The sequence below is a fragment of the Stenotrophomonas sp. YJH_SMC_53 genome (assembly GCF_059369995.1).
Window position 1 is genome coordinate 1 of sequence record NZ_JCAFTF010000002.1, and the last position, 57287, is coordinate 57287.

Annotated in this window: 52 protein-coding genes; 21 read left to right on the plus strand and 31 right to left on the minus strand. The window is 66.0% G+C overall.

Translation table 11 applies throughout. From position 1 onward, the window contains the following. Positions 1-22 precede the first annotated feature (22 nt). From AC5P7X_RS02580 to AC5P7X_RS02615, 8 genes are all read left to right on the plus strand, one after another. On the plus strand, positions 23-2848 hold the full coding sequence (locus AC5P7X_RS02580; RefSeq protein WP_495214391.1) for a hemagglutinin repeat-containing protein: 2826 nt from the start codon (positions 23-25) through the stop codon (positions 2846-2848). A gap of 7 nt (positions 2849-2855) precedes the next feature. Then, complete coding sequence (gene cdiI / locus AC5P7X_RS02585; protein WP_143566447.1) at positions 2856-3227, plus strand: ribonuclease toxin immunity protein CdiI; 372 nt, start codon at positions 2856-2858, stop codon at positions 3225-3227. A 214-nt stretch (positions 3228-3441) separates the two neighbouring features. Continuing rightward, on the plus strand, positions 3442-3789 hold the full coding sequence (locus AC5P7X_RS02590; RefSeq protein WP_329841611.1) for a DUF596 domain-containing protein: 348 nt from the start codon (positions 3442-3444) through the stop codon (positions 3787-3789). Beyond that, a complete protein-coding gene (locus tag AC5P7X_RS02595) occupies positions 3790-4335 on the plus strand; it encodes a hypothetical protein (protein ID WP_329841613.1) in 546 nt (181 codons plus the stop codon). A gap of 130 nt (positions 4336-4465) precedes the next feature. Further along, positions 4466-5353 carry a DUF2628 domain-containing protein gene (locus AC5P7X_RS02600; RefSeq protein WP_329841614.1) on the plus strand — a complete coding sequence of 296 codons (888 nt, stop codon included), beginning with the start codon at positions 4466-4468 and terminating at the stop codon, positions 5351-5353. Then, positions 5353-5745, plus strand: coding sequence for a hypothetical protein (locus tag AC5P7X_RS02605; RefSeq protein ID WP_495214392.1), 393 nt, complete (start codon positions 5353-5355; stop codon positions 5743-5745). The genes AC5P7X_RS02600 and AC5P7X_RS02605 overlap by 1 nt, the downstream gene beginning before the upstream one ends. Before the next feature lie 209 nt (positions 5746-5954). Continuing rightward, positions 5955-8177: a methyl-accepting chemotaxis protein gene (locus AC5P7X_RS02610; RefSeq protein WP_372485806.1), complete on the plus strand. Its 2223-nt coding sequence runs from the start codon at positions 5955-5957 to the stop codon at positions 8175-8177. Positions 8178-8342: 165 nt separating this feature from the next. Then, entirely contained in the window at positions 8343-8711 is a 369-nt protein-coding gene (locus AC5P7X_RS02615; RefSeq protein WP_005415760.1) for a glycine zipper 2TM domain-containing protein, read from the plus strand. 128 nt (positions 8712-8839) lie between these two features. Here the strand turns inward: AC5P7X_RS02615 and AC5P7X_RS02620 are convergent, their stop codons facing one another. From AC5P7X_RS02620 to AC5P7X_RS02640, 5 genes are all read right to left on the minus strand, one after another. Further along, the gene (locus tag AC5P7X_RS02620; RefSeq protein ID WP_495214393.1) at positions 8840-9967 is read right to left on the minus strand and encodes an ABC transporter permease; all 1128 of its coding nucleotides are present in this window, start codon (positions 9965-9967) and stop codon (positions 8840-8842) included. Continuing rightward, the gene (locus AC5P7X_RS02625; RefSeq protein ID WP_053498154.1) at positions 9964-11151 is read right to left on the minus strand and encodes an ABC transporter permease; all 1188 of its coding nucleotides are present in this window, start codon (positions 11149-11151) and stop codon (positions 9964-9966) included. Before AC5P7X_RS02625 ends, AC5P7X_RS02620 begins: the two co-directional genes overlap by 4 nt. Further along, a complete protein-coding gene (locus AC5P7X_RS02630; protein WP_005415763.1) occupies positions 11136-12149 on the minus strand; it encodes an HlyD family secretion protein in 1014 nt (337 codons plus the stop codon). Before AC5P7X_RS02630 ends, AC5P7X_RS02625 begins: the two co-directional genes overlap by 16 nt. Then, complete coding sequence (locus AC5P7X_RS02635; RefSeq protein ID WP_070489259.1) at positions 12142-13548, minus strand: TolC family protein; 1407 nt, start codon at positions 13546-13548, stop codon at positions 12142-12144. Before AC5P7X_RS02635 ends, AC5P7X_RS02630 begins: the two co-directional genes overlap by 8 nt. A 78-nt stretch (positions 13549-13626) precedes the next feature. Next, complete coding sequence (locus AC5P7X_RS02640) at positions 13627-14520, minus strand: LysR family transcriptional regulator ArgP (RefSeq protein ID WP_053498160.1); 894 nt, start codon at positions 14518-14520, stop codon at positions 13627-13629. 106 nt (positions 14521-14626) lie between these two features. Here AC5P7X_RS02640 and AC5P7X_RS02645 point away from each other — a divergent pair, with 106 nt between their 5' ends. After that, positions 14627-15241, plus strand: coding sequence for a LysE/ArgO family amino acid transporter (locus AC5P7X_RS02645; protein ID WP_495214394.1), 615 nt, complete (start codon positions 14627-14629; stop codon positions 15239-15241). Here AC5P7X_RS02645 and map read toward each other — a convergent pair. The 16 genes from map to AC5P7X_RS02725 form a co-directional block, all read right to left on the minus strand. Then, positions 15238-16020: a type I methionyl aminopeptidase gene (gene map / locus AC5P7X_RS02650; protein ID WP_495214538.1), complete on the minus strand. Its 783-nt coding sequence runs from the start codon at positions 16018-16020 to the stop codon at positions 15238-15240. The two genes, AC5P7X_RS02645 and map, sit on opposite strands and share 4 nt — an antisense overlap. A gap of 10 nt (positions 16021-16030) precedes the next feature. Beyond that, complete coding sequence (locus tag AC5P7X_RS02655) at positions 16031-16243, minus strand: ParD-like family protein (protein WP_005415768.1); 213 nt, start codon at positions 16241-16243, stop codon at positions 16031-16033. Between the two features lie 67 nt (positions 16244-16310). Further along, a complete protein-coding gene (locus tag AC5P7X_RS02660) occupies positions 16311-16670 on the minus strand; it encodes a bleomycin resistance protein (protein WP_053498166.1) in 360 nt (119 codons plus the stop codon). 139 nt (positions 16671-16809) lie between these two features. After that, positions 16810-17694, minus strand: a complete 885-nt coding sequence (locus AC5P7X_RS02665; RefSeq protein WP_070489257.1) for a hypothetical protein — start codon at positions 17692-17694, stop codon at positions 16810-16812. 3 nt (positions 17695-17697) lie between these two features. Continuing rightward, entirely contained in the window at positions 17698-18762 is a 1065-nt protein-coding gene (locus AC5P7X_RS02670; RefSeq protein ID WP_495214395.1) for a GNAT family N-acetyltransferase, read from the minus strand. Between the two features lie 28 nt (positions 18763-18790). Beyond that, the gene (locus AC5P7X_RS02675) at positions 18791-20191 is read right to left on the minus strand and encodes an aspartate aminotransferase family protein (protein ID WP_005408663.1); all 1401 of its coding nucleotides are present in this window, start codon (positions 20189-20191) and stop codon (positions 18791-18793) included. Positions 20192-20255: 64 nt separating this feature from the next. Then, a complete protein-coding gene (locus AC5P7X_RS02680) occupies positions 20256-20972 on the minus strand; it encodes an MtnX-like HAD-IB family phosphatase (protein WP_070489254.1) in 717 nt (238 codons plus the stop codon). A gap of 174 nt (positions 20973-21146) precedes the next feature. Further along, positions 21147-22349 carry a DegT/DnrJ/EryC1/StrS family aminotransferase gene (locus AC5P7X_RS02685; RefSeq protein ID WP_495214396.1) on the minus strand — a complete coding sequence of 401 codons (1203 nt, stop codon included), beginning with the start codon at positions 22347-22349 and terminating at the stop codon, positions 21147-21149. A 10-nt stretch (positions 22350-22359) separates the two neighbouring features. Beyond that, the gene (locus tag AC5P7X_RS02690) at positions 22360-22758 is read right to left on the minus strand and encodes a DMT family transporter (protein ID WP_032954032.1); all 399 of its coding nucleotides are present in this window, start codon (positions 22756-22758) and stop codon (positions 22360-22362) included. Then, complete coding sequence (locus AC5P7X_RS02695) at positions 22755-23114, minus strand: EamA family transporter (RefSeq protein ID WP_021202495.1); 360 nt, start codon at positions 23112-23114, stop codon at positions 22755-22757. Before AC5P7X_RS02695 ends, AC5P7X_RS02690 begins: the two co-directional genes overlap by 4 nt. Position 23115: 1 nt before the next feature. After that, positions 23116-23952, minus strand: a complete 837-nt coding sequence (locus AC5P7X_RS02700; protein ID WP_005415777.1) for an alpha/beta hydrolase — start codon at positions 23950-23952, stop codon at positions 23116-23118. Between the two features lie 80 nt (positions 23953-24032). Next, positions 24033-25412, minus strand: a complete 1380-nt coding sequence (locus tag AC5P7X_RS02705) for a sensor histidine kinase (RefSeq protein ID WP_329841629.1) — start codon at positions 25410-25412, stop codon at positions 24033-24035. Beyond that, on the minus strand, positions 25409-26092 hold the full coding sequence (locus tag AC5P7X_RS02710) for a response regulator (RefSeq protein ID WP_005415779.1): 684 nt from the start codon (positions 26090-26092) through the stop codon (positions 25409-25411). Before AC5P7X_RS02710 ends, AC5P7X_RS02705 begins: the two co-directional genes overlap by 4 nt. Before the next feature lie 133 nt (positions 26093-26225). Next, positions 26226-27353, minus strand: a complete 1128-nt coding sequence (locus AC5P7X_RS02715; RefSeq protein WP_329841630.1) for a metallophosphoesterase — start codon at positions 27351-27353, stop codon at positions 26226-26228. Positions 27354-27568: 215 nt separating this feature from the next. Next, positions 27569-28252 carry a hypothetical protein gene (locus tag AC5P7X_RS02720; RefSeq protein WP_061479532.1) on the minus strand — a complete coding sequence of 228 codons (684 nt, stop codon included), beginning with the start codon at positions 28250-28252 and terminating at the stop codon, positions 27569-27571. Positions 28253-28675: 423 nt separating this feature from the next. Then, a complete protein-coding gene (locus AC5P7X_RS02725; protein ID WP_095377803.1) occupies positions 28676-29107 on the minus strand; it encodes a winged helix-turn-helix transcriptional regulator in 432 nt (143 codons plus the stop codon). Between the two features lie 78 nt (positions 29108-29185). Here AC5P7X_RS02725 and AC5P7X_RS02730 point away from each other — a divergent pair, with 78 nt between their 5' ends. Then, positions 29186-30403, plus strand: a complete 1218-nt coding sequence (locus tag AC5P7X_RS02730; protein ID WP_070489306.1) for an MFS transporter — start codon at positions 29186-29188, stop codon at positions 30401-30403. 95 nt (positions 30404-30498) lie between these two features. Here AC5P7X_RS02730 and AC5P7X_RS02735 read toward each other — a convergent pair whose 3' ends face one another. Beyond that, a complete protein-coding gene (locus AC5P7X_RS02735; RefSeq protein ID WP_171958172.1) occupies positions 30499-31914 on the minus strand; it encodes a GGDEF domain-containing protein in 1416 nt (471 codons plus the stop codon). Between the two features lie 286 nt (positions 31915-32200). On the opposite strand from AC5P7X_RS02735, the gene AC5P7X_RS02740 reads away from it, so the two are divergent. After that, entirely contained in the window at positions 32201-34450 is a 2250-nt protein-coding gene (locus AC5P7X_RS02740; RefSeq protein WP_495214398.1) for a TonB-dependent siderophore receptor, read from the plus strand. Between the two features lie 106 nt (positions 34451-34556). Then, positions 34557-35537 carry a cation diffusion facilitator family transporter gene (locus AC5P7X_RS02745; RefSeq protein WP_329841633.1) on the plus strand — a complete coding sequence of 327 codons (981 nt, stop codon included), beginning with the start codon at positions 34557-34559 and terminating at the stop codon, positions 35535-35537. A gap of 38 nt (positions 35538-35575) precedes the next feature. Here the strand turns inward: AC5P7X_RS02745 and nfi are convergent, their stop codons facing one another. Further along, a complete protein-coding gene (gene nfi, locus AC5P7X_RS02750; RefSeq protein ID WP_329841634.1) occupies positions 35576-36250 on the minus strand; it encodes a deoxyribonuclease V in 675 nt (224 codons plus the stop codon). 94 nt (positions 36251-36344) lie between these two features. Between nfi and gpmA the strand changes: the two genes are divergently transcribed. Beyond that, complete coding sequence (gpmA, locus tag AC5P7X_RS02755) at positions 36345-37094, plus strand: 2,3-diphosphoglycerate-dependent phosphoglycerate mutase (protein WP_005415787.1); 750 nt, start codon at positions 36345-36347, stop codon at positions 37092-37094. Positions 37095-37182: 88 nt separating this feature from the next. On the opposite strand, the gene AC5P7X_RS02760 is transcribed toward gpmA, so the two are convergent. Continuing rightward, on the minus strand, positions 37183-37665 hold the full coding sequence (locus AC5P7X_RS02760; protein WP_329841635.1) for a hypothetical protein: 483 nt from the start codon (positions 37663-37665) through the stop codon (positions 37183-37185). A 138-nt stretch (positions 37666-37803) separates the two neighbouring features. On the opposite strand from AC5P7X_RS02760, the gene AC5P7X_RS02765 reads away from it, so the two are divergent. Continuing rightward, the gene (locus AC5P7X_RS02765; protein WP_053499310.1) at positions 37804-39897 is read left to right on the plus strand and encodes a M13 family metallopeptidase; all 2094 of its coding nucleotides are present in this window, start codon (positions 37804-37806) and stop codon (positions 39895-39897) included. A gap of 199 nt (positions 39898-40096) precedes the next feature. On the opposite strand, the gene AC5P7X_RS02770 is transcribed toward AC5P7X_RS02765, so the two are convergent. From AC5P7X_RS02770 to AC5P7X_RS02785, 4 genes are all read right to left on the minus strand, one after another. Further along, positions 40097-40714, minus strand: coding sequence for an HD-GYP domain-containing protein (locus AC5P7X_RS02770; protein WP_329841636.1), 618 nt, complete (start codon positions 40712-40714; stop codon positions 40097-40099). 45 nt (positions 40715-40759) lie between these two features. After that, the gene (mfd, locus tag AC5P7X_RS02775) at positions 40760-44224 is read right to left on the minus strand and encodes a transcription-repair coupling factor (protein WP_005415791.1); all 3465 of its coding nucleotides are present in this window, start codon (positions 44222-44224) and stop codon (positions 40760-40762) included. Positions 44225-44373: 149 nt separating this feature from the next. After that, on the minus strand, positions 44374-44919 hold the full coding sequence (locus tag AC5P7X_RS02780) for a GNAT family N-acetyltransferase (RefSeq protein WP_004150340.1): 546 nt from the start codon (positions 44917-44919) through the stop codon (positions 44374-44376). Between the two features lie 95 nt (positions 44920-45014). Continuing rightward, positions 45015-45872, minus strand: coding sequence for a 23S rRNA (adenine(2030)-N(6))-methyltransferase RlmJ (locus tag AC5P7X_RS02785; RefSeq protein WP_053499314.1), 858 nt, complete (start codon positions 45870-45872; stop codon positions 45015-45017). Positions 45873-45907: 35 nt separating this feature from the next. On the opposite strand from AC5P7X_RS02785, the gene creB reads away from it, so the two are divergent. The 7 genes from creB (at position 45908) to AC5P7X_RS02820 (ending at position 53772) form a co-directional block, all read left to right on the plus strand. Next, entirely contained in the window at positions 45908-46633 is a 726-nt protein-coding gene (creB, locus tag AC5P7X_RS02790; protein ID WP_080375099.1) for a two-component system response regulator CreB, read from the plus strand. Between the two features lie 3 nt (positions 46634-46636). After that, on the plus strand, positions 46637-48097 hold the full coding sequence (gene creC / locus AC5P7X_RS02795) for a two-component system sensor histidine kinase CreC (protein ID WP_065177469.1): 1461 nt from the start codon (positions 46637-46639) through the stop codon (positions 48095-48097). A gap of 81 nt (positions 48098-48178) precedes the next feature. Next, positions 48179-49498 (plus strand): cell envelope integrity protein CreD, encoded by a 1320-nt coding sequence (gene creD, locus AC5P7X_RS02800; RefSeq protein WP_329841638.1) that lies wholly within the window; start codon positions 48179-48181, stop codon positions 49496-49498. A 10-nt stretch (positions 49499-49508) separates the two neighbouring features. Then, entirely contained in the window at positions 49509-49919 is a 411-nt protein-coding gene (locus AC5P7X_RS02805; RefSeq protein WP_005415796.1) for a hypothetical protein, read from the plus strand. A gap of 176 nt (positions 49920-50095) precedes the next feature. Further along, on the plus strand, positions 50096-51688 hold the full coding sequence (locus AC5P7X_RS02810; protein WP_065197074.1) for a M20/M25/M40 family metallo-hydrolase: 1593 nt from the start codon (positions 50096-50098) through the stop codon (positions 51686-51688). Positions 51689-51842: 154 nt separating this feature from the next. Then, on the plus strand, positions 51843-53246 hold the full coding sequence (gltX, locus tag AC5P7X_RS02815; protein WP_005415798.1) for a glutamate--tRNA ligase: 1404 nt from the start codon (positions 51843-51845) through the stop codon (positions 53244-53246). A 34-nt stretch (positions 53247-53280) separates the two neighbouring features. Beyond that, complete coding sequence (locus tag AC5P7X_RS02820) at positions 53281-53772, plus strand: Fur family transcriptional regulator (RefSeq protein ID WP_005415799.1); 492 nt, start codon at positions 53281-53283, stop codon at positions 53770-53772. A 70-nt stretch (positions 53773-53842) separates the two neighbouring features. Here AC5P7X_RS02820 and AC5P7X_RS02825 read toward each other — a convergent pair whose 3' ends face one another. From AC5P7X_RS02825 to AC5P7X_RS02835, 3 genes are read right to left on the minus strand one after another with little or no spacing between them, the layout of a single operon-like run. Beyond that, a complete protein-coding gene (locus tag AC5P7X_RS02825; RefSeq protein WP_065177465.1) occupies positions 53843-54997 on the minus strand; it encodes an HlyD family secretion protein in 1155 nt (384 codons plus the stop codon). Positions 54998-55007: 10 nt separating this feature from the next. Beyond that, positions 55008-56681, minus strand: a complete 1674-nt coding sequence (locus tag AC5P7X_RS02830) for an MFS transporter (protein ID WP_005415801.1) — start codon at positions 56679-56681, stop codon at positions 55008-55010. Next, positions 56681-57247, minus strand: coding sequence for a TetR/AcrR family transcriptional regulator (locus tag AC5P7X_RS02835; RefSeq protein WP_005415802.1), 567 nt, complete (start codon positions 57245-57247; stop codon positions 56681-56683). The genes AC5P7X_RS02830 and AC5P7X_RS02835 overlap by 1 nt, the downstream gene beginning before the upstream one ends. Positions 57248-57287 lie beyond the last annotated feature (40 nt).

Sequence of the window (57287 nt, forward strand, 5' to 3'; positions counted from 1 at the left end):
CTCGGTAGGGGCGCAGACCGGCGTGTACGTGTACGCCGAAGCCAGTGTTGGCAGCAGCAAGGCCAATGCCGAGAGCAGCACCTGGCAGAACACCACGCTGACCGGCAAGAACATCTCGATGAAGGCCGAGGGCGATACCACACTGCATGGCGCCACGGCGACCGCTGATCGCATCGACGTCAAGACCGGCGGCACGCTGACGATCGAGTCGTTGCAGGACATTGCCGAGAGCATGTCCAGGAACAGCCAGGTCGGTGGCCGCGTGCAGGTGTCGTTCGGTACCGCGTGGAATGCCGACGGGTATGCCAGCGCAGGCAAGGCCAGCGGCAGCTATCAGGGTGTCGGCCAGCAGAGCGGCCTGTTTGCCGGCAACGGCGGCTACCACGTCGATGCCGGCCACGTGAATCTGGTGGGCGGTGCGATTGCCAGCACCCATGCGGGCAACAGTGAACTGACTGCGGATTCGCTGACGTTCACTGACCTGCAGAACCACATGGACTACGCAGCCAGCTCCGGCAGCATCAGTGGCGGTGCGGGCGGGCAGATGAATGGCGGGGCGCCCAAGCCGGGAACGGCCGCACCGCGAGGTGGTCCGGGCCTGCCGATGATGGAGAAGGGCAGCGACAGCAGCTCCACCCTTGCCACCTTGACCGAGGGCAACATCACCATCGGTGGCAAGCAGACGTCGGCGGCAGAGCTGGGCATCAACACCGACGCCAGTGGAGCGCATCGTGCGCTGGAGGCATTGCCGGATGCGAGCAAGCTGCTGGCAGACCAGCAGGCGATGGCGGCTGCGGCGGGGACGGTGATGGCCACCAGCCAGCAGATTGCCTGGGATATTGGCAGTGCAGATGCGAAAAAGATCACGGACAAGTATCGGGAGCCGATGAGTCCCGAAGAGAGACGGGCGTTCGACGCGCTTCGTCCCGAGGAGCAGTTCAAGCGCCTGGTCGCGTTCGATGCATCCTACCCCGATGCGCTCGCTACCCAGCAGAAGTGGGCCCCGGATGGCGTCTATGGCCGCGCGCTCGGCGCAGTGACCAGCGCGTTGGTCGGTGGTGTTGAAGGACAGGGGCTGGGTCAGCTGGGTTCCAACGCGCTGGCACCGTATGCGGCTGAACTGATCGGCAAGACCTTTGACCCGAACAAGCAGAGTGCTGTGCCTAGCGAGGCCATGCAGATGCTGTCGCACGCGCTGCTGGGCGCGCTGTTGGCAGAGGCCAATGGTGGCAAGGCGGGGACTGGGGCGTTGGCGGCCGGTGGTGGTGAGCTGGCGGCGAAGTTCCTGGGTGACTACTACGCCAAACAGAATAAGGGGCAGTTGTCGCCCGAGCAGGCGGAGCAAGTAAGGGTGCTCGGACAGGCAGTCGGCGCAATGGCGGGAGGACTTTCCGCTGCAGGAATTTCTGGCGCGACATTGGGTATGGGTATTGCAAAAAATTCCGTTGAGAATAACTACCTGAATCACGACGAGCGGATGGAGTACCTTCAGGCGACCGTTATCTGCTCTGATGCAGGTAAAGACTGCGATATCAAGGAAAACTTCGAGCGGCTCTCCGCTGAGCGCGATTACAAGCTGTTGATGGCGTGCCAAGTGCCAGGATCTGCCGCATGTGCTGAACAGCGCTCACTTGCGAAAATTGCATTGGAATCGCATAACTCACCTATATATAAGGGAGAGTATGACGCATGGATGGCGGAAAACGCCGATAAGCTCATCGCTGCAAGCAAGAATGCCGGTTCTGGGGTAAGCCTTGAAAAAATTGCCATTCACTCTTCTACCGAAGATCTGCAAAGGAAGGTGTACTGTTCGCTCGTTGGTGAGTGTGGTTCGAACACTGTCGATCTATTGCGTGGTGCAGGCTACGGTGCGGAAGCTGACTGGCTGTCGTCGACGAATCGAGCAGTCGCTGGTGCTGCCTTTGTAAATGGGCTCTGGACTGGGGGAAGAGACCTGGTAGCGGGTGCTGCAAGCATGAGCCAGATCGGTGTTCTGCTGGGTCTGGTCTCGGATTACAAGGAGATGGACAAGCTTGGCTTGCAGGCCTTCTCCCAAAAACGCAACAACGCGATAAGCCAGGCCATCAATGAGTACATGGAGAAGACTGCGGGGTTGGCCTACTACTTAGCTGGTGGACGAAACTCGTGGAACTTTGAGGATGTCGACCAAGCTGCGAACGTTGGCGGAAAGCTCACTGTTGATATCGGAACCTCTTTGTTAGGGCCTGAGGCGTTCCTTGCAAAGGGGGCTAAGACCACCGCATTGGAGGCCGCTGCCTCGGAGGCGCTCGAACGAGCTCGAGTGGCGCGCTCGGTGAAATTGGAGCCGGATGGCTCGTTGCCGCCGCATTTGCTGCCAGATAACATTGTTGGGGATGGAAGTATTGCTCACCTGGGGGGTGTTAATTATCCGGACGGCATATCATTCAAGGTCGATATTGATGCGCATATTTCTCGTCCAGATGGTTATTCTCAGAAGAGCGGAATTTCTGGGGCGCACAATTCAGTGGAATTCAGGTCGGAGGCTGCGGCTCGTGGCGTGAAAATCGTAAGCGAGGTTTCCACGGATGTTCCGGGTGTTTCCGTTATTTCCTATCAGGTGCCGGCGTTGGATCCTACTGGGAAAGTAATTGTGGGCTATAAAAATAAAGTCCAGACGAAGACGGTTTATGATCCGGCTATAATGTCAGATAGGAAGGTTTTGGCGCTCGGCCAGGAGGCTGCTGCGAAGGGTTACAAGGACGCTGCTGCTGCGGGGAAGAGGATATATGAGTCCAATGCGGGAGGCGTCTCTTTCGTTGTGTATATCGATGATGCTGGTGTAGTTAAAAATTTCCACCCTAAGTGAGGCCGTTATGAGTGATCAGTTGTTTGGATCTTGGATGGATAAGAGGGATTCTGATTGGGTGGTTTTTGCTTACTTTGATTGGATTTATTCGTCGGGAATGTTTATTCAGATGCTCGAGTGTCTATCAAGGGGCTGGGGTTTTGGTACCGATGATGTTGATTGTAGATTTCCGGATAACAATAGCTTCGACGTGGATGATCATTTTTCTGGGGTGGAATTTTCATATGGGCTCAAGTACGACCCGGACGTTGTAATTGTTAGTGATGAAGAGTTTAGTAGATACCTGGGTATGGCATGTCTCAAGTATATAGAAAGAACTCCGGGATCGGCTGAGTACGTTCGCTCAATGCTGTGCCGAAATGAGCCGGGAAATGGCTAATCCAGACTGGGGCCCTGCTGATTGCAGCATCGTTGATGCCCGGGCCTCGCGTAATTCAGGGTAAGGGTGAGCTTTATGTAATTCAGCGGCCAAATGGCTTGATAATTCGCCTGTGGGCATTTTCATCATCTGCGGGGAACACTGGCGCAAAATGGACGGTGGATGTTGTTCATCCATCGATTAATAATGGCGGTGCGGTGGAGATGAAGTTCAAGTGGCCGAGGGATATACTAATTATGTCGTGGAGCATTCTTTTGGGTATTCCATGGTGTCAATGTGGCAGGCGCTAAATGGTGCTCTGGCGGGATCTTCTGTCGATTTTGCCGCGCAGCGGGATATTTTTCTCGACATTATTTTTGATATTCTGGAGTCCGGAAGGGCGAAATTGGCGTCTGACGGTCGGCTTTTGGATGGTTCAAATCTAGAGCAGGTCGAGCTTCTTCGGAGGGCTTGGCCGTCGGCCAGGGAAGAGTTGGAATCTGACCTGTGCCTTTGGTTCTTGATTGCAGCTCCTGCAGGAATTGTATGGGTTCTTGGTAATGGTGAGCTTTGTTGGACGTGAATGAGCATCGGTTTGAATTCCATTGAGTGGAATGCGCCGATTGTTCCTGGTGTATCGATGGCAGCTATACCGTTACATGCGGCATACGATGATCTGGACGCGGCTATTGCTGCATTTCTGATCGACGCGGATGCTCAGTTGTACAGGTTTAAGGACGGGCCTGATCTTCGTCTGGAAAGGTATGGTCCTGACGAGCATGGAAACGGCGGGCTCCTGTTCTCCCTGCCTGGCGGTGATCGCACTGGTGATATGGCTGCGCTCTCTATTACGATCGGCGACTGGGGTGTGCGGGCGATCAAGGTTTACGCATTGGGGATGCCGTGGGATGTCGTTGCACGTAAGTCCTATCGTGGACTTGCAGCAGGTTCAGTTGGCATTGGAAGTCTGGTTTCAGATTTTCTTGGCTTCACCGAGTTGCATTTCGATGAAGCAGAGGAGTGGTTCTGTAGCGGAGGTCAGTACGCTGCCCTCGAAATTTCCGGTTGGGGTGTGCCGCTTGAGGATGAGCCGGAGCAGGTCGTGACTGCAATCTGCGTCGTGGCTTGAGAGTGTTTATGGTCGTTGCATTGAGTTCGAGTAAGGCCGCGCTGAGTACAGGCGGGGTGGGACTCAATAGCCGAGATGCTACGTGGTAAGCGGTCGTGAGTGATTTCGTGTCGAGTTTGGATGAAAAATAATGAGAGCAAGGATTGAACCCACCTTCGGCAGCGCCGTCGGTGAAGCGGTGCAGAGCACAGATGCAACCTCTGATGGGCCGAGCGAGAAGGACGCACTGGCGATCGTGGTAGGAGACCGGTTCTCCACCTACCTCCACTACTGGAGGCTGTACGACGCAAGCGGCGGGGCGCCAAGGCGCTGGAACTGGCCGGCATTCCTGTTCTCGTCACTCTGGTTCTTCTTCCGGCGCATGCATGCGTGGGGCGCGATCTGGTTCATCCTTTCGCCGTTGCTGATGACCACCTTCGTGCTGCTGGGGCTGCCATGGTTGTCCTTGCTCTCCTTCGTGGTGTTTCGCGTACTTGCAGGAATCCTGGCGAATCCGCTGTACCTAGCGCATTGCCGAAGGATTGTCCGCAAGGTTGATGCTGAGCATCGCGGGGCACATCGGCGGCACCTTGAGCTGCAGAAGGCTGGTGGTGTCAGCTACACCGCTCTGGTGATCGCCTTGGCGGTAACGGCCTCACAGAACACCCTGATCAAACTGATCGTTGGTTCGATATCAGAGCCAACGCCCACGCAGTCTGCTCTGCACGTGGCGGCGAACCCGCCGGATCTGCCGGACCCGCAGATAGAGGAAGCGGAGCAGGTGGAGTACCAGGAGCAAATGCGTGCGATCGCAATGACGGCGTGGCCAGCAGGTGTTCCCATCGAGGGCAATGCCTGCATTGTCGAGCTGCGTTTGGCGCCACCAGGTCAAGTGCTGGAGGCGAATGTCCTGGAGCCGTGCACGTTGAGCGAGGCGCAGCGCGAGATGATGCTGGGTGAAATCAGGCGCACGGACTTCACGATCGAGGGGAAGATGCGGTTCTTCAACAGGCATACCCTCATCGGCTTGCGCAGGTAATGAGCATTTCGCTGTTTCTCGAAGTCGAAGCCGGTGCCGATCTGGGTCCCGTGCTGCACGATCTGGATTCGATCCAGGCCGAGTACTTCGACGGTACTGACGGTCTGCGTGGATATCTTCCAGCATCCAACACCGGCTTCGGGTTCGGCATCGTCGACCCGCCGGAAGCTGTCGTAGCGGAAGGGATTGAGGCCTCGTGGCAGGTGGGCCTGCTGGGTTCGTTCCATTTCCGCGCGTGCGGGTTTGAAAGCGCCTGGGAGGAAATCTGCCACTTCATCAAGCGTTACGCCGCGGCGTGCGGGTTCCGGTTTGTGCTCTCCTTCCAGTTCGAGAGCGTCTATGCGGCAAGGCTCGGGAAGGATCTGGTCTTCCCGGGACCAGCTGCCCCGTAATGCCGCGCAACGGGCTGGCAGGTCCCTGTCTGATCCCATTTCGCTGCACGTGGCGATATACCTTCTGGATATAACGCCTTCGTGGTTCGTCCTATTTCACACCTGTCTGCACAGTTCCAGAGTTTTGGATCGATATAATAATACCAGCCCATAAAGTTTCCCCTGCCTGCGCCGCCATCGATCGTACGGCCATGATCAAGGGAATTGAGATGCTCGCCTTACGCAACCTCCGAGTGGGATCCCGGCTGGGTGCCGGATTTGGATTGCTGCTGCTGTTCATCGTGGCCATCGTCGGCCTGGTGCTGTACGGGAATCACCTGAAGTCCGCCCAGTTCTCGAAGGTGGTGGACGTCAACATGGTGAAGATGCGGCTGTTGAACGACATGCTGGATACCAACAACGCGGTGCTGATGCATCGCCGGCTGATGGTGATCAAGCGCGGTGAGGATTTCGACAAGGATTATCAGAAGGCGCAGGAGCTGTCGCAGACCTACGACGGCATCTGGGCCAAGTACATCAAGATTCCACGCGATGCCACCGGTGATGCCCTGGTGGCGAAGATCGACGCGGCACGCAAGGCCACCGACGCCTCCACCCAGCATCTGCACGAGCGCATGAAGGCGGGGGATTTTGACGGTGCGGCCAAGGAACTGCTCGCCGAGCACGGCCTGGCTACCGCATGGAACGAGACGATCTCGACCCTGCTGCGGCATCAGGAGACACTGACCGCGCGCAGCCGCGAGGAATACCGTTCAACCGAATCCTGGACCGGCACGCTGTCGATCGTGTTCGGCGTGCTGAGCCTGATACTGGGCTCGCTGGCCGCGTGGGCCATCACCCGCAGCCTGACCCGCCCGCTGGAAGGTGCGGTGAAGCTGGCCGACGGCATCGCCAACGGGCGGCTGGACAACAGCATCGACGCGTCCGGCAACGATGAGGTGACGCAGCTGCTCAGGTCGATGCAGCGCATGCAGGCGCAGTTGCAGTCGGTGATGGCGGCGCAGGGCGAGCTGGCCCGCCAGCACGATGCCGGCAGCCTCAGCTATCGCATGGACGAGGCTGCCTTCCCCGGCGACTACGGGCGCATGGTGCACGAGACCAATGCGCTGGTCGGCTCGCACGTGCAAGTGCAGAACCGGCTGATCGAAGTGATGAAGCATTACGCCCGTGGCGACCTGTCGGTGGACATGGATCCGCTGCCGGGCGAGAAGGCGGCGATCACCCAGGCAATGGACGAGACCAAGACCAGCCTGTCGGCGATCAACGGCGAGATCCGCCGGCTGGCGACGGCCGCGGCGGCGGGCGACTTCAGCCTGCGCGGCGATGAAGATCGCTTCGCCTATGATTTCCGCGACATGGTGGCTGGACTCAATCGCCTGATGCAGACCACCGACGAGAACCTGGTGCAGGTGTCGACGCTGCTGCAGGCGATCTCGCGCGGTGACCTCACCGTACGCATGCAGGGCGACTTCCACGGCGTGTTCGCCCGCATGCGCGATGACTGCAATGCCACCGTCGATCAGCTCAAGCAGATTGTCGGCCGCATCCAGTCCAGCGCGTCCAGCATCAACCTGGCGGCAGGCGAGATTGCCTCGGGCAACACCGATCTGTCGCGGCGCACCGAGCAGCAGGCGGCGAACCTGGAAGAGACGGCGGCGTCGATGGAGGAACTGACCTCCACCGTGAAGCAGAACGCTGAGCACGCACGCCAGGCCAACCAGCTCGCGATTGGCGCGCACGGTGTCGCGTCGCAGGGCGGCGAGGTGGTCGGCCAGGTGGTCACCACGATGTCGGCCATCGAAGCCTCGTCGAAGAAGATCGCCGAGATCATCAGTGTCATCGACGGCATCGCCTTCCAGACCAACATCCTGGCCTTGAACGCGGCGGTGGAAGCCGCGCGTGCAGGCGAGCAGGGCAGGGGCTTTGCAGTGGTGGCCAGTGAGGTGCGCACGCTGGCACAGCGCTCGGCCGGTGCGGCCAAGGAGATCAAGAGCCTGATCGAGGATTCGGTCGGCAAGGTCGCCGACGGATCGGCGCTGGTCCGCCAGGCAGGCACCACGATGGGCGAGATCGTGGCGTCGGTGCAGCGCGTGACCGACATCATGGCTGATATCTCCGCCGCATCGCAGGAGCAGAGCTCGGGCATCGAGCAGGTGAACCAGGCTGTGGTGCAGATGGATGAGACCACGCAGCAGAATGCGGCGCTGGTGGAAGAGGCCAGTGCAGCGGCACGCTCGATGGAAGAGCAGGCCAACCTGCTGGCTGAGGCGGTTTCGGTGTTCCGCACGGGTGCGGCGACGGCAGCGGCGGTGGTACGCCCCGCATTGGCAGCGGTAGCTGCGACGGTCACCCCGGTACGCCGGCCCGCTGCGCTTTCACCCCGCATCGAACCGACACTGGCGGCCAATGCCGGTGGTTGGGAAGAGTTCTAGAACGTGGCACGCCGGTAGGGAGACGGGGCCCATCACGATGGCTGATCGTGATGGGCGCGGATTTTCTTCCTGAACGCGCGATGGCCGATGAGGTGGCGGACACGCGCATTTCACTTCCGGTTGCCAACTGCGGGTGGACACTGGCGCCATTCCGGAACTCAGGAGATGGCCATGAAGACCTCGACCCGATTGCTTGTGCTGGGCACCCTGCTGGCGGCTTCGTCGGTAGCCGGTGCGCAGACCTATGGGCCGCGCGATGAGGGACGCAAGTTCAACGACGGCAGCCGAGTGGTCTGCAAGAACGTGGAAGTGCAGCGCAACTCGCGCGATCCGAACCGCATCGCCGGTACGGCCACCGGCGCGGTGATCGGTGGCCTGCTGGGCAACCAGGTGGGCGGCGGCAATGGCAAGAAGCTCGCTACCGTGGCCGGTGCTGTGGCCGGTGGTGCGGCCGGTCGCCAGATCCAGGGCAACAGCCAGCAGAAGAATGGCGACCGCGTGGTCGAGCGCCGCTGCGAACGCGTCTATCGCTGATCGATCGCCGACAGCCCCAGTTTTCCCCTTCCACATCGCAGTACTCGAACGCCGGCCCCGCGCCGGCGTTCTTCGTTGCAGGAAAAGGGGACGGAGGGGATTAAGTCGCAATCTCCCAAACCGGCCGGTTACGACTTAATCCCCTCCGTCCCCTTTTTTGCGAGGAGGCGCCAGGTGGCGAGGCCGCCGTAGAGCAGCAGCAGGACGGTGAGGGTGATCAGTTCGTGGCTGATGTCGGCCAGGCGGGCGTCCATCTGGTTCAGGCGCACCATCAGGTTGATGCCCGAGGTGGTCGGCAGCAGCTGTGCCAGCCAGACCAGCGGTTGCGGCGTCATCACTGCGGGCCACGACAGGCTGGCCAGGAAGAACAGCGGGATCGAGGTGGCGATGATGTACTGGAAGGCGCGCTCGCGGGTGCGGAAGAAGCTGCCGACGAACAGGCCGAAGGCCACCGTCGCGGCGATGAACAAGGTGCCGCCCAGCAGCTGGCCCAGCGGATTGCCGCCGCGCGGATAGTCCTGCACCCAGGCGGTGAACCCGGCATACCAGAACAAACCGAACAGGCCGATCAGGCCGAAGCCCAACGCCATGCCGGCCAGCGTCGGCAGGTCGAAGCGCAGGCGCCGGCCCAGTGCGAGGCGGCGGCCGCCGAGCAGAACACCGATGCCCATCAACAGCGTCTGGTGCACGATCAGCTCGGCCACGCCGGGCACGATGGCGCTGCCATAGCCTTCCTGCGTGTTGTACAGCGGGCGCTGCACCAGGGTGACCGGCGGTGCCTGTGGCGCGCCCATGAAGGCGGCCTGGCCGACCACGGCGTCGCGCCCGAATGCGCCCAGTGCATCGGCCACGCTGCCCAGCACCCAGCTGGCACGGCCCAGGTAGGCGCCGTTGCCAAGCAATACCAGCTTGGCCGGATGGCCGCGCAGGATGTCGCGTTCCAGGTTGGCCGGGATCACGACGATGCCTTCGGCGTGGCCGGCTTCGAGCTGCTGGCGTGCGCTGTCGACGTCCGCCGGTTGCCCGACCACGCGCGCAACGCGCAGTGCGTCGAGCTTGCGCAGCAGCTCGCGGCTGGTCGCGCTATGGTCTTCGTCCACCACCAGCACCGGCAGGTTGCCGGCCACCTGGTGCCGGTAGGCGGCTGGATAGAAGAACGAATACAGGATCACCGCACCGACCATCACCACGATCGCGTAGCGGTCGCACAGCACCGCCATCAGGGTCTGCCGCAGGCTGCGCCAGAGCATGCTCATGCGTCAGCCCCTGCGGATTGTGCGGCGGCAGGCGTGCGTGCAAAGGCGATCAGGCGCAGGCCGCCGATGCCACCGGCCACCACCGTCATCAACAGCAGCGTAGCCAGCGGCCATGCCGAAACCTGCAGCGGCGAGCCGATGAACTGCTGCTGGGTCTGCAGCTTGATGTAGGCGCTCAATGGCAGCAGCTGGTGCCAGACGCGGGTAAACAACGGCCCGTCCAGCACCGGGAAGGTGGCACTGGAAAACGCCAGTGCGGTGCCGATGCTCAGACCCACCGCGGACAGCGCGGTACCCATGTCGCGGGTGACGCCGACGAAAAACAACGCGTAGGCGGCCGTGGCCAGGTAGAACAGGGGCTGTGCGAGCAGCAGCAGGAGCACGCTGCCGGCCACACCATCGCCGCGCAGCCAGGCCAGGTAGCCGATGCCGAGCGCGCCATACAGCGAGAACAGCAGGAGGTACGGCGCGACCTTGCCGGCAATCGCCGACCACGGCGTGCGAGCCAGCCAGGCGGGCAGGGTGCCATCGCGGATCTCGCGGCCGAGGCTGCCGGCCACCGCAAGTGCCAGCACCAGCGACAGCACTGCGGGGAAGATCAGTGGCAGCAGGAACAGCTCGTAGCTGCGCGCCGGGTTGTACAGGATGTCCGACTGCACCGCGATCGGTGCCGCGCGCAGCTTGCCCGGGCCGACCTGCAGGCCGATGCGCTCGCGCAGCAGGCGTGCGTTCCAGGCCGAGACCGCGTCGCCGATGTCGCGCGACGCCGATTGGCCGGTGGTCATGTAGGTGGCGTTGTAATAGGCGAACACTGTGCCCTGGCGCCCACGCAGCGCCTGCCGGGTGACATCGCGCGGCACCAGCACGATGGCGAACACGTCCAGGCTGCGCAGCTGCGAACGTGCCTCCTCCAGGTCCGCTGGCTGGCTGGCGACGCGTACGCCGGGACTTGCGTCGAGCATGCGCAGCAGCAGGCGGCTGTCACTGCTGTGGTCAAGGTCGACCACAGCAATCGGGATATCGCGCATCACCGACGGCGTGAACATCCATGCCATCACTACCAGCATCAGTAGTGGCAGCAGGGTGACCAGCAGCAGGTCGGCACGGTTGCTGCGCAGCGACTGCAGCTCGCGCCGCCACGAAGCGGCGAAGCCGTTGCGGTCCGGGCTCAGTGCTGGGGCCATGCGAACAGCACGCTCATGCCGGGGCGGAAGCCCTCGATGCGGCGTACCGGGCGCACCCGCACCTCGAAGCTGCGGACGTCATAGCCGGACGACTGGCGGGTGGTACGCCAGGTTGCGTAGTCGCCGGCCGGATTGATGAAGTAGACCTCGAACTCACCATCTAGGCCCAGCGCCGGCACGCTGCCCTGCAGTTTGCTGCCGACCTTCAGGCCCTGCATCTGCGATTCGCGCAGGTTCATCGCCACCCACATGCGGTCGATGTCGACCAGGGTGAACACCGGATAGCCGGCCGGCACCAGCTCGCCCGGATCGGCCATGCGCTTGTTGATCTCGCCCGCCACCGGCGCGCGTCCTTCCACTTCTGCTCGCGCGGCGTTGACCTCGGCCACCGCGCCCTGCGCCTGTTGTACCTGGCCCTGGGCTGCGCGCTTGTCCTGCTCGCGGGCGCCGGCCAATGCCATGTCGTACTGCGCGCGGGCGGCGCGGGCCAGTTCGCGCGAACTGGTGGCCTGGGCATGCGCTTCATCGCGCTTCTGCCGGGTCATCACCCCTTCGTTGAACAGGTTCTGCACGCGCTGGTAGGTCGCTTCGGCCAGCGTCGCGCCGGCTTCGGCCCGCTTCCAGTTCGCTTCGGCGGCACGGATGTCTTCGCTGCGCGCGCCTTCATCGGCCTTGTCGGCCACCGCCTGCGCAGCGGCCAATGCGCCGTGCGCCTGCTGTTCCTTGGCGGCCACTTCGGGACTGTCGAGCAGGAACAGCACCTGCCCGGGCTGCACGCGATCGCCCTCGCGCACCTTCAGCTCGGCCACGCGCGCGGTGATCTTGGCGGCCACGTTGATCGTGTCCGCATCGGCCATGCCCTGGATCTGGTCGGCCGGGCTGCGCCAGGCCAGCCACAGGCCGAGCACCACCGCGACCAGCAGGACCACCAGCAGGATCGGTCCCAGCCGTCGCTTGCCGGGGGGCGTCGTCGCATCGTCGTGCAGCACATCACTCATGGTCGATCACCTCGTCCGCACGCCGCCGGAATTCTTCGAAACGGTCCATCTGTCCACTGATCTCCAGCAACTGTGCCAGCGCAATGTCGTATTGGTAGGCGGCCTGTGCGCGCTCGACACGGGCGCCGCCCAGGCCGAGCCGCGCATCGATCACATCCAGCGAGGTGGCCTGGCCTTCGCGGAATGCCAGCTCCTGCAGGCGCAGGTTTTCCTGTGCCTGGGCGATGCTGCTGTCGAGCAGCACGAACTGCTGGCGCGCGGTCTCAAGTTCGTTCCAGGCCTTGCGCACGCCCAGTGCGACCTGGTTCTCGGCCTCGCGCAGGCCCGCTTCGGCCTGGTCCTGCTGCGCACGCGCGGCGCTGATCTGCGCCGGCCGCGAGTTCGGCGACAGGAAGGTGTACTTCAGGCCGATGCCGAACGCCCAGTCCGGGTCGGTCAGCATCTCGTCGCGGCGACGGAAGTCGTACTGGCCGAAGGCGAAGATCTGCGGCTTCAGCTTGGCCTGCTGCACGCGCACGCCCTGTTCGGCCTGCGCCACCATCGCGCGCAAGCGCGCGATCTGCGGCTGGCGCGCCTGCGCCGTGCGCTCGAAGCTGGCCACCGGTTCCATCGGCACGCGCTGCACGAACAGCGGCGACACCGGCTGCACCTCGCCACCGCTGCGCAGCAGCGTGGCCAGCGCGGCCTTCAGCGTAGCCAGATCGTTCACCGTCTTCTGGTATTCGCGCTCGGCCTTGTCGCGGGCCACGGTGGCCTGCAGGCGCTGGGCGCGGGTGGCGAAGCCCTCGCGCTCCAGCTTTTCTGCATCGGACAGGTGGCGGTTGAGGCCGTCGCGTACGTCGCGGCGCACGTCCACCGCCTGCTCGGCCAGGCGCTGGCCGAAGTAGGCCTGGGCCAGCTGCACGGTCAATGATTGGCGCTGTGCCTCGCGCTCGGCGTTGGCCTGCTCATGGGCGGCGCTGGCCGCACGTTGCGCGGCCGGGATCACGCCGCCGGTGTACAGCGGCAGCACCGCGGTCACTACCGGGCGGGTACGCCAGTCGCGCTCGGTGAACGACAGCGGCGAATCGATTCCGAAGGCTTCAGCCACGGGCGCCAGCGAACCCAGTGGCAGGGTCAGGGTCTTCTGGAACTGCAGGCGGCGCACTTCGCCGGTGATCTCCGGCAGGCGCAGCAGGCGCGTGGCGTCCTGCAGGTCCTGCTTGTTGCGCGCCGCTGCATCTGCGGCGGCTAGTGCATCGGAGACCTGCTCCAGGCGTTGGCGTGCCTGTTCCCAGTCCAATGCGGGGGCGTCGTTGCTGTTCTGCGCGGACGCAGCGGTTGGCAGGCAGGTCGCCAGCACCAGCGCCAGCGCGGCCTTCGCGCGGTGCATCCTTGTACGTCGGCCGATCACGCCCATGCCGTCCCAGTGGTAAAGAAGTGCGCAAACGGTAGTGCGCGCGGCGTGAAGCCCGAGTCTGCGGTCATCGGATTGTCCTCAACGAAGGGTGCCGCTGGCCGCAGTGCGCAGCGCCTGGGTGATGTGCTGCAGCGTGCTTGAGCGCACGGCGGCATGTTGCCAGTACAGCGGCACATCCAGCCAGCGGCGGGGTTCCAGTACCACCACGCGGCCGGCGCGCACGGCGGGCGCGACCAGGGTTTCCGGGGCCATGCCCCAACCGAGTCCGCACGCGGCAGCTTCGACGAAACCGGTGGAAGAGGGCAGGTAGTGTAGCGGCGGCTGCAGTCGCGCGCGGGTCAGGCGCCGCACGAAGCGCCATTGCAGTTCATCCTTGCGGTTGAACACCAGCATCGGTGCGCGCGCCAGGGCCGCGGCCTGCATGCCATCGTTGAAGTACTGGCGGGCGAAGCCGGGCGAAGCGATCGCGTGGTAGCGCATGGCGCCGAGCGGGTGCACGTTGCAGCCCTTCACCGGCTGGCTTTCGGCGGTGACTGCGCCGAGCACGCTGCCATCGCGCAGCAGCTGCAGGGTGTGGTCCTGGTCGTCCATGCGCAGGTCGAACAGGTAGCCATGGCGCTGGTGCAGGTCGGCGATGGCGGGCACGAACCAGGTATCAAGCGAGTCGTCGTTGACCGCCAGGGGGATGGGCGTACGCGCAGCGTCGTTGCCACGCTCGGGTAGCAGCTCGGCCAGCGCCTCGGCTTCCAGCGCCTGCATCGGGCGTACCCGGCGCAGCAGCGCTTCACCGGCGGCGGTCGGTCGGCAGGGGGCCTGGCGCACCACCAGGACCTGCCCGAGCCTGTCCTCCAGGGCCTTGATCCGTTGCGACAGTGCCGACGGGCTGATCGACAGGCGGCGTGCCGCAGCCTCGAAGCTGCCTTCTTCCAGCACCGCAGCGAATGCGGCCAATTGTGGATGTACCAGATCCATGCCGGTGCCCCTTCAGTTTTCCTGCACAGGATAAAGAAAAATCAGATTGTCTAAACATCGCCATTGGCCTCACCCTGCGTGTCCCCTCGCTGCCTGGCCTGTCCTGATGTGGATCGCCGCTACCGCCGCCGGCCTGTTCGCAGGTGCCGGCCTGGTCATCGCCATCGGTGCGCAGAACGCCTTCGTCCTGCGCCAGGGCCTGCAGCAGCGCCATGTGGGGAAGGTGGTGCTGGCCTGCGCCGGCGCGGACATCGTGCTGATCCTGGCGGGCGTGGGCGGCATGGGCGCGCTGGTGCTGCAGTGGCCGCTGCTGCTGCAGGGGCTGCGCTTCGGTGGCGCGGCCTTCCTGCTCTGGTATGGCCTGCAGGCGGGGCTGCGCGCATGGCGGGGTGGCAGTGCGCTGGCCGCCGCCGAGGCGCAGGGCGGCAGCGGACGGCAGGTGCTGCTGACCTGCCTGGCCTTCACCCTGCTCAACCCGCACGTCTATCTGGATACGGTGGTGTTGCTGGGCAGCCTGTCCACGCGCTACCCCGGTGACCTGCGCTGGGCGTTCGCCGCCGGTGCGTGCGCCGCCAGCGTGGCCTGGTTCTGCACGCTGGGCTATGGCGCGCGCCTGGTGCAGCCGGTGTTCCGCAGGCCGGACGCCTGGCGGGTGCTGGATGGGGGCGTCGCGATCTTCATGTTCTGCCTGGCAACGCTGCTTCTGTTGCGTCCGCTCTAGGCCGCATCCACCGCGCACAATGGCGTTTCGCCGGGGCGCAGGGTCAATACGCGCACGCCGTTGCGGGTAACCGCCACCGTGTGCTCGAACTGGGCAGACAGCTTGCCGTCGCGGGTGTAGACCGGCCATTGGTCCGGCTGCTGGCGGATGGCCGGCCTGCCCTGGTTGAGCATCGGCTCGATGGTGAACACCATGCCCTCATCCAGCACCAGGCCGGTGTTGGGATGGCCGTAGTGCAGGATCTGCGGTTCCTCGTGCATTTCCTGGCCGATGCCATGGCCGCAGTATTCCTTCACCACGCTGTAGCCGTGGCTGCGCGCGTAGCGGGCGATGGCGTGGCCGATGTCGCCCAGGCGCGCGCCGGGGCGCACCGCGGCGATGCCTTCCCACATCGCCTGGCAGGCGGCCTGCACCAGCCTGCGCGCGGCGTAGTCGACCTCGCCCACCAGGTAGGTGGTGCTGGAGTCGGCGATGTAGCCGTTCTTCTCCAGGGTGATGTCGAGGTTGACGATCTGGCCGTTGCGCAGCACGTCGGTGGTGCTGGGTACGCCGTGGCAGATCACGTTGTCGATCGAGGCGTTGAGCACGTACGGGAAGCCGTACTGGCCCTTGCTGGCCGGCCGCGCCTGCAGCTCGTCAACGATCATGCGTTCGACGAAATCGTTGATCTCCATCGTGCTGCGGCCCTGCAGCGGCAGCCGGTCGAGCGCGGCGAACACCTGCGCCAGCAGGCGGCCCGATTCGGCCATCAGCGCGATCTCGTCGGGGCGCTTGATGATCGCCATCTGCTCAGACCTGTCCCGGTGCCAGCAGCGGCGGCTGCACGCCGGCTGCGCGCAGTTCGCTGGCGACGATGTCCTGGAAGCTCAGCGTGGGGTTCATCTCGCACAGCATGCCGACCCGGATCCAGAAGTTGGCCTGGGCGTTGATCGAACGGCTGGAGACAGTGCAGGCACGGCGCAGCTGGTCGTGCAGGGTGTCATCGATGTTGACGATGCCCATCGGCGGTCCTGGAGTGGGAATATACGAAGCGTATATGTTTCGTATATCCGCCTCAAGCCCGCGTTGTTCAGTCCAGGTGGGTGGCAAAGCGCAGGCGGTTGCCGTCGGGGTCGCGCAGCAGCATTTCGCGGCTGCCCCAGTCGGTGTCATGCGGTGGCTGCTCGATCGGCACGTTGGCGGCGCTGAAGGCGCGGTACAGGCTGTCGACGTCGTCGACGATGAAGTACACCGCGCCGCCGACCTCGCAGTCACCGCTGTGCTCGGTGAGGAAGATCGTCTGGCCATCGCGGGTGAGCTGGGCGAACAGCGGCAAACCGGCTTCGAAGCGGTGTTCCCAGTCGACCACGAAACCCAGCCCCTGCACGTAGAACGGCAGGGTGGTATCGGCATGGCGCATGCGCAGTTGCGGGATGACGGTCTGGGGCATGGCGAGGGCTCCGGGGCGGGAACCCAGTGTAGTGCCGGCCGCTGGCCGGCATTCCCGTGAGCCCGGGAACAATGAGGTTGCCGGCCAGCGGCCGGCACTACCGAAGCCATGCCGGCCAGCGCCGGCACGACCGACGCGGTCAGCAGGCCGTCGGTAGGGCGGCCATCGCGGCCAGCAGCTCGCGGTTGACCTGTTGGTGCCGTGCCTGCCAGACCGGCAGGTCCTCGGCGCTGATGTCGGGCTGGCCATCCAGCGACGACAGCCAGCGCTTGAAGCGGCTCTGGTAGTTGGCCAGCGAAACTTCGCCGGTGATGTCACTGCCGACCAGGCCACCGGCGCGCAGTGCTTCGATCACCACCAGTGCGTGTTCCAGCTGGAAGCGGCCCTGGTCCCAGTTGCTTCGCGCAACGTCCTCGGCGAATACATCCTTGTCGATCGACAGGTAGGTCGGCTGTGGGGATGCGGCCTGCTCGGCGGCGAACGCGGCGACCAGTGCTTCCGGGTGCTCGAAGCGTCGGAACGCACGGCCCATGCCGAGGCGGTGGCCCCAGCCCACGTCCACGTCCATGCACCAGTACGTCAGGCGTCCACCCATCAGCGGTCGCCAGTGGTTCTCCCAGGCATGACCGAGGCCGATATCGCTGGAAGTGATGCCGAGCACATGGATGTGCGAGATCTGCGGCAGCTTGCTGGCGGCGTTCACCCACGAGCCGCAGTGCATGCCGAGCGGGAACCGCATGTTGTCCGGATGGTTGTCCAGCACCACCAGCTGGAACGGGGCCTGCCCGCGCATGCGGCGCAGCAGTGGCAGGCTGAGGTGGTGGAAGTCGCCACTGCCGAGCATGACGGTTCCGAGCTGGGCCGGCAGTGGTGCCAGCACGTCAGCGGCGAAACGGTCCAGGGTGGCATTGCTGCAGGCAAAGCGCAGCGGGTCATGCCACTGCGGCAGGGCCAGGGTCTGTGCCTGTGGCAGCGGCAGCACGCCACCGTCCAGGTCCAGGATCAGCGGGGAACGCAACGGCATCGTTCAACCGCCTCCATCAGGTTCGCCCTGCAGGTGCGGGGCCAGCTTGCGCAGGGCGGCGCGCAGCAGCGGGGAGCGTGCGTGGATCGCGTGCCGGGTGGAGGTGAAGCGCGCACCCAGTTCGGCCTTGATGCGCGAGTCGGTCCAGCCGGCCACGTAGTGGCTCAGGCCGTGCTGCAGCGCGTACTCGAGGTTGTGCATCCAGCTGACCGCGTACAGGTTGTGCTCGCGCGACTGCGGATAGGCCAGGCCGATGTACTTGTCCACCAGCTTGCCGGCATGCACGTAGCACAGGTTCCAGCCGATCAACCGGCCCTGGTGGCGGTACAGGAACATCCGTCCCTGGCCCTGGCTGTCGGCCAGCAGGTACTGGAAATAGGGCAGGTCGAGCTGGTCGAAATGCACCGCGCTCTGCGCGTATACGCCCAGGTACAGCGCGTACAGTTCGGCCTGCAGTTGCGGGTCGGCCAGGGCCGGGTTGCCGGTGGCGATGCAGTCGATCTGCAGGTCATCGCGCGAACGCAACTTGCGACGGATGTTCTTGCGGCGCGAGGATGACAGGCGGCCGAGATAGTCGTCGAGCGAATCGAAATCGATCGCCACCCAGGCCAGCGGCATGCCTTCCAGTTCGACGAAGCCGCGTGCCAGCAGCGCCTGCAGGAAGGCGCCGCTGTGTGCGTTGGCCGCGTCGTCCAGCAGCGGTGAATCGACTGCCAGGTCCTTCACCACAAGCAGCCGGGTATCGCCGATCGCGTGACGCGTCACGTCCTCGGCCAGCGCCTCCGGGGCAACGTGTGCCGGCAGCGGGGTGTACTCGGTGCTGGTGGCACCGACGAAGCGCGTCTTCCAGGTGATCCACGGCCGCCACAGGCGCGACAGCGGCAGGCCGAGCAGCCTGCCGCGCAGTTCGTCATCCATCGTGGTGGTCAGGTCCAGCGGCGCACGGAAGGTCGGCAGGCCGCTGGGAAGGCGGCCTGCCTCGAATCCGAGCGGGGGGTGGGCGAGGAAGCCCTCCAGCAGCGCGGTCGGTTCCAGCGCGGTGCTGGATGCGCGTGACGTCATCTCCATCGGCACGGGAACCGGCAGCGCATCGACCTCAGCCCTTGGCCTTGGTCAGCGCCTGGTCGAGCAGGGTGATCGCCAGGTCGATTTCTTCGTAGCTGATGTCCAGCGACGGCGCGAAGGTGATCACGTTCTTGTACCAGCCACCCACGTCGAGCACGAGGCCCATGCGCTTGCCGTCGTGCAGCAGGTCACCGGCCAGGCCGATGTCGACCATGCGGTCCAGCAGCTCCTTGTTCGGGGTATAGCCGTCGGCCTGGCAGATTTCCGCACGCAGCGCCAGGCCCAGGCCGTCGACGTCGCCGATTTCCGGGTGGCGCTTCTGCAGGCCGCGCAGGCCGTCGAGGAAGTACGCCCCCTTTTCCGGCACGGTGCGCTCGTAATCCATTTCCTTGCCCAGCTTCAGCACTTCCAGGCCCAGGCGGGTGCCCAGTGGGTTGGAGTTGAAGGTGGAGTGGGTGGAGCCCGGCGGGAACACGGTCGGGTTGATCAGCTCTTCGCGCGCCCACAGGCCCGACAGCGGGTTCAGGCCGTTGGTCAGCGCCTTGCCGAACACCAGCACGTCCGGGGTCACGCCGAAGTGCTCGATCGACCACAGCTTGCCGGTGCGCCAGAAGCCCATCTGGATTTCATCGACGACCATCAGGATGCCGTACTTGTCCAGCACGCGCTTGAGGCCGGTGAAGAAGTTGCGCGGCGGGATGACGTAGCCACCGGTGCCCTGGATCGGCTCGACGTAGAACGCGGCGTACTCGGCCTGGCCGACCTTGGGATCCCACACGCCGTTGTACTCGCTTTCGAACAGGCGCTCGAACTGCCACACGCAGTGGTCGGAGTACTCGTCCGGAGTCATGCCCTTCGGGCGACGGAAGGGGTACGGGAACGGGATGAACATCGCGCGCTCGCCGAAGTGGCCGTAGCGGCGGCGGTAGCGGTAGCTGGAGGTGATCGAAGACGCACCCAGGGTGCGGCCGTGGTAGCCGCCTTCGAAGGCGAACATCAGGCTCTTGCCGCCGCGCGCGTTGCGCACGATCTTCAGCGAGTCTTCAATGGCCTGCGCACCGCCGACGTTGAAGTGCACGCGGCCGTCGAGGCCGAACTTCTCGTGCATGTCCACGGCAATGGTCTTGGCCAGCTGCACGCGGGTCGGGTGCAGGTACTGGCTGGCGACCTGAGGCAGGGTGTCGATCTGGTCCTTCAGTGCATCGTTCAGGCGCTTGTTGCTGTAGCCGAAGTTGCACGCCGAGTACCACATCTGCAGGTCGAGGTAGGGCACGCCCGCGCCGTCGAACATGTAGCTGCCTTCGCCGCGCTGGAAGATCTTCGGCGGATCGACGTAGTGGACGGTGTCGCCGAAGGAGCTGTAGCGGGCTTCGTCGGCCAGCAGCTGCGCATCGGAGGCAGCGGCGTCGGCGTTCTTGTCAAAAATATTCATGCAGTTCGGTTCCGTGAAGGACGTTCGAAAGGGGTAACAGGGGAGCGCGCCTGGAAGGGAGTGCTCAGGCGGTGGCAAGCAGCAGGGGCAGTGCGGCGGGCTGCGGGCTGGCGTCGAGGCGACGTGGCTGCAGCAGGCTGCCATCGAGCAAGCGCGGCAGCAGTGCGATTGCATCGTGGAAGGTGTCGATGGCGGCATGCTCGATGCCGGCATTCGTGCAATGGGTAATCAGGCGGCGCTTGGCGAACACGAAGTCGGCGTCTTCGGACACGCAGAAATCCGAGCTGCCGTCGCCGATCATCAGCACGCGCGGTGCTTCCTTGGCGCGCGCCTGCGCGGCGCAGGCGCATTTGCAGGTGCCACTGCGGCAGCCTTGGGCCTGGTAGGGCGATTCCAGTTCCCAGTGGTCATCGCACCAGCGCAGGTGGTTGGCCACCACCGGCAGCTGCGCCAGGCCGTGGTTGGCGAGGATGCGATGGATCGCATAGTCCAGGCCGTCGCTGACGATGCGCAGTGGCAGGCCCAGCTGCTCGGTGCGAGCGACGAAGGCGACGAAACCTGGATCGATCTGCACCTGGTCCAGATGGGCATCAAGCGTGGCCGGATCCAGTTCCAGCAGCCGCACCTGGCCCTGCATGCATTCACGCGAGCCGATCTTTCCCGCCTTCCACTGGTCTTCCAGTTCCTGCCAGCCCGGCTGGCCGTACTTTTCCAGCAGCGAGTCGATGACATCTTCGAGGCTGATGGTGCCGTCGAAGTCACACAGGATGCTCCAGTGCATGGGCAGGTCCGTCGATGAGAAAGGCGTCCGGCACATTGCCGGGGCAGGCTCAATGTAGGCAGGCCGCCTTTCTCGTTCCTTTCCTGTTGAAAGGCGCTTTTGACGGGCTGGGAAAGCGTTCAGGAAAGTACATGGATGAATGCGCGGAGCGCAGGCCACGCATGCACGTGCGGGTCAGGCGCGGGCCAAGACCTGCAGTATTTCGCCCGTTTCCTCACGGGTCTGCCAGGCGCTGTTGCCAAGGGTGAGCATGCGTGCGGCGAAGTCACGTGCATTGGGCACGTCCTCATGCGGCACGATGCCACGCAGGTAGGCGTAGTCGGGCAGGGCATGGATGAACATGCGGCTGGCACCGAGGCCGCGCGGCCACAGGTCGTCCAGCGCGGCATCGCGCGCGCGCTGGCTGGGCAGCAGCAGCATCAGCATCGGCCAGGTGCCGCCGGTGCCGGCCAGGCCATCGACCACCTCCACCGCTGGCAGTTGTGCCAGCTGCACGCGCAACTGCAGTGCGCGCAGGCGCCCGGCCTGCAGGAACGCCGGCAATCGCCGCGCGGCATGGGCACCGATGTTCTGTCGCCATCGACTGACCCGGTGCTGCGGTATGTCCAGCGGGAAAATGTCACCGACCGCGTCTTCCAGATCGCCACGCTGCAGTGCGCTGCGCAGCGGATTGCCGTACACCAGCGACAGCAGCGAGGGGCGATAGCAGGCGGCAAGGCCAAGCAGCTGCACACTGCGAAGCAGTTCCCAGCGCAGGTTGAAGCGCACCTGTTCGGCGGCATGCTCGGCCAGTTCGGCGCGCAGTTCGTCATCGCGGCTGACCAGCAGGCCGCCTTCGTGCAGGCTCAGCCCCTTGCCGGCGGCCAGGCTGAAGAATCCGATGTCGCCACGCAGGCCGACACTGCTGTTGCCCACCCGTGCGCCCAGCGCCTGTGCGGCATCTTCGATGACCCAGGCGCCGGCGCTGCGGGCGATGTCGCAGGCCCGTTCGACATCGGCGATGCGACCGCCGAGGTGGGTTGGCAGGATGGCCAACGTACGCGCATCGGCCAACCGTTCGAGCCGGCCGGGATCGAAGTCGAAGTGGCCGCGCCGGGTATCGCACAGCTGCACGCGCAGGCCGAGGCTGTGCACCGCGATCGGCACCAGCGGGCAGGTGTAGGCCGGCATGATCACCGTGTCGCGCCTGGGTGCGCGCTTGCGCAAGGTGCGCAGGGCGATCAGCAGCGCGTGCGTGCCGGAACAGGTCAGCTGCAGCGGCGGCGTGCCCAGCTGGTTGGCCAGGATCCCGCGCAGGTCACCACCACCGGGAAGGAAGTCGCTGGCCTGCATCGGCAGGCCGGCGGTCGGTGGCAGTTCGCGCGCGAACAGGCTCATCGCAGCCCGCTCACGAGGTGCTTTCGGCGGGGCTGTGCGGGTCGTCCGCTTCCGCGCGGCCGAGGCAGACGATGCCGGCCACGATCAGTACCGCACCGACCAGGTGGTGCAGGGTGAGCGGCTCTTTCAGCAGCCAGGCCGACAGCAGCAGCACACTGATCACTTCCAGGTGCGAGGCCGCGAATGCCGGGCCGATCGGCGCATGCCGCAGCAGGCTCATCCAGGTGAAGAACGCACCCACGTAGCCCAGGATGGCGCCGTACACCCATGGTTGCGACAGCACGCGCAGCAGCCAGGTGGTGTTGGCCTCGACCGGCAGCGCAGCATCGCCGGCGTACTTGAAGCACAGCTGGGCCAGGGTGTCGAAGGCCATCAGCAGGGGGAAGCCGATCACATACAGGCGCCTCATGAGCCGGCCCCCACCACCGCCACGCCTGCTGTGACCAGCAGCATCCCGGTCACCCGCAATGGCGTGAGCTTCTCGCGGAACAGGATGCGGCCGGCGATCATCAGCGCCACGATGTTGATCGAGCCCAGCAGCACGCCCTTGGACAGCGGAACCAGTGACAGGAAGGCGATCCAGGCGACGAACTCAAGCACGTAACAGGCGATGCCGATCCACAGCCAGGGGCGGCTGAGCATGTGCTTCCAGCGCTGCAGTCCCTCGCCCTCCTGCGGGTCGCTGGCGGCGGCCTTGAAGGCGAGCTGGCCACCGGTATCGAGCACGACATTGGCCAGCCACAGCAGCGTGGCAAGTGCCCCCATCTCAGGCCACCGCCTTGAGGACGCCGCTGCGTTCACCGATCCCGGTGAAGAAGCGCGCGCTGCGGCGGATCACCTCGCGGCGTTCGCGGTCGATCGTGATCATGTGGTAGCTGTCCTCCAGCACCACCAGTTCCTTCGGGCCACTGACCCGCGACATCACCAGTTCGGCATTGCCCATGCTGGCCACGTCGTCTTCGCGGGCGTGCATCACCAGGCACGGGGCGGTGACCTGGTGCAGGTGGCGGCGGGTCCAGTTGCTCAGCGCACGCATCTCGGCCAGCGCGTGCCAGGGATTGCCCGGAAGGCCTGCCGCCGCGCTGTCGCCGGACAGCATGGCGGCGCTGACCTGCGCACGCAGGCGCTCGTCGCGCAGGCCGTACGGCGGTTCTTCCATGAACATGCGGTCGCGGCCGATGTTGAAGCGCTTGAACCACGGCAGCAGGAACGAGAGGCGGGCGACAGCGGGTATGTTCCAGCCGTCGTAGCGGAACGTGGCGCCATACACGCCGACGCCGGACACCCAGTCCGGTCGTCGAGCAGCAAGTGCCAGCGACAGCACCGCGCCCATCGACAGGCCACCGACGAACAGCTGGTCGACCTTGCCGCGCAGGCTTGCCGCCGCATCTTCCACGCCCTGGTACCACTGTTCCCAGGTGGTCGCCAGCAGGTCATCCACGGTGCCACAATGGCCGGGCAGCTGCACGCCGTGTACGGTGAAGCCGGCGTTGTTCAGCCCTTTGCCCAGCATGCGCATTTCCGCCGGGGTACCGGTCAGGCCGTGAACCAGCAGCACGCCCTGCGGGCCACCGGGGAGGAAGAAGTCGTGCGAGTCGGTCACCTGGCGGCTCCGGGACGGCAGTGGGGAGGGTCAGGATCGCAACCGCGATTTTCGCCAGCCTTTCAGCGCCCCGGTCCGGGTCAGGGGGCCTTCAGCAGCGGCAGTGTGATGGCGACCTTGAGTCCGCCGCCGGGGCGGTTGAGGAAGGTCAGGCGCCCGCCGAAGTGCTCTACCGCCTCGTGGGCGATGGCCAGGCCCAGGCCGGTGCCGCTGGCGGTGGTGCCGGGGGCGCGGAAGAAGCGCTCACCCAGCCGCGGCATCACGTCCTCGGGTACGCCGGGCCCGTTGTCCTCCACGTACAGTTCGACGTCATTGTCATCCAGCGCGTGCACGCCGACGGTAACGGTCGCATCGCGGCCGGCATAGCGCAGCGCATTGTCGATCAGGTTGTCCAGTGCTTCCTGCAGCTGGGCACCGTTGCCGAGCACGCGCAGCGGCTGGGGGCTGCCGCGGTAACCCAGATCGATGCCGTCGCGGATCGCTTCAGGCACGCGTGTACCGACCCACTGCGGCACCCGTTCGCACAGGTCCAGTGCCTCCACCGTCTCCGGCACGGTCTGGGCCCGGCTCAGCGCCAGCAGCTGGGTGCTGACCCGCGCGGTGCGCTGGTTGAGCCGGCGGATGTGCTTCAGTGCCTCGCGCACCGTGTCCGGGTCGCCATGCGCCAGTGCCTGGTCCACGTGCAGGGCCATGCCGGCCAACGGCGAGCGCAGCTGGTGCGCGGCGTCGGCGATGAAACGGTTCTGCAGGGTGATCATTTCCGCCTGGCGCGCGAACAGATCGTCGATGGTGCTGATCAGCGGCTGGATCTCTTCGGGCACGTCGGCATCGGAGATCGGTGCCAGTTCGCCGCGGCGCTGCGCCAGGCGGGTCCTCAGCGGGGTCAGGATGCGCAGGCCATGGGTCACGCCGAACCAGACCAGCGCGGCGGTGCCCAGCGCCAGCATGGTCATCAGCGGGATGATGATCATCAGGATTTCGCGCGCGCGCTGGCGTCGTTCGGCCATGCTTTCGGCCACCGTCACCGCCAGCTGGTCCTGCGGATCGTTCATCGCCCGCGTGCAGACGGTGGCCATGCGCACCGGCTGGCCGTTGAGAATGCCATCGTACAGGGTGGGGTCCACGCCGGTGCATTCCTGCGAAGGCGCGTAGGCACTGAAATCCGCATTGCCGCTGAGTGTCCCCTGGCGGCTGCTGTCCACGTTGAAATAGCGATGGCCGTCGGGCTCGTACTCGATCAGGAAGCGCGCCTGCGGAGACAGGTCGCTGGTCACCGGCATGGTGCTCAGCATCTGTGCGAACGAGTGCGTGTCGTCGATCAGGTTGCGGTCGTGGATGCGGTTGGAATAGTCCAGCGCAACGTAATAGGCCAGGATCGTATTGAAGGTGAGCAGGCCAAGCATCGGCAACGCCAGGAAGGCGAGCAGGCGCCGTCGCAGGCTGGGGGGGCCGCTGATCACGGGGCGCTGCCGTCCTGCGCGTCTTCCAGCATGTAGCCCAGCCCGCGCACGGTGCGGATGCCCATGCCGCCCGGCTGCAGCTTGCGGCGCAGGCGGTGCAGGGCGATGTCCAGGCCGTTGTCGGTCAGGTCCTGGCCCCAGTCGCACAGCGCTTCCACCAGCTGCGCGCGTGACACGATGCGCTCTGCACGCACCGCCAGCGCCGACAGCAGGCCGAACTCGCGTGCGGTCAGTTCAAGTGATTGGTCGTCGATCCATACGCGGTGCCCGGCCAGGTCCAGGCGCAAGCGGCCGATGCGCAGGTCCGGATTGCCGTTGCTGGTGACCCGCCGCAGCTGTGCACGCACGCGGGCTTCGAATTCGTCCAGTGCGAACGGCTTGACCAGGTAGTCGTCGGCACCGAGGTCGAGCACGCGCACCCGCTCGGCCAGGCCGTCACGCGCGGTCACCACCAGCACCGCCAGGCCATCGCCACGCTGGCGCAGTCGTTGCAGCACGTCGCGGCCATCCAGTTGCGGCAGCCCCAGGTCCAGCACCAGCAGCGCGTACTGGGTCGAGCCCAGTGCTGCATCGGCGTGCGCACCGTTGTCGACGTGGTCGACCACGTGCCCCTGCCGGCGCAGCGAGGCGCACAGGCCGGAGGCGATGTCCGGGTCGTCTTCAGCAATCAGAACGCGCATGCGCGGGGGCTCCTGTAACGGTCAGGCCCACCGGCTGGGCGGGGTGGGCCTCTCGGCTGCCGAAGGGTAGCCGCAAACCGGGTGAAGGTGGAGCGCGCCGGCACCTCCCGGCGCCGTCACGCTGTCCCTCCATTCAGTCCTGCAGCCCCGGCTCACCCCGCGCCAGCGGCAACCGGGAGCCATCCAGCAGGCCACGGCTGAGCTTGCCCTCCTCGATGAACAGCAGTTCGCCGTTCTCGCCGTTCTTGATGCTGCTGTCGATGGCGATCACGCGGTCGCCGTGGAAGCTGCTGACGTGTGGCATCGAGGTATGGCCGACCACGATGCGCTTGAGCTGCAGGCGGTCGAGCACGGCCTGCACACCCGCGGTGTCGAGGCGGCCATCGAAATAGCCGCGGTACCAGATCGGGCTGGTCTTGCCGTCATACAGCGGTGCGGTGGCCGGGTCGGCCTTCACTTCGGCCCTGGGCAGGCCCAGCGAGGCCTGATAGGCCGCGTTGGTGCGTGCCGGGTCCAGCGCCAGCTGCACCGCCTCGGGCGAGATGCCGCCGTGCAGGAACAGGGTATCGCCGATCTTCAGCAGCACCGGTCGGGTGCGCAGCCACTGCCCGATCACCGAGTCGGCGCCATACAGCTGCGGGTAGCTGCGGCCCAGCAGCTGGGCGCTGCGCAGGTACTTCGGGCTGACGTAGCGCAGGTCGTCATACAGCACCATGGTTTCGTGGTTGCCGAGCACGAAGTGCACGGCGCCACCGGCGGCGGCCGCCTGCTGCTGCAGGCCGTAGAGCAGCCAGAACGCCTCGGTCACCTGCGGGCCGCGGTCGAACACGTCGCCGGCGATGACCAGCGTGTCCTTGCCCAGCGCCCAGCGATCCTGCGCGTCGATCACGTGATGGGCACGCAGCAGGCGCACCAGCAGCCCATACTGGCCGTGGATGTCGGACAGCGCGACGATGCGCGGTGTGGCCGGCAGCACCGAGACCGAGGCTGCATTCGGCGCAGCCACATGCACGGTGTGTTCGTAGCCGCAGCGCGGTGCGATATCGGTCCCTGTTGCCCCGGAGGCAAGCGTGCGCGATTCGACCTTGTCGGCACAGATCCACTTGGCCTGCACCCGGTCGCCCTGGCGGAACACATAGGGGCCATCGGCCTGCACGTGGTCGGCGGGCGCGGCCACCTCGCGCGCCTGCGTAGTTGCTGTGGCGCAGGCCAGCAGGGGTAACAGCAGGGCGGTCAGCAGGGAAGGGCGATCGCGCGACATCGGGGGCATCCAGTGGCGGAAAGGTCTGATGCTAACCGGCGTGACCGGGTGGTGTTGTGCGCGAACGGGCGGGTCATGGAAGTGAAGTCGTCTGGATAGGCAATCGGCAAGAACGTCGGCCGGGGGCCCAGAAGGCCCGTCGTGATGCCGCGTATCCGCGGGTTACGTTGGCATGTGACCGACCGTGCGATCCTGCCGCGCGGTCCCTTGGAGTTTCAATCGGCCATCTCTCGCTCTAGCTTGCGTTGCGAGCCTCTCTCTGAAGCAAGCTTCAGTAATGTGGAGATCTTCTCTAGCTTCCCTGCAAAGATAATCACGATCACTGCTCCCGCCAGCAAACCCAAGCTGCAACAGGTGATCAGAAGCTTGGCGTCTGACACCCACTGCGCGGTCTTGTCGCCGTTCCCGGTGCTCAAGAGATTGATAATCAGTGCGCTGATGGCGGTTGCTGCAGATGCCAATCCAGCACGCCTTGTGAGGAGCTTGGATTCCTGCTCAAGAAGCTTTGAGCGCTGGTCCAAATGCTGGGTATTGCAGTGCGAAAGATCCTCGGCAAGGGTGGAATCTGCGTCAGCAGAGACATCTACGCGATCCGCCATATTGTTGAAGCCATGCCTGAACAGCAGAAAGAACTGGACGACCTGAATGACAAAGAATACTAGCCCCAGGAACATGATAATCCCCGTCAGCGGGAGCACGATCACTTTGGCAGCCTGCTGAGTGATCTGATCTGCCTTCAGAAGTGCCATGCATCCAAGGCTCAGAAGGAACAACGCGACCATGCTGCCAACTACGTAGTTTTCCGCCTTGCTGAGGGGTATAACCTGCTTCGGACGTTTGATACGAAGCAGCAAGATGCGGGTGCTGGGGATCTCAGGGTACTGGTCTTTGTCTGTCATGTTTGATGCACGGGCTGAATGAGCCTCGAGCATCGGAGATCTTCGTCTCAGATATTGAGATGACTTTGATAAGGCCGATCAGATTGCGTATCTGTCCGCTGCAAAAGAACTAGAACGTCGTGCTTGGGTTGAGTACATCTGAAAATTTCAATCTGCCTTTTTTGATTGGGCTGGTGGTGATGAGTGACCTGGAAGTGGGTAGATCAGCGAGTGCTGTATTCGGCACAGTGGCGTTCGAGCTGTGGGAGCTATGCGCCAATTGCTTTGGAGGCGTCGTATGCCACAAGGGCAAGCTCAAAGGCGCTTGAACAAATGCCCACTGGGCCGAGGTATGAGCAGTGGTCACCGTCTAGCATCACGAGTAGAGAGCCCCCTACGAGACGTTGTAGAAGAACCGATCCTCGTCTGGCGGAAGCGCGCGCTTCAGACGAGCTTGAGCACGACCGTCTGGCCTGACGCGAGAGCATGACCAGCTGCGTCTAGCGGCTGCATGTAGGGCAGCGGCCGCCGCGTCGCCAATTCGATCAGCTGTGAATGGGCTTCCCCCATACCGAAGCGATGGCGCTCTCCCCACTGGCGCAGCGCGACCAGCAGCGGGAACAGTTCCTGGCCGGCGGCGGTGAGCACGTACTCCTGGTAGACCGATCCATCGGAGGCCGGCCGCAGCTGCAGGATGCCGGCCTCGACCAGCCGGCGCAGGCGGTCGCTGAGGATGTTGCGCGCCGCGCCGAGGCTGCGCTGGAAATCACCGAAGCGGGTGATGCCGTCGAACGCGTCGCGGATCACCAGCAATGCCCAGCGGTCACCGAGCAGGTCGGCACTGCGGGCTACAGGACAGGGACTGTCGGCGTGCATGCTGGATACCTCCGAATGTGGTTGCAGTTTAAAACCAATGGCGATAGCCTGCATCTGGTTTCAAATTGCAACTACAAGATGAGTGCCGCATCTCTTCCCCGCCCGCTGCTGGTCCTGCTTGCGGTTGCCGCCGGCGCCAGCGTTGCCAATGTTTACTACGCGCAACCGCTGCTGGATCAGCTTGCACGCGCCTTTGCACTGGACCGGGCCGTGGCCGGCGCGGTGCTGGCTGCCACCCAGGCCGGCAGCGTGCTGGCGTTGCTTGGCCTGCTGCCGCTGGCGGACCGCGGTGACCGGCGACGCCTGCTGCGGCTGCAGCTGATCGCACTGGTGCTGGCCCTGTTGTGGCTGGCGGCGTCGCGCACGGCGAGCTGGCTGTTGTCTGGCATGCTGCTGGCCGGATTGCTGGGCACGGCGCTGACCCAGGGCCTGATCGCCTACACCGCCACGCTGGCACCGCCTGAGCAGCGCGGTCGCATGGTTGGCGTGGTGCAGGGCGGAGTGTTCATCGGCCTGCTGCTGGCGCGCGTGGTGTCGGGTACGGTGGCGGCGGCCTTTGGCTGGCAGATGGTCTACCTGCTGTCCGCGGTGGTGATGGCGGCATTGGCGGCGCTGCTGTGGCAGCGCTTGCCCGCAGTACCGGTGCCGTCGGTCCCGCCGCAGTGGCGCGACCTGCTGGGCTCGATGCTGGGCATGCTGCGCCGGGATCGAACGCTGCGCGAGCGTGGTCCGCTGGCATTGCTGCTGTTTGCCGGACTCAACGTGTTCTGGGCGGCGGCTCCCTTGCCGCTGTCGGCCCCGCCGCTGCAGTGGTCCACTGCGGCCATCGGTGCGCTCGGCCTGGCCGGGGTGGCAGGTGCATTGATGGCGTCGCGGGTCGGGCACTGGATGGACCGCGGTTTTGCCGATCGGGTCAGTCTTGGCGCGCTGCTGTTGATGCTGGTCGCGTGGTGGCCGCTGCTGGGCCTGCCGCAGTCGCTGTCGTTGCTGCTGCTGGGCGTGATCGTGCTCGATCTGGGTGGTCAGGCGCTGCATGTCTCGAACCAGGCGCTGCTGCTGCGCGCGCCGGGCGAGCAGCATGGACGCCTGGTGGCGCTTTACATGCTCTTCTATGCGGTGGGTAGTGGTGCCGGTGCGGCTGCCGGGCCCTGGATGCAGGCCCGGCACGGCTGGCCTGCCGTGTGCCTGCTGGGTGCAGGCATCGCGTTGCTGGCGCTGCTGTGGTGGGCGGGGTGGCGAGTGGTGGCGTTCAATGCATCGGCTGGCGCGCGGACCGGTAAAGTCGACTGTCGGTAGAGTCGACTGTCAGTCGACTGCTCTTCGCCCCGCGTGCGAAAAATCCCGCGCTGCGCGCGATAGTCGACCAGCGGTCGACTCTACCTGTCCTGTCGTCATCGCTGCAGTGCGCGCCGCCCCGGGGCTTCCTCAAGGTCCCCGCTGGCCACCACCACGCGGTTGCGGCCGCTGCGCTTGGCCTCGTACATCGCCGCGTCGGCACGTGCCATCAACCGTTCGTAGTCCGGGTGGCCATCATGGCCGGCCACGCCGATGCTGGCAGTCAGCGACAGAACCTGGCCGTTGGCCAGTGCCACAGGCGACTGCGCGATCTGCCGGCGCAGGCTCTCGGCAATCACCGAGGCCTGTGACTCACTGGCGGCAACCAGCACCACCACGAACTCCTCGCCGCCGTAGCGGAACAGGTAGTCGCTGCCGCGGGTCAGCTGGCCGAGCAGGCCGGCGACGTGCTGCAACGCGCGGTCGCCGGCATCGTGGCCGTGGCCGTCGTTGATCGCCTTGAAGTGATCCAGGTCGAGCAGCAGCAGCGAGAACGGCGTGCGATTGCGCGTGGCCAGCTCGATCTCCCTGCGCAGCACGGTAGGCAGGAAGCGGCGGTTGAGCAGGTTGGTCAGGGCATCGCTGCCGGCATCCAGTTCACCGATGCGTTCGAACAACAGCGTCATCAGGGTACGGATGGCGGCCAGGTCCTCGCGAATGGCCGGCAGCACTGCCAGTCGTTGCGCCGGGGTGTCATTGCTTGCCCGCTGCAGGTTGCCGTCGATGCGGGCCATCAGCTGGCCGACCTGCTGGGTTTCGCTGCTCTCGCCGAAGCTGGGGATGCCCTTGTGGGTGAACCACAGGCCGAATTCCGAGGTCGCCAGGCTGGCGCTTTCGCCGGCCTGCACGTGGCCGGCGAGTGCGTAGAGCAGGGCGTTCTCCCAGTCCAGCAGCAGTGCACGCTGGCGCTCGCGTTCGGTACCGACATTCTGCACCAGCGAGAACAGCCGGTAGGCAGCATCGGCACGGGTGGAGCGCTCACGTGCATGGGTGTAGGCCAAGGTCATGCCTTCCATGGCGATGTCCATGATCGCGCTGAGGCAGTCGATGGCGGCGAACGCGGTGGCGCTGTCGGGCGCGTCGTCGCGCAGGCGCACGAACAGCTCGTGCTTGAGTACGCGCGCGCCGCGGGTGACCAGGTCGACCGGAATGCCGACCCGGGCATGCACATCGCCGATCACGCGTTGCGAGGCAACGGTGGCGGCAATGCCGTCGGCATCAGTGGTCAGCAGCTGCACCAGCCAGCGCTGCATGGCCGGTTGCAGGCGTTGCTTGACCTGATCGTGGGACAGGAAGCGGCGTGCACGCCCGTCCTGCAACAGCACTTCGTAGAAGCGTTGGGCCAGCGCCGGCGGGGCATCGGTTGCGGCGGCGTGCAGCAGCGCGGTGGCGGCCGGGCCGGCCTGTTGCAGGCAGTGCTGCCAGGCCTCGGCCAGCGGCTGGCTGGCATCGTCCAGTTGAGGTGGTTCCACGTCGATCTCTGACTGCGTACGGCAAACCACGGGTATCGGCCGCGGCGGCGTGCGGTTGATGGTGGGCAAGCCGGCCAGTTTAAGCCCGATGCAGGGTCGTTCGGCACGCAGGGCACATCATGCCTGCGGTAGCAATGAGCGAACGCATTTGAGAATCACTCGCATTGATGGGAGAATGCACGCACGGATCGGGCCGCAGGCGACTGCAGCGACGCTCCGCCTCCCCCTCGTCGTTGCCTCAAGCCCTTTGCCAGAGGCCCCGTTGCCCTGCCAGAAGGTCCAGATCATGTCTCCTGCCGTTGTCCTCTCGCCGCGCCCGCTGGCGCTCGCCGTTGCCGCCCTGCTGGCGGGCAGCGCGCTGACCGCCCAGGCTGAAACCGACGCCACCGATATCGACACGGTGCACGTCACCGCCTCGCAGATTGCCCGCCAGGCGTTGGGTACCTCGACCATCACCGCCGAGGACATCGCCAGGCGCCCACCGGCCAACGACATCGCCGAACTGTTGCGCACCATGCCGGGCGTCAACCTCACCGGCAACAGCGCCTCGGGCCAGTACGGCAACAACCGCCAGATCGACCTGCGCGGCATGGGCCCGGAAAACACCCTGATCCTGGTCGACGGCAAGCGCATCGGTGCGCGCGATGCCGTGCGCATGGGGCGCAGCGGCGAGCGCAACACACGCGGCGACACCAACTGGGTGCCGGCGGAGATGATCGAGCGCATCGAAGTGCTGCGCGGACCGGCGGCGGCACGCTATGGCTCCGGTGCTTCCGGTGGCGTGGTCAACATCATCACCAAGCGCCCGACCGGCGACCTTGCCGGTGCGGTCGACCTGTACGGGCTGGTGCCTGAACACAGCGCCGAAGGTGGCAGCGAGCGCGTCGGCCTGCAGCTGAGTGGGCCGATGACCGACACGCTGTCGTTCCGCCTGTACGGCAACCTCAACAAGACCGACGCCGATTCACTCGATCTCAACCGTCAGTACGCCACCCAGCCGAACGCAGTGCCACCGGCTGGCCGCGAGGGCGTCAAGAACCGCGACGTCAACGCGCTGCTGCGCTGGGACGTGACCGCCAACCAGGTGGTCGAGTTCGAGGCGGGCACCAGCCGCCAGGGCAACATCTACGCCGGCGACCGTGCGGTCAGCACCACCGGCACCTCGACCGGCGTTGATCTGGCGGCGCTGGCCGACGGCAAGGCGGAGACCAACCGGATGTACCGCAACACCGGCGCGATCAGCCATCGTGGTCGCTGGGGCGATGTCACCTCGCGGGTGACGGCTGCGGTGGAAGCGGTGAACAACTCGCGCATCAACGAAGGCCTGGCCGGTGGCCCGGAAGGCAGCTTCAACGGCACCGACTGGTCGACCTCGCGCCTGCGCAACTACCAGCTGGACGGTGAAGTCAGCTTCCCGACCACGCTGGGTGGTGCCGAGAACATCTGGACGCTGGGCTTTGAATACCTGGACAGCCGCCTGACCGACCCGTACTCGATGAGCCAGTCCAGCATCAGCGGCGGTGGCATCCCGGGGCTGTCGGCTGATCGTGCGCGCGGCAAGGCCGATGCGCAGACCACGGCGGTGTTCGTGGAAGACAACATCTACCTGGGCGAGCGCTGGATCGTTACCCCGGGCCTGCGCTTCGACCACCACAGCCAGTTCGGCAACAACACCAGCCCCAGCCTCAACGCGCAGTTCCGTATCAGCAGCGACTGGGTGGTGAAGGGCGGCATTGCCCGCGCGTTCAAGGCGCCGAACCTGTACCAGTCGAATCCGGACTATCTCTACTACACCCGCGGCAACGGCTGCCCCAATGCGCTGCCGAGCCTGGGCGCCGGTTGCTACATGCGCGGCAACGCGGACCTGAAGGCGGAAACCAGCCTGAACAAGGAACTGGGCATCGAGTGGGCACCGCAGAGCGGCTGGCAGGCGTCGTTGACCTACTTCCACAACGACTACAAGGACAAGATCCAGGCCGGCTACACCCAGATCGGGCTGACCGCCGACACCAAGGGCCGCATCTTCCGCTGGGAGAACGCGCCGAAGGCGATCGTGCAGGGGCTGGAAGGCAACCTGGTCATTCCGCTGCTGGGCGAGCAGGGCGACCGCCTGAAGTGGAGCAACAACTTCACCTACATGGTGGAAAACGAGAACAAGACCACGCACCAGCCGCTGTCGGTGATCCCGAAGTACACGATCAACACCATGCTGGACTGGCAGGCCACCGACAGGCTGTCCATGCTGCTGACCGGCACCTTCTACGGCAAGCAGGAACCGGCCACGACCAACATCAACAACGACCCCCGCTGCACCGGCAGCTGCGATGCATCGATCGCGCTGCAGGATCGTGGCGCGTACAACATCTGGGGCGTGAGCGCGCGCTACAAGGTGACCGAGACGGTCAGCTTCGGCTTCGGCGTGAACAACCTGGCCGACAAGCGCCTGTTCCGCGAGGCCAACAGCAGCGATGCCGGCGCGGCGACCTACAACGAACCGGGCCGCGCCTACTGGGCCAGCCTGCGCTTCGGCTTCTGACGGCAGGCCGGCGAGGGCTCGTGTGACCTGCAATGTTATAAACATCGTAATAGTCTCCTCCGCCGGCACCGCGTAGCCTGCACCGCATCGCAAAGGAGCTGTTGCCATGGGCCACGACCACGATCACCTGCCGTCCCAGATCCGCCACGAGAAGCCCTTGTGGTGGGCACTCGGCCTGACCACCACCTTCCTCGTCGTCGAAGTGGTGGGCGCGTTCTGGACCAACAGCCTGGCGCTGTTGTCCGACGCCGCGCACATGGCCACCGACGCGCTGGCGCTGATGATCGCGCTGGTTGCGGTACGGCTGAGCCGGCGCCCGCCGGATGCGCGCCGCACCTACGGCTATGCACGGCTGGAAGCGTTGGGCGCGATGATCAACGGTGCCATGCTGTTCGTGGTCGCCGCCTACATCCTGTGGGAGGCGATCGGCCGCTTCCGCCAGCCGCAGGAGATCGCCTCCTCCGGCATGCTGGTGATCGCGGCTGCGGGCCTGGTCATCAACCTGATCTCGATGCGCCTGCTGCAGGCGGGCAGTGGTGAGAGCCTCAACGTGAAGGGCGCCTACCTGGAAGTATGGGCCGACATGCTCGGCTCGGTGGCAGTGATTGCGGGCGCATTGTTGATCAAGTGGACCGGATGGAAGCCGATCGACCCGATCCTGGCGGTACTGATCGGTTTGTGGGTACTGCCGCGCACCTACGTGCTGATGCGTGAGGCGATCAACGTGCTGCTGGAAGGTGTGCCCAAGGGCATGGACGTGGCCAAGGTGCGCGACAGCCTGTCCGGCCATGCCGCCGTGCTGGACGTGCATGACCTGCACGTGTGGGCGCTGGCCTCCAGCACCCCGGCGCTGACCGCGCACATCGTGATGCGCGACGGCACCGATGCCGATGCGCTGCGCCGTGATCTGGGCGGGCGCCTGCACGATGACTTCGGCATCGAGCACGTGACACTGCAGATCGAGGCGGACCACTGCGGCGAAGCCTGTGGTGAGCCGGCGCCGGCGAAGGGCGGCGAGCACGAGGGCCACGAAGGGCATGACCACGGCGAGGACGCGCAGGGCCATCGCGGCCACGTGCATCGCTGATCGAAGATGACGCGCGCGCCGGGAGATGCCCGGCGCAGCTATTCGTCCCGCCGCGAGGCCAGCCGATCCGCCAGCCGGGTTGGCTTCGGCAACCGGTAGCCGCGCAGGGTGCGCTGCACCCAGCCCAGCGCGGTATCGGCACTGACCCGATGGCCACCGGCCACGAACAGCGGCTTGCAGCGCACCTTGCTGCGCAGCACCCAGCCCAGTTGCTCGTCGCCATCCAGCAGCGGTGTATGCGCACCAGCTTCGGCGCCCGGTTCGACGAACCTTCCCACCAGTTTCGATTTCGCCACGCCGATGCTCGGCAGGTCGGTGACCACGCCGAGATGCGCGGCCACCCCCAGCCGGCGCGGATGGCTGATGCCGTGGCCATCGACGAACACCAGGTCCGGCGTGCGTGGCAGCAGCGCCAGCGCGGCCAGCAGCGCCGGCAGCTCGCGGAAGCTGAGCAGGCCGGGGATATAGGGCATCGCCGTGGGGATGCGCGCGATCTCCTGCGCCACGGGCCTCAGCGTCTTCGCATCCAGCAGCACCGCCGCGGCGCGGGTGATGGCGCCGTTGTCCTCGAAGCCGACATCCAGCCCGGCCAGCCAGCGCACCTTGCGTGGCAGGCGGTCCTGGCGCTCCACGCGGCCTGCCAGCTGGAGCTGCTGCGCGCGTGCCGCGGCGACGCTGCCTTCCCAGCGCCCGGGGTCGATCACCGTATTCATTGGCTGCAGCATCGCATGGGTGGCGCCACGGCACGGTGAGCGGCCGCCGGGGCTACAATGGCGGCCTGCCTTTCCTCGCGTTGGAGACCCTGCAGTGACCCGTAGACTCGTACTGTTGCGCCATGGCCAGAGCCAGTGGAACCTGGACAACCGCTTCACCGGCTGGGTCGATGTCGACCTGACCGAGCAGGGGCGCCGGGAAGCGGCCGCCGCCGGCCGCCTGATGCGCGAGGAAGGCCTGCAGTTCGACGTCGCCCATACCTCCGTGCTGAAGCGCGCCATCCACACCCTGCAGGGGGCGCTGGCCGAGCTGGAGCAGGACTGGCTGCCGGTGAACAAGTCCTGGCGCCTCAACGAGCGCCACTATGGCGGCCTGCAGGGCCTGGACAAGGCCGAGACCGCTGCCAAGCACGGCGAAGAGCAGGTCAAGGTGTGGCGTCGTTCGTACGACATCCCGCCGCCGCCGATGGACCTGGAAGATCCGGGCCACCCGATCCATGACCGCCGTTACGCCGGCCTGGACCGCAACGCGCTGCCGGGCACCGAATCGCTGGCCACCACCCTGGACCGCGTGCTGCCGTACTGGCACGACGCCATCGCGCCGCAGCTGAAGGACGGCAAGACCGTGCTGGTCACCGCCCACGGCAACTCGCTGCGTGCGTTGTACAAGTACCTCAACAACGTCTCGCGCGAGGAAATCCTCGAGCTGAACATCCCGACCGGCATCCCGCTGCTGTTCGAACTGAACGATGACCTGACCGTGCAGTCGTTCCGCTACCTGGGCGACCCGGAAGCGGCGCGCAAGGCCGCCGAAGCCGTAGCCAACCAGGGCAAGGCGAAATAAGAAACAGAAGGCCGGCGCAAGCCGGCCTTTCTCTTTGTAGAGCCGAGCCCACGCTCGGCTGGCGCTGTCGCAACCCGGTAGAGCCACTTCATGGTGGCTGCATGTGCAAGCTAGAAGGACCCGGCAGGCGCACCTTCGGCGACCGCAACGCAGCAATGTCGATGACGTGGTCCTGGCATATCAGCTGGTAATGCGTGAATGGGCCCGGGTAACGGGTATCAGCGAAGGTGGCACGGCCCAGATATTCAAGGAATTTCGAACGGCTGTAGCGGCGGAACAGGTTGCCGCTCCAGGCTTCGGCGTCGTCCCAGCTCTGGTGGGACTCGTTGTGCACGGCGTAGCTGATGTAGTGGTCCCAGATCAGTTCAAACCGCTGCGAGTGGGGCACCACCTCTATCGCACGCACATCATCGATTGAACGTCCATGACCGAGCTCCACGCGGGAGGGCTTTCCGACCCCCCGGCCCTCCTCGACGACCAGGCGCAGACGATTCGCTTCCGGCTCGCCAATCTCAGTAAGAAACAGAAACTCACAGGTGTCGAGGGCCAGCAGCAGCGCAGTTTCGTCCATGGTCATGAGGTCCAGTGATCGCAGAGGCCAGAGCATACCGGCGCGCGGCGGGAGCTGTGCCGTGGGCTCTGTGACCTTTGGCCGGTCCCCAACCTCGCGCCCCCGGCTACCCTGTGAAATTACCCGCAGGAGAGCCTCATGAACGTCCGCAACCTGGTCCCGCTGGGCCTGACCATCGCCATCGCTGCCTCGCTGGCCGCCTGTGGCAAGAACGAAACCGCGCCGGCGGCCAGTGCCGACGCCAAGCCGGCCTTCGACCTGTCGCAAATCAAGACGCCGCTGATCTCGCTCAACAGCGCCGACCTGGATCCGGCCATTTCGGCCTGTACCGACCTCAATGGCTTCGTCAACAGCAAGTGGCTGAAGGCCAACCCGGTGCCGGGAGACCAGACCACCTGGGGCAGCTTCGAGATCCTGCGCGAGCGCTCGCTGGAAGTGCAGCACGCGCTGGTGCAGCAGGCCGCCGCCAGCCAGGCCAAGGCCGGTTCGGTGGAAGCCAAGATCGGTGACATCTGGAAGACCGGCAACGACGAGGCCAAGATCGAAGCCGCCGGCCTGGCGCCGCTGCAGCCGCAGCTGGACAAGATCACCGCGCTGAACGACACCGCCGCCATCACCCAGTACCTGCGCGACAGCCAGGCCGAGGGCAAGGGCGTGCTGTTCTCGCTGTTCGCCAATGCCGACTACAAGGATTCGGCCAACGTCATCGCCTACGTTGGCCAGGGCGGCCTCGGCCTGCCGGAGAAGGGCTACTACTTCGATGATGCGCAGGCCAAGATCCGCGACGCCTACGTGGCCTACATCGCGCAGGTGCTGACCCTGTCCGGCGTGGACGCGGCGCAGGCCGCCGAGCAGGCCAAGGCCGTGATGGCCTTCGAAACCCGCCTGGCCAAGGCCTCGATGTCACGCATCGAAATGCGTGACCCGGCCAAGCGCTACAACCCGCTCAGTGCCGCCGACGCGGACAAACTGACCCCGAACTTCAGCTGGACCGCGCTGTTCGACACCCTGAAGGTACCGGCCGCGCAGAAGTTCTCGCTGGCGCAGCCGGGCTTCTTCGGTGAAATGGACAAGATGCTGGCCGATGTGCCCGCCAGCACCTGGCAGGCCTACCTGCGCTTCCACACCATCGACGATGCCGCGCCATACCTGAGCAGCCAGTTCGAGAAGGCCAACTTCGATTTCTACGGCACGACCCTGCGTGGCCAGAAGGAAATGCAGCCGCGCTGGAAGCGCGTGCTGGAGTCGGTCAACGGCGGCATGGGTGAAGCCCTGGGCCAGCTGTACGTCGACGCCGTGTTCCCGGCCGAGTCGAAGGTCGCCATGCAGCACCTGGTGGAAAACCTGTCGCAGGCGCTGAAGGCGCGCCTGGAGCAGCTGCCGTGGATGGGCGAAGAAACCAGGAAGAAGGCGCTGGAAAAGTGGGCCAGCTTCACCCCGAAGATCGGTTACCCGGACAAGTGGCGTGACTGGGCGGGCCTGCAGACCAACGGCGACAGCTACCTGGGCAACATGCAGGCGGCGCGCGCGTTCAACTACCGCTACATGCTGGACAAGATCGGCAAGCCGGTGGACAAGACCGAGTGGGGCATGACCCCGCAGACCGTCAATGCGTACTACAACGCCACCAAGAACGAGATCGTATTCCCGGCGGCGATCCTGCAGGCGCCGTTCTTCGACGCCAAGGCCGATCCGGCGCTGAACTACGGCGGCATCGGTGCGGTCATCGGCCATGAGATGATGCACGGCTACGACGACTCGGGCAGCCAGTTCGCCGCCAACGGCAACTTCGACAACTGGTGGACGGACGCCGACCGCAAGGCCTTCACCGAGCGTACCGACCAGCTGGTCGCCCAGTTCGACGGCTACGAGTCGGTGCCGGGCGTGTTCGTGAAGGGCAAGCTGACCCTGGGCGAGAACATCGGCGACCTGGGCGGCCTGACCGTGGCCTACGACGCGCTGCAGATGGCGCTGAAGGAAGACCCGAAGGCGAACGTCGAGGTTGACGGCCACAGCCAGGACCAGCGCTTCTTCATGAACTGGGCCACCGTGTGGCGCCGCAACTTCACCGATGGCGAGCTGCGCGTGCGCCTGAACACCGACCCGCACGCGCCGGCCAATTTCCGTGCCAACGGTGCGCCGTCGAACATGCCCTCGTTCGCTGCTGCATTCCAGTGCAAGGCGGGTGATGCGATGGTGCGCGCCGACGACAAGCGCGTGGTGATCTGGTAATCGATCACCCGTGATGCGTGGAGCGAAAGGCCCGGCGAACGCCGGGCCTTTTGTCTTCCAGGCCGGCAGCGCAGCGCCGGCTGGTAGAGTCGACTGTTAGTCGACTATCGCGCGCAGCGCGGGATTTTCGCGATCTGGACGAAGAGCAGTCGACTAACAGTCGACTCTACCGGCGGGTCGTTTCACCGTCGGGAAGATCTCAGGCCAGCGCCGGTTCCCGCTCCAGCATGCGATGGAAGCGTTGCAGCACGTACGGGTCCACCAGCCCGCCGGCCTGCTCGTCGATGATCCGCAATGCGGCCTCGTGCTCCATCGCATTGCGATACGGGCGCACGCTGGTCATCGCATCGTAGGCATCGGCGATGGTGACGATGCGCGCACCCAGCGGGATGGATTCGCCGCGCAGCCCATCGGGGTAGCCGCTGCCATCGAAGGCCTCGTGATGGGCGCGGATCAGCCGCGCCACCGGCGAGGCGTCGCTGCGACCGGTGGCCAGGAAGATGTGTTCGCCGCGTACCGGATGCTCGCGCATGATCGCGCGCTCCTCATCGGTATGCCGGCGGGGTGCCAGCAGCACGTCATCGGGTATGCCGATCTTGCCGATGTCATGGAAGCGCGCGGCCAGGCCGATCTGCGCACGGGCATCGTCATCAAGATCGCAGTGCGTGGCCAGGCGCTGCGCGAGCAGGCCAACGCGGTCGCAGTGGTGGCGGGTGTAGGCGTCGCGCATCTGCAGCGACATCGCGAGGGCATCGATCAGGCAGGCCTGCGCGTGCAGCAGGTCGGGGGCGGGTACGGCGTCAGGGAACATGGTCATCCGCCCGCACCGGGTGGGGGCCGGTGCGGGGTGTTCGGGGGGTGATCAACCCGGGGCGAGGGTGGTCAGAAGGGCGCGGGCCGCGTTGAAGCGGTCTTCCGGCAACGGCAGCGGGTGCTTGATGCGCAGCTTGTCGGGCCCTTCCATGGCATAGAGGTTCGGTTGTTTCTGGATCAGCTGGATCACCGCCATCGGATCGATGTTCGGCTTGGACTCGAACACGATGCGGCCGCCGTTCTCGCCCAGGTCGAGCTTGCGGATGCCCAGCGTATTGGCTTTCAGCTTCAGCTCGGCGATGGCGAACAGGTGCTTGGCTGCATCCGGCAGCAGGCCGAAGCGGTCGATCATCTCCACCTGCAGCTCGCGCAGCGCATCGCTGTCGCGCGCGCTGGAAATACGCTTGTACAGGGTGAGGCGGGTGTGCACGTCCGGCAGGTAGTCTTCCGGGATCAGCGCCGGCACATGCAGCTCGACCTCGGCGCCGCGCACTTCCTCACCGGCATCCAGGTCGGGCAGCTTGCCCTGCTTGATGCTGCGTACCGCGCGTTCCAGCAGCTCGGTATACAGGCTGAAGCCGACCTCGGCCATCTGCCCGCTCTGGTCCTCGCCCAGCAGTTCACCGGCGCCGCGGATTTCCAGATCGTGCGTGGCCAGGGTGAAGCCGGCGCCCAGCTCGTCCATCGAGGCGATCGCTTCCAGGCGCTTCTCGGCGTCGGGGGTGATCGCGCGACGGTCGGGGGTGATCAGGTAGGCGTAGGCACGGTGGTGCGAACGGCCCACGCGGCCACGCAGCTGGTGCAGCTGGGCCAGGCCGAAACGGTCGGCACGGTTGATGATGATGGTGTTGGCGTTGGGGATGTCGATGCCCGATTCGATGATCGTGGTCGACAGCAGCACGTTGAAACGCTGCTTCTGGAAATCCAGCATCACCTTTTCCAGTTCGCGCTCGGGCATCTGCCCGTGGGCGATGCCGATGCGTGCCTCCGGCACCAGCTCGGACAGCTCGCGCTGCATGCGGCCGATGCTCTCCACATCGTTGTGCAGGAAGTACAGCTGGCCACCGCGCGCGAGCTCGCGCTGGAAGGCTTCGCGCAGCAGCGCGTTGTCCCACTGGGTGATGAAGGTCTGCACCGCCAGCCGGTTCGGCGGCGGCGTGGCGATGATCGACAGGTCGCGCAGGCCGGCCATGGCCATGTTGAGCGTGCGCGGGATCGGCGTGGCGGTCAGCGTCAGCAGGTGTACGTTGGCGCGCAGCGCCTTCAGCGCCTCCTTCTGGCGCACGCCGAATCGCTGCTCCTCGTCGACGATGACCATGCCCAGGTCCTTGAACTTCACGTCAGGCTGCAGCAGGCGATGGGTGCCGACGATGACGTCGATGGTGCCAGCGGCCACCTTCTCCAGTTCGGCCTTGATTTCCTTGCTGGTCTTGAAGCGCGACAGCACTTCGACCTTCAGCGGGTAATCGGCGAAACGGTCGCGGAAGTTGCGGTAATGCTGCTCGGCCAGCAGCGTGGTCGGCACCAGCACCGCCACCTGCTTGCCGGCACTGGCCGCAGCAAATGCAGCGCGCACCGCCACCTCGGTCTTGCCGAAGCCGACGTCGCCGCAGACCACGCGGTCCATCGGCTGGCTGCTGGCCAGGTCGCGCAGGGTGGCATCGATCGCAGCCAGCTGGTCGGGGGTTTCCTCGAACGGGAAACCGGCGGCGAACGGCTCGTACATCGCGCGGTCGACCTGCAGTGCCAGGCCGGCACGCGCCTGGCGGCGGGCCTGGATTTCCAGCAGTTCGGCGGCGACATCGCGCACCTTCTCGGCGGCCTTGCGCTTGGCCTTGCTCCACTGCTCGCCACCGAGCGAATGCAGCGGTGCGGTTTCCGCCGAAGCACCGGAGTAGCGGCTGATCAGGTGCAGCTGGGCGACCGGTACATACAGGCGGTCGCCCTTGGCATATTCGATGTCGAGGAACTCGCCGGGCATGCCGCCGACGTCCATCGCGATCAGGCCACGGTAGCGGCCGACGCCATGGTCCTCGTGCACGATCGGCGCACCCTCGGTCAGCTCGCCGAGGTCGCGGATGATCGCCTCCGGCTCGCGGCCGGCACGGCGCGTGCGGCGGGTGCTGCCGGCGCGCTCGGGGAACAGCTGGCGCTCGGTCAGCACCGCGATGCGCGGGTCGTCCAGCGCGAAGCCATCTTCCAGCGGCGCCACCGCGATCGCGAAGCGCGCATCGCTAGCGAGGAAGCTGGGCAGGTCGGCCACCACCGGCGGCTTCAGCTCGGCGGCCTGCAGCACTTCCAGCAGTGCCTCGCGGCGGCCGGGCGAATCGGCGGCGATCAGTACCCGGCCCGGATAATGGCCGAGGAAGGATTTCAGCGCATCGCCGGCGGGGGCTTCGCGTGCGGCCACCGGCAGCGGGGGCAGCGGCTGGTCGCCCAGCGCGTGCGCGTCGGCGATGCGTGCGTGGTCGGCGGCCCATACCTCGATGCGCGGGGCATCGTTCAGGCGCTCGCGCAGCAGCTCCGGCGACAGGTACAGCGCCGACGGCGGCAGCAGCGGCCGTTCCACATCGTGGCGGCGCTGCTCATAACGCTCGCCGGTCTGCGCCCAGAACGCCTCGGCGGCTTCGCCGGCACCGGCACAGACCACCGGCAGGCTGCCGCTGGGCAGGTAGTCGAACAGGGTTGCGGTGCGCTCGAAGAACAGCGGCAGGTAGTACTCGACGCCGGCCGGGGCCAGCCCGGATTTCAGGTCCTGGTACAGCGCGCTGCGCCGGGTATCGACATCGAAGCGCTCGCGCAGCGTGGACAGCACGCGGGCGATGCTGGCCTCGTCCATGGGCACTTCGCGGCCCGGCAGCATGTGCACCGCCTCGACCTTGTCCAGCGAACGCTGGCTTTCCGGATCGAAGGCACGGATCGAATCGATGTCCTCGTCCAGCAGTTCCACCCGCAGCGGCTCGTCGGCGCCCATCGGGAACACGTCGAGCAGGCCGCCGCGCACGGCGAAGTCACCCGGGTCCATCACCTGCGGCACGTTGCGGTAGCCGGCGCTTTCCAGGCGGCGCTTCTCGGCTTCCAGATCCAGGCGCTGGCCGACCTTCAGGTCGAAGCTGCCACCAATGACGTAGCTGCGCGGGGCCAGCTGCTGCAGCAGGGTCTGCACCGGCACGATCACCAGGCCACGCTTCAGCGTGGGCAGGCGGTGCAGGGCAGCCAGACGCTGCGAGATGATGTCCGGATGCGGGCTGAAGCGGTCGTAGGGCAGGGTTTCCCAGTCCGGGAAGGCGACCACCGGCAGGGCCGGGTCACCGCCGAGCAGGGTCTGCAGATCGGCTTCAAGCTGGTTTGCGCCGTGGTTGTCACGGGCGATCACCAGCAGCGGAGCGTCGTGCACGCGCGATGCCTGGGCCAGGTACCAGGCCAGTGCGGTGGGCGAGGCGGGGGCGCGCCACCAGGCGCGGAGCTGGCCGGCGCGCGGCAGCGGCGGGGCGGGGTATGAGGTACGCGACATGGACCCCGGATTTTAGCAGAAGCCCGATCCGGTCCCGGTGCATCGTGCCGGCCCGTTGCCGGCAGCCTCATCTGCCGTTGGGGCAGCGGAATGCCGGCCAGCGGCCGGCACTACCGGGAGACGTGGCCGGGCAGGGCCCGGCGCATCCGTCAGTTGTCCAGCTCCAGCACCATCCGGACCAGGCCTTCGGCTCCGGTCGGGTGCGGCACCGGCTTGAAGCCCAGCGACGCGGCCAGCTGCTTCATCGGTTCGTTCTCGGCGGCAACGTCGCCGTACAGGCGGTCCAGGTACTTGCCACGGCCCCACTTCACCAGCTTGCGCATCAGCTGCCGTCCCAGGCCTTGGCCGATCAGGAAGCGGCTGATCAGGATCGCGTACTCGGCTTCACGGGTGCCGGGGATGATCGAGGCCCGGGCGACCGCGCCGACCACCGCTTCGCCCGCGGGCAGGGACTCGGCTGCGACCAGGGTGATCTCGGTCTTCGGGTTGGGGTGGGTCAGACGCTGGGTGGTTTCCGGCGACAGCTCGGTCACCGCCTGCAGGAAACGATCACGGATTTCTTCCGGCCCGAACAGGCTGAATGCCGCTTGCAGCGGTGCGCCATCTTCCGGGCGGATGGGGCGGATCAGCAGCTCGTGGCCGCTGGGAGCCTTGAAGATCTCATGCCAGGGCGGCATGCGGTTGCGAGTGGCCATACCGGGTGATTCCTTGGTGGTCCATCGATTGTGGCATCACCGGGGCTGCGTTCCGTGAACGAAAGGCTCACGGCGGTACAGCCTCGTGAACGCCGTTATTCGGGGGCTTTGAGCCAGTCCAGGCGGGTGCTGGCCCCGGGTTCGCCCAGGTGCTGGCGCAGCGCCGGCAGGGCCGGACCGACCACGCGGTCGAACTGCCACGGCGGGTTGAGCAGCAGCATGCCGCTGCCGTTGAGGCGCAGCGGCGAGTCGTCCGGGCGCACCAGGAACTCGATCGTCATCGCCGATTTCACCGGCAGGGCGGTGGCCTTGCGCAGGAAGTGCAGGATGGTGCGGCGCTGCTTGATCGGGAACCAGACCGCACAGGTGGCCTGCGGCCAGCGTGCCAGGGTTTCGGCCAGGGCGGCCAGCACCGCCTGGTACTCGGCATCCTGGGCTTCGTAGGGCGGGTCGATCAGCACCAGGCCGCGGCCGATCTTGCTGCCGTTGAACTTCGGCGGCAGCAGCGAACGCAGCAGGGCATAGCCATCGCCCGCCCGAACGTCGACGCGGCTGTCATGGGCGAACAGGGCCTTCAGCGTGGCCGTTTCGGCTTCCTGCAGCTCACAGACCGCCATGCGGTCCTGAGGGCGCATGGCCTGCGCGCTCAGCAGCGGCGAGCCCGGATAATTGGTCAGTGCGCCCACCGGATTGTCGGCCTGCACCGCCTTCAGGTAGCGCTCGACTACCTCCGGCAGCCTGGGCTGGGCCATCAGCCGCATGATCCCGGATTCGGCCTCCAGGGTCTTGCGGCTCTCTTCGCTGGCCAGCAGGTAGCGGCCAGCACCGCCGTGGGTGTCGAGCACGAAGAACGGGCTGTCCTTGCGCTTGAAGCTGTCGATCAGGGCCAGCTGCACGATGTGTTTGAGCACGTCGGCGTGGTTGCCGGCATGGAAGGCGTGGCGATAGTTCATGGGCCGCAGTGTACGGGGCGGCGGCCGCAGCGGCTATGCTGCGCGCCATGACAGCTCCTGTTGCCCATGTCCTGGTGGTCGAGGACGAAGCCGCCATCGCCGAAACCGTGCTCTATGCGCTGCGCAGCGAGGGCTATGCCGCCAGCCACTGTCTGCTCGGTGGCGAGGCGCTGCAACGGCTGCAGGCAGGGGATATCGACGTGGTGGTGCTGGACGTGGGCCTGCCCGACCTGGGCGGCTTCGAGGTGTGCCGCCGGCTGCGCGCGCAGCCCGGGCCGGCGGCGCAGCTGCCGGTGATCTTCCTGACCGCCCGCAACGATGAAGTGGACCGCGTGCTCGGCCTGGAACTGGGCGCCGACGATTACATGACCAAGCCGTTCTCGCCGCGTGAGCTGGTGGCGCGGGTGCGTGCGCGCCTGCGTCGCGCCGCACCGGTCGCGGCAGCCCCCGGCGCCGATACGGGCTGGCAGGAACATGGTGCCTTCGCCATCGACCGTGAAGGCCGGCGCATCCGCTTCCGCGGCCACGCGCTGGACCTGACCCGCTACGAGTACGCGTTGCTGGAAGCGTTGCTGCAGCGGCCGGGTGCCATCCTCAGTCGTGCCCAGTTGATGGATCGCGGCTGGGACAGCAGCGCCGATAGTGCCGACCGTACCGTCGACACCCATGTAAAGACGTTGCGCGCCAAGCTGCGCGCAGCCGGTGCCAGCGACGACCCGATCCGCACCCACCGTGGCCTCGGCTACGCGCTGGAGGTCTAGCCGATGCGCCTGGTCCTGAAGCTGTTCCTCGGCTTCTTCCTGATCACCGGCATCGCCGCGTTCTTCGTGATGCGCGTGTTCGTCAACGAAGTGAAGCCGGGTGTGCGCCAGGCGATGGAATCGACCCTGGTCGATGCCGCCAACGTGCTGGCCGAGATGGCGGCGGCCGATGTCAAGGACGGCACCATCCGCAGCGGCAGCTTCACCCGCAACCTCGCCAAGGCGCGGCAGCGTGACCTGAAAGCGATGGTCTGGCGCTTTCCCAAGCGCTCACTGGACTACCGGGTGACCATCACCGATGCCAAGGGCATCGTCATCTACGACTCGCTGGGCCGCGACCTGGGGCGTGACAATTCGCGCTGGAACGATGTCTACCGCACCCTGCGTGGCGAGTACGGCGCCCGCTCCAGCCCGGAAGTGCCAGGCGAAGAAGGCGATACGGTGATGCATGTGGCGGCGCCGGTATACGACCCGGCCGATGGCCGCACCCTGATCGGCGTGCTCAGCCTGGCCCAGCCCAATCGCAGCATCGATCCGTTCATTGCGGCCAGCCAGCGCGCCATCATCGAGCGCGGCGCCTGGCTGATCGGATTGTCGGCGCTGGTCGGCGTGCTGGTGACGATGTGGCTCACCACGGGCCTTGGCCAGCTCAGCCGCTATGCACGGGCGGTCAGCGCCGGCGAACCGGTGCCACCGCCGCGGCGGCGCCGCGACGAGATCGGCGACCTGGGCCAGGCACTGGAAACAATGCGCCGCAAGCTGGAGGGCAAGGCCTACGTCGAGCAGTACGTGCAGTCGCTGACGCATGAAATGAAAAGCCCGTTGGCGGCGATCCGCGGTGCCGCCGAGCTGTTGCAGGAGCCGCTGCCGGAGGCCGACCGCGTGCATTTCGCACGCAGCATCGTCGATCAGCAGGAGCGGCTGACCGAGACGATCGACAAGCTGCTGGCGCTGGCCGAAGTGGAACAGCACGGCTGGCTGCAGACCCGCGATCCGATCGCGCTTCCAACCTTGCTGGCCGATGCGGCGGCGGCGGCGCAGGTGCGTGCGCAGGCGGCCGGCGTGCAGGTTCGCATCGGCAGCGTGCCCGACATGCGCGTGCAGGGTGATGCCTATCTGCTGCGGCAGGCGTTGCACAACCTGATCGACAACGCCATTGCCTTTTCACCGCCCGGCGCGGACATCGCGCTGCAGGCCGAGGTGGACGGGCAGGGCGTGCGCCTGCAGGTGGCGGATCGCGGTGCCGGCATTCCCGACTACGCGCGCGAACGGGTGTTCGAACGCTTCTATTCGCTGGCCCGCCCCGGCAGCGGCCGGCGCAGTTCCGGCCTGGGCCTGCCGTTCGTGCAGGAAGTGGCTCGCCTGCATGACGGACGCGCCAGCCTCGACGCCCGCGATGGCGGTGGCACGGTGGCCAGCCTGTGGCTGCCGTTGGGTGCAGCGGGCCAGCGCCCGCGCCGCTGACTTCACACTCGCTTCAAATTCGCCACAAACCCCGCTCACCGCAGCGGTCCATCCTGCAGCCCTCTCCAACGAGGATGGACCATGAAATCCCTGAAGATGCTGCTGCGGTTCGCCATTGTCGGCGGGCTGATCCTGTTGTTGCTGGTGCCGCTGATGATGATCCGCGGGGTGATCACCGAGCGCAGCCAGTACCGCGACGAGGCCTTTGCGCGGGTGGCCGACAGCCGTGCCGGCACGCAGCAGCTGGTGGGCCCGGTGCGGGTGGTGCCGTGGGTGGAACACAAGCAGGTTGAACTGGTTGACCCGCTGGGCGTCAAGAAGACCGAGGTGCAGGTCACCGAGGGGCACTGGCTGCAGATGCCGGCGTCGCTGGAGGTGGGCGGTGAGATGCTGCCGAGCCAGCGCGAAGTCGGCCTGTTCAAGGTGCCGGTGTACAGCTGGAACGGCCAGATGAAGGCGAGCTTCGCCGCTGACGACTATCCCGTGAAGGCAGGGCGCACGTATGGCCAGCCGTATGTGGCGGTGGGCGTTTCCGATGTGCGCGGCCTGGTCGGTACACCGAACCTGCGCGTGGATGGCAAGCAGCTGCGCCTGCTGCCGGGCGTCGGCGTGGCCAGCGAAGTCGGCCGTGGCCTGCATGCGCCGGTGGCCGGTTTCGCTACGGATCAGGGCGGCACGCTGGCGGCCAGCACCGTTGAACTGGAGCTGCGCCTGGATGGAAGCCGCATGCTGTCGGTGGTGCCGGTGGGCGATGACACCCACATCGCGCTGCGTTCGAGCTGGCCGCATCCGTCGTTCAGCGGTGCGTTCCTGCCCAACGAGCGGCGCGTTGATGCACAGGGATTCGACGCGCGCTGGGCGGTGTCCTCGCTGGCCTCCGACGCACAGCGGCAGCTGCGCAATGAAGGTTCGGTCGACTCGCAGGCGGTGACGGTGTCGCTGGTCGATCCGGTCGATACCTACACCCAGGCCGACCGTGCGTCCAAGTACGGGGTGCTGTTCGTGCTGCTGACCTTCGTCGGCTTCATCCTGTTCGAGCTGATCAAGTCGCTGCGCATCCACCCGCTGCAGTACCTCATGGTCGGCCTGGCGCTGGCGATCTTCTTCCTGTTGCTGATCAGCCTGTCCGAGCACATCGCGTTCTGGAAGGCCTACCTGGTTTCGGCGGTGGCCTGTATCGGCCTGCAGGCGGTGTATCTGGCCAACGTGCTGGGCCATTGGAGGCGCGGCCTCGGCTTCGCGGCCCTGCTGACCGTGCTGTACGGCGCGCTGTATGGCCTGCTGGTGTCGGAGAACAACGCACTGCTGATGGGGTCGCTGCTGCTGTTCGTGATCCTGGCGCTTGCGATGTGGGTGACCCGCCGGGTCGACTGGTACGCGCTCGGCGCGGACCTGAAGTAAGGAGCATGCCATGGGCTGGCGCCAGGGATTGCGGCAACGGGCACGGCAGGGCATTCCGGCCCTGCTGGAAGTGGATGCGCTGCTGCAGGCACATGGCGTGCTGGCGGCCCTGCCGGGGGCGCGGATCGCCCCCGGTCTGGTCCGCTTCCAGCTGGCGGCGGTGACCTGCGAAGGATTGCAGGGGCAGGGATTGCGTTGGCTGCAGGGTGCGCGGCAGGGACGCGGCGCGGTGGCCGGGCGGGTGCCGCGCTATCGGCCATGGAAGGCCGGCGCGGAGGCATTGGCCGAGATCGGCATCGGCGGCCTTCCGGATGACTGGCCGGCACACGCGGCGGTGTACGGCTGCAGCAGCGTCGACCGGCGGCACTGGTTGCTGTTGCTGCCGGAGCGGGCGCAGTTGTGGTTGGGATGGAGCGGGTGATTCGGCTGTTCATCCACGCATGGCGTGGATCTACTGGCGAGAACCCAACACCTTGGTGGGTGCGAACCTCGGTTCGCACGCTACCGCGCCGCCCATGACCGATGGGACGGTATCGCCGCGCCCCGGCTGGCTAGACTCGATGGGTTGATGATCGAGCCGAAGGGCAGGGGTGCGATGTGTTGAAGTGGGGCGTGCTGGCCGTAGCGCTGGCGATGGGTGGCAATGCAGCGGCGCAGCAGCGCGAAACGGTGGACCTGGACATGGTCAGCCGCATCCGCCAGGAGGCGTTCCACCGTTCGCAGGTGATGGACACCTTCAGCTATCTCACCGAGCGCATCGGCCCGCGCCTGAGCAATTCGCCGGCGATGGGCCGCGCCAATGCGTGGACCCGCGGCAAGTTCAACGAATGGAAGCTGGACAACGTCCACGACGAAGCCTTCGATGACTTCGGCCGCGGCTGGGAATTCACCTCGGCGAGCGTGGAAATGCTGGGTGACCGCGTGCAGCCGCTGCATGCGCTGCCCAAAGCCTGGACCCCCGGTACGAAGGGCCCGGTCGAAGGCGAGCTGGTGCAGGTCGACATCAAGAAGCCCGAAGACATCGAGAAGTACCGCGGCAAGCTGCGCGGCAAGATCCTCCTGCTGGGCGAGGCACGCGAATACAAGCGGGGCACCGAGCCCGATTCGCACCGCCACGACGCGACCTCGCTCGAGGGCCTGCAGGAGTTCACCCTGCCCAAGGACAAGGACGCTACCGCCGAGCGCGCCAAGCGGGTCAAGGAGTACCAGGAACGCCAGCAGCTGGCGGCCAAGGTCAATGCGTTTTTCGTCGAAGAGGGCGCGCTGGCCTCGATCAGCATCAGCAGCTGGGACAACGGCATCATCCGCGTTGCCGGCGGCGGTTCGCGCAAGGCCGGTGAGCCGGTGGGCATCCCGGAACTGGCGATGATCAGCGAACACTTCAATCCGCTGGTGCGCGCGCTTCAGGCCAAGCAGACGGTGCGCCTGCGCGTGGATGTAGCGGCGCGCTTCACCGACGAGGCCGACCAGCCCGGCTACAACACGCTGGCCGAGATCCGCGGCAGCAGCAAGCCCGATGAAGTGGTGATGATCGGTGCGCACCTGGATTCGTGGCACAGCGGCACCGGTGCGGCCGACAACGCGGCCGGCGTGGCGGTGATGATGGAGGCGATGCGCATCCTCAAGGCCACCGGCGCCAAGCCCAAGCGCACCATCCGCGTGGCGCTGTGGAGCGGCGAGGAGCAGGGCCTGATCGGCTCGCAGGCCTACGTCGCCAAGCATTTCGGTCGCTTCCCCGAACCCACCGACGCGGCGCAGAAGGCGCTGCCGGCGTCGCTGCGCGAGCCGACCGGTGCACTGCAGAAGACCCGCGATTACAGCAAGTTCCAGGTTTACTTCAACATGGACAACGGCTCGGGCCGCTTCCGTGGCATCTACGCGCAGGAAAACCTGGCGGCGATGCCGATCTTCGAAGCCTGGCTGGCGCCGTTCCATGACGTGGGCGCCACCACCGTGGCCACCCGCAACACCGGCAGTACCGACCACATCAGCTTCGATCGCATCGGCCTGCCGGGCTTCCAGTTCATCCAGGACCGGCTGGACTACTTCACCAACGTCCACCACAGCCACCTGGACACCTGGGATCACGCCGAACCGGAAGACCTGAAGCAGGCCGCGGCCATCGTCGCTTCGTTCGCCTACAACGCCGCAATGCGCGAGCCGTCCTTCCCGCGAAAGGCAGAACCGTAAAAGGGGACGGAGGGGATTAAGTCGTATCTCCCCTCCGCTTCCCGGTTGCAGCACCCCAGGGCCGGGCAATCGCGACTTAATCCCCTCCGTCCCCTTTTTCCGTCGGGGGCGGTGGGCTGGTAAAATCGGGGGATTCCCGTTCCTCGAGCCGTCCATGACCTGCCGCACCCGCTTCGCCCCCAGTCCCACTGGCTACCTGCACATCGGTGGTGCCCGCACCGCGCTGTACTGCTGGCTGGAGGCCCGTCACCGCGGCGGTGAGTTCGTGCTGCGCATCGAGGACACCGACCGCGAACGCAGCACCCAGGGCGCAATCGACGCCATCCTGGAGGCGATGGAGTGGCTGGGCCTGGACTACGACGAAGGCCCGATCTACCAGACCGACCGCGTCGCCCGTTACCAGGAAGTGGCCGAGCAGCTGATCGCCGAGGGCAAGGCGTACTACGCCTACGAGACCCGCGAGGAGCTGGATGCCATGCGCGAGGCCGCCATGGCCAGGCAGGAAAAGCCGCGCTACAACGGCGCTGCGCGCGATCTGGGCCTGCCCTACCGGGACGACCCGAACCGCGTCATCCGCTTCAAGAACCCGCTGGAAGGCACGGTGGTGTTCGATGACCTGATCAAGGGCCGCATCGAGATCGCCAACAGCGAGCTGGATGACATGGTCATCTTCCGCCCGGACGGCTACCCCACCTACAACTTCGCGGTGGTGGTGGACGACTGGGACATGGGCATCACCGAGGTCATCCGCGGCGACGACCACATCAACAACACCCCGCGCCAGATCAACCTGTATGAAGGCATCGGCGCGCCGGTGCCCAGGTTCGGCCACATGCCGATGATCCTGGACGAGCAGGGCGCCAAGCTGTCCAAGCGCACCGGTGCGGCTGACGTGATGCAGTACAAGGACGCCGGCTACCTGCCCGATGCGCTGCTGAGCTACCTGGCCCGCCTGGGCTGGTCGCATGGTGACCAGGAGCTGTTCAGCCGCCAGGAACTGATCGACCTGTTCGACGTGAAGGATTGCAATTCCAAGGCCTCACGCCTGGACATGGCCAAGCTGGGCTGGGTCAACCAGCACTTCCTGAAGACCGAGGACGTGGCCGCGATCGTGCCGCACCTGGTCTACCAGCTGCAGAAGCTGGGGCTGGACGTGGCCGCCGGCCCGGCTCCGGAGGATGTGGTGATCGCCCTGCGTGAACGCGTGCAGACCCTGAAGGAAATGGCCGAGAAGGCCGTGGTCTGGTACCAGCCGCTGACCGAGTACGATGAAGCGGCGGTGGCCAAGCACTTCAAGGCCGGTGCCGAGGTGGCGCTGGGCAAGGCCCGCGAGCTGCTGGCCGCGCTGCCGGAATGGACCGCCGAGTCGGTGGGGGTGGCCCTGCATGACGCGGCCGCAGCGCTGGAGATCGGCATGGGCAAGGTCGCCCAGCCGCTGCGCGTGGCCATCACCGGCACCCAGGTCAGCCCTGACATTTCCCATACCGTGTACCTGGCCGGTCGCGAACAGGCCTTGAAACGCATTGATGTGGCCATCACCAAGGTAGCAACGGCCTGAGGCATCCTTGCCAGGCCCGAACCGGAGAACACGCATGCCCGCCAAGACCGCCACTGCCTGTACCGCCCCGCACCACCACGTCCACGACGCATCGGATTTCGTGGCGGTGGTCGAGCGTGTCTCGCGCGAACGCGGGCTGCGCCTGACCCCGATCCGCGCCAACGTGCTGAAGCTGATCGCCGAGGCCGGCAAGCCGGTCAAGGCCTACGAGCTGCTGGAATGGGTGCGCAACGGCAAGGGCGTGGGCGCTGATGCCCCGCCCACCGTGTACCGCGCGCTGGACTTCCTGATGGCCAATGGCTTTGTGCACAAGCTGGAGTCGGTGAATGCCTTCGTGGCCTGCCACCATCCCAGCAGCGCCGCCCATTCGGTGCCGTTCCTGATCTGCAACAGCTGCCACAGCGCAGTGGAGCTGGAAGACCGCGAGATCGTCAGCCAGCTGGAGAAGCGGGCCAAGGAACTGGGCTTCCAGCCGCAGGCACAGACGCTGGAAGTGCACGGTCTCTGCGCGCGCTGCGCGGGCTGAGCAATGGGTCCTGGGGTCAGATCCCTTTTGCCTTGGCAAAAGGGATCTGACCCCCGTTTCATGACAAACGCTAGTCCTTCGGTTTGCCTGCGGTATCCACCCGCACGATCACCGACATGCCAGGCCGCAGCTGCGCGGCCAGCTTCTGGCCTTCATCGATCGATATCCGCACCGGCAGCCGCTGCACCACCTTGGTGAAGTTGCCGCTGGCATTGTCCGGGCGCAACACGCTGAACTCCGATCCGGTGGCGGGCGCGATCTCCTGCACGCGGCCGCGCAGCACCTGGCCCTGGAACGCGTCCACCGAGAACGTGGCCGGCTGGCCGATCGCCATTCCCCAGGTCTGGCCTTCCTTGTAGTTGGCCACCACCCACAGTGTGTCAGGGACCAGGAACAGCAGCTGCGAACCGGCGGCGACATACTGGCCCACGCGCACGCTGGCTTCACTGATCTGGCCGTCGCGCGGTGCGTGGATCACCGTATTGGCCAGGTCGATGCGGGCCAGTTCCAGCTGCGCCTGTGCGCTTTCCACCTGGGCCTCCAGGCTCTTGCGCGCGACCTGGGTCGACACCAGTGTTTCCTCGGCGATTCGGATCTGCGCCTGCGACTGCTGCACGCTGGCCTGCGCCGAGGCTTGGCTGGTGCGGAACTTGTCGCGGTCATTGATCGACACCAACTGCTGCGCGGCCAGTTCCTCGTAGCGCTTCAGCTCGTTGCGTGCGCGCTGCAGTTCGGCCTGGCCAGCCGAGAGCGTGGCGCGCGCCGAGGCGATCTGCGCACGGTTCTGCGCCTGCGACTGGTCGGAGTTGGCCAGCGCCGCGCGCGCACTGTCCAGCGTCGCTTGCGCCTGGGCGACGCGTTGGGCATAGATGCGGTCATCGATGCGCAGCAGCGGCTCGCCCTGCCTTACGTGCTGGAAATCCTTCACCAGCACTTCAGTCACATAGCCATTGACCTGTGGCGCCATCACGGTGATCTGGCCGCGCACATAGGCGTTGTCGGTCACCATCACGCTACTGGTGAACGGCCACAGGTGCCAGGCGCGCAGGATCAGTGCAATGCCCAGCAGGGCCACCACCACCATCACCACCACGCTGCGCGCGCTGGGCTTGAGATACTTCGGCGCGACCGCCGGTTCAACGGGCGTGGGCGCAGGTGCCGCGTCGGTCGGCGGCGGTGGCGTCACGTTGTCGGCGTCGTCGGATCGGGGCGGGACGGGGGGCATGGTCGAGAACTCAGCGGGGCGCGGCTGGCGTGGCCGCGGTGGAAAGGGCGGGGTGGCGCTTGCGCCATTGCTTGAGCACGGCGGTGCGCAGCGACAGCAGCAGCAACCAGCACAGGAAGCCGATCGCCAGCCAACCGCTCAGGGTGAACACATCATTGAAGCCTCGCACATTGGCTTCGCGGCGCGTGGTCTGCGCCAGCTGCGCGCTGCCCTGCGCGCTGCGCAGCACCGGGTCGGTGATCTGTGCGCTGTACAGCTGCTGCTGGAGGCGCAGGCGTTGCGCCACCACAGGATCGGCTGGATCGAGCTGGCTGGTCAGCGCGCTGGAGTACAGTTGCTCGCGATGCAGCTGGAAGGTCCCCAGCACCGCCGAACCTGCCAGACCGCCCAGCGTCTGCGTGATCGACAGCGTCACCAGGAAGGTGATCATGTGGTCCACACCCTGTTTCAACGCAGCGGAAATGCCGAGCATGATCAGCGGGCCCATGAACATGCCGGCGCCGACCGAGGCCAGGAACTGGCTGGCGTAGAAATCGTGCGGCCGATCCATGCTGGTGCGGTGCTGGTCGAAGAAGGCGGCAGCGCCCAGCAGCAGGATCGCCATCAGCAGCTGCGGGATCAGCCGTTTGGGCCCGAAAGTCAGTGCAGTGCCGGCGATACCGGTGATCACGCCGGCAAGAATCACCACGAACAGCGGCCGCAACTGATCAGGGCCCATGCCGAGCGTGCGCATCAGGTTGACCACGCCGTAGGACTGCTCGGTGGTCAGGAAGCGGATCAGGAACGCGCCGACGATGAAATGCAGTACGGGCAGGCTGGCCAGCCAGCGTGTCTGCAGCAGCGGATTGCGCCGGTAGTGTTCGATGATGAAGGCGGTGGTGGACAGCACGATCGAGGCGATCAGCGCCCAGCCCAGCCACGGCGTGTTGAGCCACCAACGGGTGTAGCCCTGCGCCAGTACGATCACCAGCAGCGCAACCGCCGGCGCCAGCAACGCGAAGGTAAGGAAATCCAGCGGCTCGAAGGCCTTCACCTGGATGCCGGGCGGCAGCTTCAACACCACTACGGCGGCGAATGCGCACAACGCAAGGCCGGCCTCGAACGAATACAGCTGGTGCCACTGGCCGGTATCCACCAAGCCTGGTGAAACGATCCAGGCGATCGGCACCGCCAGCTGCGAAAGGCCGACGCCGACCACCAGCAGGTTGCCGGTAAAGCGGCGGGGCAGGGCCTGCAGCATGTACAGCGTGCCCAAGGTCGAACAGGCCGCGCCGGCGAAGCCGCTGGCGGCACGGGTCAGCATCGTGGTCTCGAAGCTGCCGACGAACAGGTGCAGCACCGCCAGCGCCGCGTACAGGCCCAGCCCGATTTCGGCGAACAGGCGGATGCCGTACTGCTGGCGGAATTTGAAGGCCAGCAGGTTGGCGGTGACATTGACCATTGCATAGGCCGCCACCAGCCAGCTGCCCTGGGTCGGGGTCAGCGCCAGCTGGCCCTGCAGGAACGGCAGGTTGGCAGTGACCAGCGCATTGCCCAGCCCGCCGGTGATCGCCACCAGCAGCGATACCAGCGCATAAGCCACACGCCGGTACGGTGGGTGCCACGGCATCGATGCCGATCCGGGCATGGTCGGCTTCTCGTGCTCCTCCCAATCCGGAACCGGCTTCAGATACGGCTGGACCATCAGCGCGCCTCGCTGGTTGCTCCCTGCAGACCCCCGCGCAGCAGCTGCAGGGCGCGCCCGGCGAGGTGGGCGCGCTCGTCGCGGGTCTTGCCGCGCAGGGCTGCGCCCAGCATGCCCGAGATCAGTGAAATATCCGTTTTCTCCAGATCGGCACGGCACAGCCCGGCGGCCTTGGCGCGGGCGATCGGCTCCTCCAGCAGGTCGCGCACGGTCTCGCGCGCCGCGCGCATGGCCGGCACGTCCGAATCGACCGCGCGCCAGTAATCGGCCAGCGCCGGCGAATCGATGATGCGCTGGGCCATGCCCTCGAACACCTCGAACAGGGCGTCGTCGCGGTCGCCGAGCTGTTCGACCTGGCGCCGGATGCGGTCGACCGTACGCTGCAGCAGCGCCTGGATCAGCGCGGTGCGGTCGGGGAAGTTGCGGTACAGGGTGGCGCGGCCCACCTGGGCGCGTTCGACCACCAGGTCCAGTGGGGCAGTGACACCGTGTTGGCCGAACACGTGATCGGCGGCGTCGAGGATGAGGGCACGGCGGGCGGCAGCATCGGCACGTTGGGCAGTCATGGAATTATTTTCGGACAAAAGTGTCCGATTGGCGAGACAT

Coding starts and splice junctions, on each gene's coding strand:
- cdiI (WP_143566447.1), top strand. CDS start 2,856: ATGAGTGATCAGTTGTTTGGATCTTGGATGGATAAGAGGGATTCTGAT.
- AC5P7X_RS02595 (WP_329841613.1), top strand. CDS start 3,790: ATGAGCATCGGTTTGAATTCCATTGAGTGGAATGCGCCGATTGTTCCT.
- AC5P7X_RS02600 (WP_329841614.1), top strand. CDS start 4,466: ATGAGAGCAAGGATTGAACCCACCTTCGGCAGCGCCGTCGGTGAAGCG.
- AC5P7X_RS02605 (WP_495214392.1), top strand. CDS start 5,353: ATGAGCATTTCGCTGTTTCTCGAAGTCGAAGCCGGTGCCGATCTGGGT.
- AC5P7X_RS02610 (WP_372485806.1), top strand. CDS start 5,955: ATGCTCGCCTTACGCAACCTCCGAGTGGGATCCCGGCTGGGTGCCGGA.
- AC5P7X_RS02615 (WP_005415760.1), top strand. CDS start 8,343: ATGGCCATGAAGACCTCGACCCGATTGCTTGTGCTGGGCACCCTGCTG.
- AC5P7X_RS02620 (WP_495214393.1), bottom strand. CDS start 9,967: ATGAGCATGCTCTGGCGCAGCCTGCGGCAGACCCTGATGGCGGTGCTG.
- AC5P7X_RS02625 (WP_053498154.1), bottom strand. CDS start 11,151: ATGGCCCCAGCACTGAGCCCGGACCGCAACGGCTTCGCCGCTTCGTGG.
- AC5P7X_RS02630 (WP_005415763.1), bottom strand. CDS start 12,149: ATGAGTGATGTGCTGCACGACGATGCGACGACGCCCCCCGGCAAGCGA.
- AC5P7X_RS02635 (WP_070489259.1), bottom strand. CDS start 13,548: ATGGGCGTGATCGGCCGACGTACAAGGATGCACCGCGCGAAGGCCGCG.
- AC5P7X_RS02640 (WP_053498160.1), bottom strand. CDS start 14,520: ATGGATCTGGTACATCCACAATTGGCCGCATTCGCTGCGGTGCTGGAA.
- AC5P7X_RS02645 (WP_495214394.1), top strand. CDS start 14,627: ATGTGGATCGCCGCTACCGCCGCCGGCCTGTTCGCAGGTGCCGGCCTG.
- AC5P7X_RS02655 (WP_005415768.1), bottom strand. CDS start 16,243: ATGGGCATCGTCAACATCGATGACACCCTGCACGACCAGCTGCGCCGT.
- AC5P7X_RS02660 (WP_053498166.1), bottom strand. CDS start 16,670: ATGCCCCAGACCGTCATCCCGCAACTGCGCATGCGCCATGCCGATACC.
- AC5P7X_RS02665 (WP_070489257.1), bottom strand. CDS start 17,694: ATGCCGTTGCGTTCCCCGCTGATCCTGGACCTGGACGGTGGCGTGCTG.
- AC5P7X_RS02670 (WP_495214395.1), bottom strand. CDS start 18,762: ATGGAGATGACGTCACGCGCATCCAGCACCGCGCTGGAACCGACCGCG.
- AC5P7X_RS02675 (WP_005408663.1), bottom strand. CDS start 20,191: ATGAATATTTTTGACAAGAACGCCGACGCCGCTGCCTCCGATGCGCAG.
- AC5P7X_RS02680 (WP_070489254.1), bottom strand. CDS start 20,972: ATGCACTGGAGCATCCTGTGTGACTTCGACGGCACCATCAGCCTCGAA.
- AC5P7X_RS02685 (WP_495214396.1), bottom strand. CDS start 22,349: ATGAGCCTGTTCGCGCGCGAACTGCCACCGACCGCCGGCCTGCCGATG.
- AC5P7X_RS02690 (WP_032954032.1), bottom strand. CDS start 22,758: ATGAGGCGCCTGTATGTGATCGGCTTCCCCCTGCTGATGGCCTTCGAC.
- AC5P7X_RS02695 (WP_021202495.1), bottom strand. CDS start 23,114: ATGGGGGCACTTGCCACGCTGCTGTGGCTGGCCAATGTCGTGCTCGAT.
- AC5P7X_RS02710 (WP_005415779.1), bottom strand. CDS start 26,092: ATGCGCGTTCTGATTGCTGAAGACGACCCGGACATCGCCTCCGGCCTG.
- AC5P7X_RS02715 (WP_329841630.1), bottom strand. CDS start 27,353: ATGTCGCGCGATCGCCCTTCCCTGCTGACCGCCCTGCTGTTACCCCTG.
- AC5P7X_RS02720 (WP_061479532.1), bottom strand. CDS start 28,252: ATGACAGACAAAGACCAGTACCCTGAGATCCCCAGCACCCGCATCTTG.
- AC5P7X_RS02725 (WP_095377803.1), bottom strand. CDS start 29,107: ATGCACGCCGACAGTCCCTGTCCTGTAGCCCGCAGTGCCGACCTGCTC.
- AC5P7X_RS02730 (WP_070489306.1), top strand. CDS start 29,186: ATGAGTGCCGCATCTCTTCCCCGCCCGCTGCTGGTCCTGCTTGCGGTT.
- AC5P7X_RS02740 (WP_495214398.1), top strand. CDS start 32,201: ATGTCTCCTGCCGTTGTCCTCTCGCCGCGCCCGCTGGCGCTCGCCGTT.
- AC5P7X_RS02745 (WP_329841633.1), top strand. CDS start 34,557: ATGGGCCACGACCACGATCACCTGCCGTCCCAGATCCGCCACGAGAAG.
- nfi (WP_329841634.1), bottom strand. CDS start 36,250: ATGAATACGGTGATCGACCCCGGGCGCTGGGAAGGCAGCGTCGCCGCG.
- AC5P7X_RS02760 (WP_329841635.1), bottom strand. CDS start 37,665: ATGGACGAAACTGCGCTGCTGCTGGCCCTCGACACCTGTGAGTTTCTG.
- AC5P7X_RS02765 (WP_053499310.1), top strand. CDS start 37,804: ATGAACGTCCGCAACCTGGTCCCGCTGGGCCTGACCATCGCCATCGCT.
- AC5P7X_RS02770 (WP_329841636.1), bottom strand. CDS start 40,714: ATGACCATGTTCCCTGACGCCGTACCCGCCCCCGACCTGCTGCACGCG.
- mfd (WP_005415791.1), bottom strand. CDS start 44,224: ATGTCGCGTACCTCATACCCCGCCCCGCCGCTGCCGCGCGCCGGCCAG.
- AC5P7X_RS02780 (WP_004150340.1), bottom strand. CDS start 44,919: ATGGCCACTCGCAACCGCATGCCGCCCTGGCATGAGATCTTCAAGGCT.
- AC5P7X_RS02785 (WP_053499314.1), bottom strand. CDS start 45,872: ATGAACTATCGCCACGCCTTCCATGCCGGCAACCACGCCGACGTGCTC.
- creB (WP_080375099.1), top strand. CDS start 45,908: ATGCTGCGCGCCATGACAGCTCCTGTTGCCCATGTCCTGGTGGTCGAG.
- creC (WP_065177469.1), top strand. CDS start 46,637: ATGCGCCTGGTCCTGAAGCTGTTCCTCGGCTTCTTCCTGATCACCGGC.
- creD (WP_329841638.1), top strand. CDS start 48,179: ATGAAATCCCTGAAGATGCTGCTGCGGTTCGCCATTGTCGGCGGGCTG.
- AC5P7X_RS02805 (WP_005415796.1), top strand. CDS start 49,509: ATGGGCTGGCGCCAGGGATTGCGGCAACGGGCACGGCAGGGCATTCCG.
- gltX (WP_005415798.1), top strand. CDS start 51,843: ATGACCTGCCGCACCCGCTTCGCCCCCAGTCCCACTGGCTACCTGCAC.
- AC5P7X_RS02820 (WP_005415799.1), top strand. CDS start 53,281: ATGCCCGCCAAGACCGCCACTGCCTGTACCGCCCCGCACCACCACGTC.
- AC5P7X_RS02825 (WP_065177465.1), bottom strand. CDS start 54,997: ATGCCCCCCGTCCCGCCCCGATCCGACGACGCCGACAACGTGACGCCA.
- AC5P7X_RS02830 (WP_005415801.1), bottom strand. CDS start 56,681: ATGGTCCAGCCGTATCTGAAGCCGGTTCCGGATTGGGAGGAGCACGAG.
- AC5P7X_RS02835 (WP_005415802.1), bottom strand. CDS start 57,247: ATGACTGCCCAACGTGCCGATGCTGCCGCCCGCCGTGCCCTCATCCTC.